Consider the following 55,971-nt stretch of genomic DNA (forward strand, 5'->3'; position numbering starts at 1 on the left):
GCCACCTCGGGCGCACTATCGTCGTGGCCCAGGCACTGGCGGGCGGCAGACAGGGGGTCGGTAACGGTGAGTGCGCACACCCTGATCGGGACCGGCGAGCACCATGTGATCGCGCTGCACGGCTGGTTCAGCGACCGCACCGGCTACCAGGGCCTGTGGCCGTACCTCGACCAGCGGGCGTTCTCGTACGCGTTCATGGACTACCGCGGCTACGGCGAAGCGATCGGCGCCGCAGGGGAGTTCACGATCGACGAGATCGCGTCTGACGTGCTCGCGCTCGCCGACCGGCTCGGCTGGGCCGAGTTCAGCCTGATCGGCCACTCGATGGGCGGAGTCGCCATACAGCAGGTGCTGGCCCGGGCACCGGGCCGGGTGCGCAAGCTGATCGGTGTCTGTCCGGTGCCCGCCTCGGGGTTCCCGTTCGACGACGACGGCTGGCGACTGTTCTCCAGCGCCGCCGACAGCGCCGACAACCGACGGGCGATCATCGATCTGACCACCGGACGCCGACTCGCGGACGGCTGGCTGGACGCCATGACCGCCCGCTCGCTGGACCGTTCGGCCCGGGACGCCTTCGCGGCCTATCTGCCGCAGTGGGCCGGTGCGGACCTGGTGCACCTGGTCAAGGGCAGCCCGCTGCCGGTGAAGGTGGTCGTGGGTGAGCACGACCCCGCTCTGTCCGCCGACTTCATGCGCGCCACCTGGCTGACCACGTACCCGAACATCGAACTAGAGGTGATAGCCAACTCCGGCCACTACCCGATGGACGAGACCCCCATCGCCCTGATCGCCTCCGTGGAAGCGTTCCTCAGCCAGTGACCGCCCCACCGCTGGACGAGCGGCAACGCGCCGACGCCGCAAGGATCCTGAGCCCCGACACCTATGCGCACGGCATGCCGCACGCGGCGTTCCGCCGACTGCGCGCGAGGGCCGCGGTCGTACGCTTCGAGGAGCAGGGAGTCGTCGCCGTGCTGCGCCACGCCGAAGTACGGCAGGTGCTGCGCTCGCCGCGGCTGTTCTCCTCGCACCTCGGCGGCACGCAGATCATCGATCCGGCGACGCCGGAGGACCTGGCGGCGGTGCGCCGGATGATGCTCAACATGGATCCGCCCGACCACTCCCGGCTGCGCTCGCTGCTGGCCCGCGCCTTCACACCGCGCGCGGTGGACGCGTTGGGCACGCGCGTCCGGTCGCGCGCCCGCGCGCTGGTCGACGCGGTGGCCGAACGCGGAGAGTGTGACTTCGCCACCGAGGTCGCCGCCGACCTACCGGTCGCCACCCTCGCCGAGATCCTCGGCGTCCCGGCCACCGACCGCGGGCTGCTGTACGACTGGTCCAACCGCGTCGTCGGCTACCAGGACCAGGAGTACGCCGCCTGCCACACCGTCGACCCCCGCACGACAAGCGAAGCGGCCCGCCACGCCCTGGAGTTGCGCCCCCAGCCCGACGCCGGAGGCCGGATGCCCGACCCGCGCTCCCGCCACGGCATGCCCGACCTGTACGCGTACGCCCACCGGCTGGGCGAGTTGAAGCGGGAGGGCCCACCGGACGACATCATGGGCGTCCTGATGCGCCAGGTCGACACGGACGGCGGCCGGGTCTCCGTCGAGGAGTTCGAGCAACTCTTCTGGCTGCTGACGGTCGCGGGCAACGAGACCCTGCGCAACGGCCTGCCGGGCGGCCTGCTCGCCCTGATCAGCCACCCCGACCAGTACCGCAGGCTACGCGAGGACCGGTCACTGCTGCCGGGCGCGGTGGAGGAGATGCTGCGCTGGTGGACGCCCGTGCTGCACATCCGCCGCACCGCCACCGCCGACACCGAACTCGGCGGGGTGCCGATCAGGGCCGGGGAGAAGGTGGTCGTCTACTTCGGCTCGGCCAACCGCGACGAGCGCGTCTTCAACGAGCCGGACACGTTCGACGTCGGCCGGGCACCGGTCGACCATCTGGCGTTCGGTCACGGCCCGCACTTCTGCCTCGGTGCCCAACTGGCCCGGTTGCAGATGCGGGAGATGTTCGCCGCGGTCCTCGACCGGCTTGGCGAGGTCGAACTCGCCGGGGAGCCACGGCGGTTGCGGTCCGACTTCCAGAACGGCGTCAAGCATCTGCCGATCCGCTGGCGGCCGGTCGGCCGTTGACGGTGCGCGTGCCGCGCAGCAGCAGGGCGGCCAGCGCCAGCGCCGTGCCGCGCGGTGCGGACAGGTCGAGACCGGTGAGTTCGGTGATCCGGGCGAGCCGGTTGTCCACCGTGTTGGGGTGCAGACCGAGTTGGCGTGCGGTGCCGCGCCGGTCCCGCTGGCTCTCCAGATAGGTGCCCAACGTCGCGAGCAGCTCCGGCCGGTCCGCTATCGGGTCCAGCAGGGCGGCTATCGGGGCGCTGCTCTCGGTGTCGCGGGACAGATGGAACTCCAGCAGCACGTCGTCCAGCCGGTGCAGCCCCGGCGGCCGCCCGCAGGCCCGGGCCACCCGGATCACCTCGGCCGCGGTACCGGCGGCCTCGGCGAAGTCCGCCGCCGTGGCGGCGGGCACGGCGGCCAGCCGCACCTCGGCACCGCAGTCCCTGCGCAGCAGTTCGGTGAGCCCCTCGGGTACTTCGGGCATTCCCTGGCCCTCCCGCCCGGGTACGACTGCATGCCCGCCGTCGTCCGTGAGCACGGTGAGCACCTCGCCGCCGAGACCGCCCTCCAGCGCCGTCCGCAGCCGCCGTCTGCGGCGCCGCTCGGTCAACGCACGCCCCGCGACCGACGCCGGCGACTCGACCCGCAGGCACAGCACCAGCCCGCCGTGCTCGACCCCCAGCGCGCGCACCGCCTCGTCGTCCGCCGCCCGGGTGCCGTCGAGCAGCCCGCGCAGCACCGAGCGGCGCCGCTCATAGCGTTCGGCGTCGAGCGCCGCCCGCTCGTCGAGATACGTTTCGGCGACCGCGCCCATGATGCCCTCCTGGGCGCGCAGCAAAAGCCCGGCCAACTCGGTCAGCGCCGCCTCCTCGCCGGGCCGCGCGCTGTCGTGCAGCGCCTGCCACAGCACCCGCACCCCGAGCGCGTGGCTGCGCAGCAGCCGACGCAGCGGTACGCCCTCCTCGGCGCGCTGCGCGGCGCGCTCGCGGAACGGGCGGTAGTCGTCGGCGCGGCCCGCGGGGTCATGGGTCCCGCGGGCGAACAGCCGTAGACCGTAGCGGGCGGTGGCGGCGATCTCGGCGTCCTCGAAGCCGCCGGGCGACTGCGCGCCCTCCGGGACCTGTTCGCCTCGGTCCCGCGATATCCGCCGGGCCAGCTCGTCTATCCGGGGTTCGCAACGGGCCACGAGCGCACGGGCGTTCGGGGAGACCTCGTACCGGCTGGGCGGACGGGTCGTCCGCGGACGTGCGGTCATCGCGGTCCTCCGAGCACTGAACGTCGCCTGCCGGTCTGTGATTCATCACAGTATGAACGGTTACCGGATCCGTAACCTGGCGGGTCCGTCGGCGTTCTCACAGTGGCTGCCTCATGCAATGACCTCGCGGTCGAGGCAGCGGTGCCGCGAGGGCCCGTCGGTCGAAAGGCTGCCGCAGTGCTGCGCATCTCAGCCACGCCCCCGATGCCGGTCCGTGTCCTCGACCCGGCGGGCGCGGAGTACCACCGCGCCTTCCAGACGTTCCTGGCCAGTACCGACCAGAAGCGGGTAGCCGAGGATCAGCTGTCCACGGTGCTACGCAGGCTGCCGCACCGCCGCCTGTTCGTGGACGTGGGCGCGGGCGACGGAGCCACCACCAGCCGCCTCGCCCGGCACTTCCAGCGGACGCTCGCCATCGAGCCCAACGCCGATCGGCACGACGCGCTGCGCGAGGCCTGCCCGGACGCCGAACTGCTGCCCGGCACCATCGCCGAGGTGCACCCCGACACACCAGCCGACCTGGTCCTTTGCTCGGACGTCCTGTGCCACGTACCGCGCCGGTCCTGGGCCGAGACCTCCCACCGGATGCTCGACTGGCTCGCGGACGGCGGCGAACTCCTCGTGGTGCTGCAGAACCCCGACAGCGACTGCCAGCGCCTGGTGCGCCACTTCACCGGCGTGCACCTCGATCTCGCCGAGTTGCGCGACGAGTTGAACCGGGACGGCGTGGTGGCGGAGGTGGAGACGCTGACCTCCCATGTCCAGGCCGGCACCTTGGCGGATGTCGTGGTCATCGCGGAGTTCCTGCTCAGCATGGCACCGTTGGACGAGCTGGGGCCGCCCGATCGCAGGGATCTGGAGGTCTACGTCCGGCGGGCGTTCGCCGACTACTCCGGAGGCTTCTCGTTCACCTGCACCCAGGACTTCCTCCGCGTCCGGAGGGCAGACTGATGCGCCGCTCCGGAACGCCGGTACGGCTGCTGCTACTTGGCGTCCTTCCCGGGCTGCTGTGCGGTTGCATGGCGGTGCCCTCGCCTTCGCGGTCCACCGATGCCGCGAACCCGTTCGGTCCGTCGGCCGGTGCTGGTGCGGCGAGCCCGGCGAGCGCGCCGCCGGGGGAGGGTACGCCCCCGGCAGCGCTGCCCTTCGCGCGGATCACCGCCCCCGCCGCGCCGTCACACAGCCGGCCCGCCGCCGTTCAGCACCTGGACGCCCCCGCCGGCCTGCCCGCGGAGTCCCCCAGGAGTGAGAGCCCCCGGCAGCCGGTCCCACACCACCTGCGGCAGAACCGTGCGCCGGTTCAGGCCCGGCCGCCGGTGAACGTCCCACCGGGTATGTGCGACCAGGCGGAGTGGTCCGGCCAACTGCCGTCGGGCCTCGGGTCGTCCTGCCGTCAGATGTTCGGCCGCTGAGGAGTCACAGCCCGCGAAGCCGGTCGATCACCTCCCGCAGCAGTCCGGGATCCGGCTGGTCCATGGCCGCCCGGACGGGCGCGTTCCCGGCCGCGGGGGCGGTGCCTACCAGAACGAGGCGGCGTTCTCCACGAGTTCGGCGGCCCTATGGATGACGTCCGCCACCGCCTCGGCGGCGATGCCGCCCCTGGACCTCGGCGGCACCACGGCGAGGGGACACGGTGCCATGAGGACGTCAAGGTGACGGGCGGGTGCGGCTGAGGGCGAGCACCGCCATGTCGTCCGCGTCCCGTCCGCCGGTCCATCCGCCGATGTCCCGCACCAGGACGTCGATCGTCTCCTGGGGCTCCCCGAACGGGCCGCGCCCGGCCAGTCGCGCCGCCGGATCGTAGAAGTGCCCGGCCCGGTCCCGTGCCTCGGTCACTCCGTCGGTGACCAGCAGCAGCGTGGCACCGGACGGGAAGGGAAAACTGTCCGCGGCCGACCGCCGGGGATTCAACTGGCCCATGCACAGCGGAAGATCCGGTTCCGTCGCGTCCAACGTGCGTACCCCACCGTCCTCGTGCAACAGGTAGGGCGAAGGGTGGCCGCGGTTCAGCAGCCGTACCGTGCCGTGCTCCAGGTCGAGTTCGCCGACCAGCGCGGTGACGAAGCCCTCCGCCCGCTCGTCGCCCTCGCGTCGCTGCCCCTCCCTGACCAGCGCGTGCTCCAGCCGCCCGGCCAACTCCACCAGATCGGCCGCCTGTTCGGCGGCCTCCCGGAAGGCGCCCAGCAGCACCGAGACGGCACGCACCGCCTCCAGCCCCTTGCCGCGCACGTCCGCCATCAGCAGCCGGACCCCGTACGGGGTCTCCTCCACGGCGTAGGCGTCACCGCCGATCCTGGCCTCGCTCTGCGCCGCCCGGTACAGCGCGGCCACCGACAACGGGCCGAGTCGGCACGGCGGATCCGGCAGCAGGGCGAGCTGGGCGGCCTCCGCCACCGTGCGCACCGCCTCCAACCGGCGCCCGTAGCGGGAGATCACCCTGTTCACCTCAAGGCCGACCAGCGCCCCGATGATGACGTTGCCGGCCTCCACCGCGCCGTGCAGCGGGCCGAACGTGCCCTGCCGGAACGTCCACCACAACATGGCCACCACCATGGCGGCCGCCACCACCACGGTGCGCCGCAGCGGCAGTGTCGCCCCGGCCGCCACACAGGCCACCGCCACCAGCGGGCCGCCGGAGTACTGGATCGGCGTCAGCAGGTCGAAGACGACCCCCGCGCCGATCAGCGCCGTGGGCGCCCACCGGACCAGGCCGAGCCATGACTCGGCGGCGGGATCCATCAGCCGCTCAGAGCACGGTCGGGTCGGTGGCGTCCGGCGGCGCGCAGCAGGACTCGCGCCGCAGCTGGGTGCTGACCGCCAGCCACACCGACTCGTCCACCCGGTGCGGATCGGTGTGGTCCGCGTTGTGGTCCGGGCTGAACGCGTTCACCAGGTCCGCCTGGCGGTGAACCACCCCGTCGCGCAACACCATGCTGGTGCGCACCAGATGGTTGAAGTCCTTGAAAGGATTGCCGTCGATCACCGTCAGGTCCGCGAGCTTGCCCGGCTCCACCGTGCCGAGGTCGTCGCTGACCCCGAACATCCGCGCGGGCGCCGCGGTGGCGGTGCGCAGCGTCTGCGCCACGGTCAGCCCGCCGAAGCGGTGCAGCCCTCGCAGCGCCAGGTGCAGGTGGATGCCGTACGGGACGAGCGCGGCATCGGTGCCCACCGCCAGGTTGGCGTGCTCGCCGATCAGCCGGTGGTAGATCTCCATCTCCCGCCGCAGCGCCCGCAGTTGGTCGTCGCTGGGCCGTCTGTCGGCGGTGTTCCTGATCAACGCGGCGTCCCAGCGCGGCATCAGCGTGCTCACCCGGGGATCGTCGGCCAGGTACGGGTCGGCGCCCAGCAGAGGGGAGGCGGTGAACGGGGTGACGATGATCTGGAACTCGGCGTCCCGGTAGATCTCGTCGATGTCCTGGTAGCAGTGCCGGGTGGGGGACAGCGCGTGCCCGTACTCCAGCCGCTGGGTGGCGTGCAGATGGGTGGTGAGGTCCAGCCCGAGCCCGACTCCGGGTGCGCACAGATGGCCGCCGGTGCGCACGCCCAGGATCTGGTGGGCGGTACGGGCCGCCTCGGCCATGATCCAGGCGGACGCCCTGACGTACGTCTTGACGAAGTCGTAGTCCAGCGCGACGGCGCGTTGCAGGCTGCGCCGCACCCCGTCGGCCGTGCGGTGCGCGCGGTCGTGGTTGGACGCCACCCGGCTGCCGTCGATCAGCTCGCCGGTGGCGAACTGGCGCGGCCCGTTCATCGTCCCGGCCGCCACCGACTCGCGCACCCGCACCGACTCGTAGGCCAGACCGCCCATGAAGACGCAGCTGGTGATGCCGTAGGCGAGCATCAGATGGTTCTGCCGCCCGCCGTAGCAGAACTGCCAGGGGTGGATGTGGGCGTCCCACAGCCCGGGGATCACGGTGCTGTCGGAGGCGTCGACAAGATGCTCACCGCGGTGTCCGGCGCCTCGGCGGTGCGGTTCGATCGCGCTGATGCGGTTGCCGGTGATGACGATGTCCATGTCGTTGCGGACCGTCTCGCCGGTGCCGTCCCACAGCCGTCCGGCATGCACCCGGGTGACCGCGGTGCGCGGCGGCAGCCGTCGGCCGTACTCCAGCGGGACCGGGACGGTGCGCCGCCCGGTGCCGTCCCTGCGGATCAGCCGCAGCCGTCCGTTGGACAGGTACAGCAGCGTCATGGAGTCGGCCGCCCAGGACGGGTGGTCGGCGGCCTCCTCGGTCAGCCGCTTCGGCGGCCCGCTGGGCGTGCCGTCCGGCTTGACTGGCAGCACCCACAGCGCGGACTCCATGATGATCGCCATCCAGGCGCCGTCCGGCGACCAGACCGGCCCGCTGTCGCCGCGGTCGGACAGCGGAGAGTGCGGCAGCGGCAGGTGCGAAGTGCAGTTGCCGGTACGGGTGTCGACGATGCGGATGTGGTTGTAGCCCTCGCGGAAGCGGTAGTTGAGCCGGTTGCGGTCGCAGAACGCGATGTAGCGCCCGTCAGGGGACCAGCTCGGCCGCCCGGGGAGCCCCCCGCCGTGCAGCGAGGAGGCCAGGGCGCGCTCGGTGCCGGAGCGCAGGTCGCGGACGATGAGCTTGCCGGTGACGTCCTGGCAGGCCAGCCGGGTGCCGTCGGGGGAGAGTGCGGGGTTGAGCCGTCCGCCGGTGGCCAGCACGGTCTCGCTCTGGTCGGCCAGCGATCTGCGGTGCACGGCGAAGTGCCCGTCCCCGTCGTACGCGTACAGGATGCTCCCGCCGTCCCTGGACCAGGACGGCATCTGTACGTACCGGGAGGGATCTGCCTGGGCGAGCTTGCTCGGGCGCCCGCCGATCGGCATCAGCCACAGGGCGTTGAGCGCCACGAAGGCCACCGACCGCCCGTCGGGGGACAGCGCCGGAAGGTGGATGCCGCGCACCGGTACCAGGGAGGTGGAGTCGAAGTCGTACCGCTTGGAGCGGTAGCGGGGGCGGGGCACGTCCAGGCGCGCGGTGAACGGGATCTCCTCGGCGGCGTCGGACCGCGACCCGGTGCCGCGTACCTTGACCCGGCCGTCGGCCACGTAGAACAGCTCTCCGCTCGCCGACCAGCAGGCGGGCTGCGGGCAGACGTCCTCGCCGTCGGTGACCGTGAGGCCGTCCACCTTCAGTGTGGAGGTGCGCGAGCCGGTGGGCAGCGGGCCGGGGTCGAGGTAGACGTAGGCGATCCGGCCGTCGGCGGACACCGCGGGGCCGGAGACCGCGCCGACCCGCACGCTCTGCTCCACCCGGACCCTGCCGCCATGGGCGGGCACCGAGGCGATGATCCGGCCGTTCTCCTTGGTGTTGCCGCTGACGTGCTCGGCGCGTACGAAGACCACCCTGCCGCCGCCCGGGTGCCAGGTCGGGTCGTAGTCCTCATGCGGCCCCTCGGTGAGCCGGTGTAGTTCACCGGTGTGCGCGTTGACCTTCCAGATGCTGTACGAGCTGCCGACGACATCGTCCCCGCCGCGCTCGGAGGAGAACGCGATCCACTGGCTGTCCGGTGACCAGGACACACCCCGGTCGTCCCAGGGCCCGTCGGTCAGCTGGCGCAGCTGGGAGCCGTCCGGTGCCATGGTCCACACATGGAAGGAACCGCCCCGGTAGGCGCAGAAGGCGATCCGTGAGCCGTCCGGCGACCAGGCCGGGCGGGTGGGTTCCAGGTCGATCGGGGTCAGTGCCTTCGCCGTGCCGCCCTGCCGGGGCAGCGACCACAGCACCCCCTGGACCTCAAGGACAAGTTGGTCCCCTTTGGGGGAGACGGTCACGCAGGCGTTGGTGCCGCCGGTGAAGGTGACCGTCCGGGTGCCGGCCGTCTGAGGTGAGGCGTCGGGGGCGGCGGTCGCGGTCGGCGTGAGAGCGGAGATGCCCGCTCCGGTACTCGTCAGGGCCGCCGCTCTTACGAAGCCTCGCCGGGTCAGGTGGTCCACAAGGGTTCCCTCCGATGTCTCGGCAACAGGCCTTGGCGGCAGTCCACATGAAGTATGAAACTGTACGAAAAACCCGATCCCTCCACTTGAGGACGTGTCAGGCGGTACAGACAGCCCGAAAGCAGTACGCCACCACCCGTACTCCGGTCAGCAGTGCGAATCGCCGCTCTGGCGTACGGGTCACCCGCTTGACTGGAGTGTGGTGGCCGCCGAAGTGGGTCTTCGCGGCGGGGGAGAGGCGGGGACCAGCAGTCGACCAGCACGGTCAGGCCCTGACGGAGCGCGTGCGCAGGCGCATTCGGGGTGACCGGTGTTCGCCGGGTTCCGGGATCGGCCACCGGGCGTCGTTGGCCCCCGCCGGGCGACCGGCGGGGGCCAGGGCGGGCGCCGCTATGCGACGTTGATGGACCGCGTGAAGGCGGTCACGGACAAGTCGCCGTTGGTGACGATGTGGTTGAACGGAATGGTCAGGTGACCGCGGGAGGCGGGCGGGGTGACCTCCAGGTAGGCGGCCCGCACCATGCGCGGTGCGTCGGCGTCGGCCCACACCAGGTCCGCCTCGGCGGACTGGCCGGGGCGCAGCACGATGGTCTTGGCACCCGGGTCGGGCACGAAGTAGGTGGCGCCCCAGCGGGTGTGGGTGGTCTGCGACTGGTGGTGGCCGTTCTCCAACCGCAGCCCCGGGTAGCCGCGCAACGCGCAGGTGCGGCCCGAGGTGTTCTTCAGCACCAGCACCTTGCCTATGTGCGACATGCCGGCCTGGCCGCCGCGGCCCTTGTCCACCAGCGAGGCGTGCAGACCGGAGGTGGTACAGGTGGCGGCGCCGCGCGCGGCGGGTGCCGCGGCGGCGACCCCGGAGGCGGCGAGGACGGTCCCGGCGGCGAGTGCGATTCCCGCGGTGACCGCGGCCGTCTTGCGAGCGCTGTTCCGCATCATCGGATGGCTCCTTCGGTGTGTTTCGGGTACCGGCCGCCCATGGGGCACAAGGGGCGCGCCGCGCCCAACGGTGCGCGGGCGGCCTCATCCGTCACTTTGCGGGATGGATGTAGCGGTTCTGCCACACGCTCGTAACCGCTTCTCGCCGTTGTTCCGGGGCAGTTATCGTGACGGGCCGTCAATGCAGGCCGGGCGTACGGCGGTTACTCGCGCCCTGCGCGCGGCGGGCTCGGGCACGGCACGCCCTGCTCCGTACCGCCCGCTCACTGGTACCGCGTCTTCGATGGTAGGGCGTCCGGCCCGGATCGGCTCCCGCACGGTCCGCGACCAGCACCCGTATCCTTGCCGACGTGCACATTTGCTTCGTATGCACCGGGAACATCTGCCGCTCGCCGTCCGCCGCGCTGGTCTTCGCAGAGCATCTGCGCCGGGCGGGACTCGCCGACGCCGTGCGGGTCAGCAGCGCCGGCACCGGCCCCTGGCACGCCGGTGAACCGATCGACGCGCGGGCCGGTGCGGCGCTGAAGCGTCGCGGCTACCCCACCGTCCATGTGGCGGCGCAGGTCAGCGCGGAGCAGTTGGACGCCGATCTGCTGCTGGCGCTGGACACCGGCCATGAGAAGGCGCTGCGGCGCATGGTCGACGAGCCGGAGGGGGTGCGGCTGTTGCGTTCGTTCGACCCGGACGCCGATGCGGACCTGGATGTTCCGGACCCGTACTACGGCGGGTCCGAGGGCTTCGACGAGGTGCTGGACATGATCGAGACAGCGATGCCCGGACTGCTCGCCTGGGTGCGCGACCAACTCGACGCATGACCGGCGGCGACGGTTGCCGGCCCACCGAGCGGCCGGAGGCCGCGGCGGCCAGGCTGACCCGCCGCCGCACCACCGCGCTGCGCCGACTCTCCGGGGCGATGACCGAGGTGGTGCTGGACGGCGGGGACGTCGTCGTGGTGAAGCGCGGGAACGGACCGAACGCGACCCGGGCCGAGGCGGCCGGGCTGCGCTGGCTCGCCGCCGCGGGTGCCGTGCGGGTACCGGCGGTACAGGGCCAGGACGAGGACTGGCTGGTCATCGACCGCGTCGAGGAGCGGCAACCGACCCCGGCGGCGGCCGAGCGGCTGGGCCGCGAACTGGCCGCCCTGCACGACTGCGGTGCGCCCGCGTTCGGGGCGCCGCCGCCCGGCGGCCCGGCGGACGCCTGGATCGGCCTGGCCCCGCTGGCCAACGTGCCCGGCGCGAGCTGGCCGCAGTGGTACGCCGAGCGGCGGGTGCTGCCCTATCTGCGCCGGGCCGTGGACGAGGGGACGATCGACCGGGCCGGGGCCGCCACCGTTGAGCGGGTCTGCCGGCGGCTACCGGATCTCGCCGGACCCGCCGAACCCCCGGCGCGGCTGCACGGCGACCTGTGGAACGGCAACGTGCTGTGGGGGAGCGACGGGAACGCCTGGCTGATCGACCCGGCGGCGCACGGCGGCCATCGGGAGACCGACCTCGCCATGCTCCAGTTGTTCGGCTGCCCGCACCTTGACCGGGTGCTCGCCGGATACCAGCAGGTGCACCCGCTCGCCGACGGCTGGGCGGACCGGACCGGGCTGCACCAGCTCTTTCCGCTGCTGGTGCACACCGTGCTGTTCGGCGGCGGCTACGCCCGGCGGGCGGTGGCGGCGGCCAGGAGCGCGCTGGCGCTCTAGTACCAGATGGCCACCGGCAGACCGCTGGCAGTGCGCTCGGGCGGGTCGGGCAGCGGCACGGCGGTGCGGTCACCGATCCGGCCCGCGCTCCAGGCGGCGGCGCAGGCGTCCAGGAGGTCGTCGGGCGGCACGGTGCCCACCACACCGTCGAAGTGTTCGGGCAGCGCGATGCCGTGGGCGCCCAGCAGTCGCCTCCTGGTCATCTGGCCGTTCCAGCCGCGTTTGCTCCAGGAGATCGGCTCGCCGTCGTTCATGGCGGCGAAGGAGACCTCCGGGTGCACCTCGTACAGCCGCTGATCGCCGTTGCACCGGCGGGAGTTGGCCTCGCGGAGCTTGACCTTGAGCGCCCAGGTCTGGCGGCTCAGCCCGGAGCCGGTGAGTTCGCGGCACCGCAGGTTCGCCGTGGCGTAGTCGGGCGCGTCCCAGACCGGTCGCGGCGCCACCCGGAAGACGCGGGAGCGGTGCCGTCCGAGCCGGGTGGCGGCCAGTAGGTCGGCGCGCCGCCAGGTGGCCGTCTCCAGCAGCCCCAACGGCATGTCGATGCCGATCACCGCGGCGTCCGGCACTTCGGCCAGCAGCGTGTCCAAGTCGCGTGCCGCGCAGGCCCGTAGGAACGCGCCGTCCCGCAGCACGACGCCGACCCAGCCGGAAGCGCAGGCGTCCACCCCAAGCACCGTCATGACAGCAATCCTGGCAGCGCGCGGCGGCCGGGGCGTGCCCATGACCTCGGATATTCGCCCAGTGTGAGCTGGGCGATATGGCGTGGATCACTATTTCCGGCCGGAGATGTGACCTTCACAATGTGACCTGCCTCACTACGAAGCTCAATAGTGCAGGAAAAGGGACTTTCGTCCCAGATAGTGCGTGATACGTGGGGATCCCGCTTAAAGCGGCATACGGCCCTTCATAGTAGAAAACCGCTATTGACCAGGATTTATATGCCGCTAACACTTCCGGTACCCGCCGGGCTTTCCCCGGGTCCCCGAAAGGTTGAGGTGGTCCTCGCATGCAGTTCTCCGTGATGTCGAAGTTCGGTCGGCTGGCCAAGACCGCGAAGTACTCCGTTGGCGCCACGGTCGCCGGTGTCGCCGTCGCCGCGGGTGCGCTCGCCGCCGCTCCGGCCGCGTCCGCCGCCCCCGCCTACCAGAACAACCTCAACGGCTGGATCAACCAGGCACTCTCCGTCATGCACTCCCAGGGCATCCCGGGCAGCTACGACGGCATCTACCGCAACGTGATGCGCGAGTCGTCCGGCAACCCGAACGCCATCAACAACTGGGACTCCAACGCGGCGATGGGCATCCCCTCGAAGGGGCTGCTCCAGGTCATCGACCCGACGTTCAACTCGTACCACGTCCAGGGCACGTCCTGGAACATCTACGACCCGGTCGCGAACATCACCGCCGCCGCCAACTACGCGGCGCACCGGTACGGCTCGATCGACAACGTCAACTCCGCCTACTGATCAGCCCGTTCCGCCCGAGCGAGAACGTGTGGCGCCCTGCGCGCGAGGACAACGGCGTCCTCGCGCGCAGGGCGTCTTGGTGTGTCCGCCGTTTGCCCGAGCGATCCACCCGCAGGTGTGCCGTACGGCGTCGACCGGCCGCGACGGCCGTGAAGTCGAGCCGCGGCGGCGGGACTTCACGGCAGTCGCGACCGGCGTGCCGGTCGCCGTCGTGAACCGCTCTGCAGGAGACGGGCGATGGGTGACACGGCAACAGCGGGCGCTTCGGGCTCGCCCGGCAGCCCGGAGCCCGGGAAGCCGCGCTGGCGGCGCGCGGGAGCGCGGATCGCGGCGCCGGTACGCAGGGGCGGTGCGCGGGCGGTGGCGCTGGGCCCGCGTGGCCGCGCTGGCGCGGGCGGCCATGGAGATCCCGCCGCCCCCGGGGCCGTTCCGGCCCGGCTTCTGGCGCAGTCCGCTCCGCGGGCCATGGCTGACCTCGGTGTTCGGGCTGGTGCTGCTGATCGGCATCCCGGTCGTCTTCGTCGCCGGCCTGCTTTCGTACGCGGCCTACAACCCCGGGCTGGGCCCGCTCAACGACCAGACCCCCGGGTGCCGGCCTTCCTCTCCGGGGCGCTGCCGCTGGTGTGGTTCCCGCTGATCTTCACACTGGCGGTGCCGTACCGGGGCGCGACCGGGCTCCCGGAGGGCGTCTATCTGGGGCGCTGGCTGGCCGTCACCGGCGTGCTGTTCGGCGCGTCGGCCCTTGCCTTCGCCCTCAGACTGCGCCGGGTGCGCCGGGCGGCGCGGGCGGGGTGACCGCCCGGCGGCGGGATGGGCTTGGCAGGGCGGAAGTCAGAGTCGTCGCATGTGACGACGCTCGCGGTGGACAACTACCGGTCGCTGCGGCACCTCGTCGTCCCGTTGGGCCCGCTCAGCGTGGTGACCGGCGCCAACGGCAGCGGCAAGTCCAGCCTCTACCGCGCGCTGCGGCTGCTCTCCGACGCCGCGCGGAACGGTGCCGTGGCGGCGCTGGCCCGTGAGAGCGGGCTGACCTCGACCCTGTGGGCCGGTCCGGAGAAGGTCGGCAGCCAACCCGCGCGCCCCACGGCCCGCGTCGAGCCGGTCAGTCTGCGGCTGGGCTTCTCCGGCGGCCAGGACGACTTCGGATACGCCGTCGACCTCGGCCAGCCCTCGGGGGGTGCCGGCGCGTCGGCGGGGGAGCGGACGATGTTCGGCTCCGACCCGGAGACCAAACGCGAGAGCGTGTGGAGCGGCCCGGTGCTGTGCCCGGCCGCAATGCTCGCCGAGCGGCACAACGGCGCGGTCCGCATCCGCGACACCGACGGAGCCTGGTCGCACCAGAACCACCCCATCCGTCCGTACGACAGCATGCTCAGCGAGTTCGCCGACCCGCAGGACGCGCCCGAGGCGCTCCGGCTGCGCGACCGCATCCGCTCCTGGCGGTTCTACGACCACTTCCGCACCGACGCCGCCGCACCGGCCCGCGGCAGCCATGTCGGCACCCGCACCCCGGTCCTCAGCCACGATGGGGCGGACCTGGCGGCGGCGTTGCGGACGATCCGGGAGATCGGTGACCGCACGGCGCTGGACACCGCCATCGGCCTGGCCTTCCCCGGCAGCCAGCTCACCGTCGCCGACCACGCCGGGCGCTTCGACCTCCAGCTGCGGCAGCCCGGCCTGCTGCGTCCGCTACGGGCCGCGGAGCTGTCCGACGGGACGCTGCGCTACCTGCTGCTCGTCGCCGCGCTGCTCACCCCGCGCCCACCGGAGCTACTGGTGCTCAACGAGCCCGAGACCATCCTGCACCCGGAACTGCTGCCCCCGCTGGCCCAGCTCATCACGATGGCCGCGGCACACTCGCAGGTCATCGTGGTCTCCCACTCCCAGCCGCTGACCCACGCCGTGCAGCGGCTGGCCGTCGACGACGCGCCGGAAGTCACGACCATCCAGCTTGTCAAGGAGCACGGGCGGACGCGGGTCGTCGGCCAGGGGCCGCTGGACGAGCCCGCCAGGCACTGGCCGAAGCGCTGACGGCCGATTGGAGACAGACGACAGCCCCCGGTGCTCCATGTCGATGCCGTGAACCTCAGTCGTCGCCGACGGTTCCAACACCGGCATGTGCTTCTGCCGGGGGCCTAACCAGAGCCTCGATGGGGGTCACTCGGGTCGACAGACGTCTCTGCCAACGGGATGCGGCTCTCTCTGGTTTTCTGGTGTATTGCTATTTTCGTCACTATTTGTCCGGAGTCAAGGGCTGCGCCGAAGATTTCACTCCCTGGCCGCGGCTACGGGGAGTGCCGGGAATTTAACTAAAGGATCACGGCGGCGTAGCCTGGGGCTGGGACTTTTGGGGGGCCAAGGGCGACCCCGGAGGCGCACTATGGCTGAAGCCGCTGAAGCTATGGAGTCGTGGCCGTGTCGGAACTGCGGTGAGACGGATCCGGAGAAGGTGCGCTGGACCGAGCCGGAATTCGCGGTGAGGACCGACACCGAAGGCCACCAGACGATGTACGTCTACGCCGCGCTGATGGAGTGCGCCACCTGCGGCACCAGGTGCCGGGTGATCCTGGAGGGTGACTGACGTACCGTCAACTCCGCTCGCTCCGCACCGCGGTGTCCACCGCATCGGACGGCAACGCGAGCCGCACCGCGGTGTAGTGCACGGCCAGGCTGAACGCGATCACGACCAGCAGGTCCCACCAGCCGGGCAGCGCGCGGGTGCCGCCGTACCGGCCGAAGCGGCAGATGACCACCAGGCCGCCCAGCCACGGCCACACCCAGGCCGCCGACCGCCAGCGCAGCACGCCCCGGTCGCCCACCGGGATCCCCCTGCGGGTGACCGCCAGCACGACGAGCCCGAACAGCACGACGGCGGCGAGCTTCCAGTCGGCCTGGTACCCGGACCAGTAGAAGATCAGGTTGGCGAAGACGAACCCCGCCGGAGCCAGCACCGACCCGGCGGGCAGCCGGTACGGGCGCGGTCGTGCGCTGTCCCGTACCCGTAGCGCGTGCAGTGCCACCGGCGCGAAGGCGTACATGACCGCCGCCGCCGAGGTGACCACGCTGACCAGCGCCTGCCAGCTGGGGAACGGCAGGAATGCCAGCTCACCGACGACGAACGCGAGCAGCACCGAGACCACCGGCACACCCCGGCGGCCCACCGCGGCGACCGGCGCGGGCAGCACCCGCTGCCGTCCCATCGCGTACGACAGCCGAGCGGCCCCCGCCATGTAGACCAGCCCGGTGCCCGCGGGGGAGACGACCGCGTCGACGTAGAGCACGACCGCCAGCCAGGCGGCACCGAGCGCGGTCGCCAGAGTGGCGTACGGCCCGAAGTCGCCCCTGCCGACCGGGCTGGCCCAGCCGTGGCTCACCGCCGAGGGCTCCAGCGCCGCGATGAAGGCGATCTGCAGCAGCAGGTAGACCGCGGTGCCGATGGCCATGGCGACGATCACCGCCCGGGAGACGTCCCGCTGCGGGTCACGTGCCTCGCCGGCCAGTTGGATGGCCTGCTCGAAGCCCAGGAAGGCGAACACCACACCGGCGGGCAGCGCCGCGAAGACACCGTGCGCCCCGTGCGGGGCGAAGCCGCCTCCCGCGGTGAAGTTCGCACCGTGGAAGGCCAGCGACATCAGCACCGCCACGGTCAGCAGCGGCACCGCGGTCTTCAGGACCACGGTGACCGAGTTGGTGGAGGACAGCAGCCGCACGCCGAGGATGTTGACGACCGTGAACAGCAGCATGAAGCAACTGGCGATCACCAGACCCGCGAGGGTGAGGGTGCCGTTCGGATGCAGGATGTGCACCCGGTCGTGGACCCAGCCGATGCGGTCCGAGTAGGAGAGGGTCGCCTCCACCTCGATCGGCGAGATCATCACGGACCGCAGCCAGGACATCCACCCCGCGGTGAAGCCGACCAGCGGGCCGAAGGCGAAGTACGGGAACCGCGCGGTGCCGCCCGAGATCGGATACGCCGCCCCCAACTCGGCGTGCACCAGTGCCAGCACCCCGAGCATCACCGCTGCCAGCAGCCAGGACAGCAGCGACGCGGGACCGGCGATGACGGCCGTGGTGAGCGCGCCCAGCAGCCACCCGGAGCCGATGATCGACCCGAGCGAGAGGAACATCAGGCCCCAGAACCCGACCGCCCGATGCAGCTCTCCGTCCGTGGCCGCGTTGGGGTTCGACACACGTGCATCCTGGTACCGGGCGGCGGAAGCCGCACGTCAGCGGGGCCTCGTGGGCCACTTCTCCGGCGTGCTGCTGGTGGTCACCTCGCAGACCGCGGGCTCGCCGGGGGCCGGGGACCTGCCTTCGGCGACCACCCGGACGCCGTCGAGCAGGATCCGGCAGGAGACCTGCCCTTCCCCGGCCGGGGCGACCTCCATCCGGGCCACCGCCCCCGTGTTGATGTTGGCCTCCGTGTGCCACGGCAGCCGGGTGGCCCCCAGCCGCTCGTCGCGGAAGTCCTTCCTGAACGAGTCCGGGTTGTGCCGGTACCGCACCGCGGCAGCCCGCGGGTCACCGCTGACCGCTGCGGCCTCGTAGGTCAGGTTCCAGGCGTTTCCGCCCCGCCACTCCTTGACCGTGGACATGTTGTACTTCGCCCAGAACAGCCCGCCGACCACCAGCAGCGCCAGCAGGGCGCCGCCGGTGACGAAGCAGGAGTCGGCACGGAAACGGCGTGACGATGGGGACTGGTCCGGCATGCTGGCTCGGTTCCTCCGCGCTGGCTGGGCTCTCACCTCACCGTACGCACGCCGGACCGGTCGCAGTCGCGCCCTGGGGCGGAGCTGAGGGTCAGCCTGTGGTCGTACGCCCGGCCGCCAGGTCGGTCATCCGGCTGACGGCCGGAGCGTCACGGGCACCGCTCCTTCGTCTTGACCACCCGCAGCTCGGCGCGCTGGCCGCCAAGCGGCCTGCCCGGCGCGGGACTTTGCGAGCAGACCTTCCAGTTCGCCGGCCACAGCACATGGCGCCCGGCTTCGCGCGCGTCCACCAGCGTGACCCGCACGCCGTGCGGCATCGCCCGCTCGGCGGCGACCAGGCCCTTGCCGGTGACGTCCGGCATCGCACCCGCGCCGGCCTGGGCAGGGGCGGCGAGGGTGCCGAGGAGCGCGACGGCTCCCACAGCGGTGGCGGTTGTACGGCGCATCGGTGACACCTTCCGTGCGGGGAATCGGGACGTGTAGTGACCTCCCCGCAACTCCCCGAAACCGGCACGAAGGAACGGAAGTTCACCCGTCCGCGACACCCGGGCCGCCTCACCGGATGATGTGCGGCACGAAACGCGCGTACCCGTCGGTCACCAGGCCGCCGGACGGTGAGCGTGGGCGGCGGTCAGATCCAGTCCTTGCGCTTGAAACTGATGTAGAGGACGACCGACAGGATCACGATGGCGGCGGTGGACGCCGCGAAGCCCCATTCGGTACTGAACCCCGGGTAGGGGACGTTCTGCCCGTAGAAACCGGTCACCGCGGTGGGCACCGCGATGATCGACGCCCAACTCGTCACCTTCTTCATGATGAGGTTCATGCGGTTGCCCTGGACGGTCAGGTTCGTCTCCATGATGGAGGTGACCATGTCCCGCAGCGATTCGGTCCATTCGGTGGCCCGCAGCACATGGTCGTAGATGTCCTGGTAGTAGGGCATCAGCGGTTCGCTGACGATGTGCAGGTCCCGGCGCAGCAGGCTGTTGACCACCTCGCGCATTGGAATGACGACCCGGCGCAGTTTCGTCAGGCTCTTGCGCAGTTCGTACGAGCGGCGCTGCACGGATTCGATCTGTGCGCGGCTGTCCTCGAACAGGAGGTCCTCGACCTCCTCGATGCGGTCGTCCAGGTTCTGCACCGCCGTGAAGTGCCCGTCGACGATGACGTCGAGCAGTCCGTACAGCAGGAAGCCCACGCCGTGTTTGGCCAGGTCGGGGTTGTTGTCCCAGCGGGCGACGACCTGTTCGATGTCGAAGCTGTCGTCGTTGCGGATGGTGATCAGGGCGCTCTTGGTGATGAAGACCGAGATCTCACTGGTGGTGAGCAGCCCGCTGTCGGCGTCGCTGCTGACCGAGTAGGCGCTGACGAAGGCATGGGTGCGGTAGTGGTCGAGCTTCGGGCGCTGGTGGTCGTGCCGGGCGTCCTCCACCGCCAGTTCGTGCAGGCCGAACTCCTCGCTGATCATCTCGAAGTCGGCGTGCTCCGGGGCGCACAGGTCGAGCCACACCGCCGCGTCGGGATCGGTGACGTATTCGGATATGTCCTCGACGGGGAAGTTCTCCAGCGTGAGGGTGCCATTGCGGTAGAGCCGGGTTCGAGCCATGGCGCCAGAGCCTAGGGGCGCCGGCTATGAGCTCCGCGACGGGGGTCAGGGCTGGGTGCCCGTGACCGTTTTGAGGTACTTCCCGAAGCTGTCCAGGAGGCCCGTGGCCCCGGCGACGGCCTGGTCGCAGGTGAAGGGGGCGACGACGGTCTGGTGGTACACGGCGACGGTCCGGCCGTCCCGTTCGGTGAAGGTGGCGGTCATCACCACCGGATCGCCCGGCGTGTCGACGGTCCACACCAGCTTCTCCCCGTCGATCACCTCGCGGTAGACACCCGACATTGGCATCTCCCCACCAGGGGTCTGCATCACCGCTCGCCACGGACCTCCGGTGCGCAGGTCGAGTTCGACGGTGCCGGGTTTGGCGTGGAACCACTGCTGGAAGTGCTCGGGGCGGGTCCAGGTGTCCCACACGGTTGCCAGGGGAGCCGGGAAGGTCCGGGTGATGGTGAAGGCCGTGTCCGTGGTGCGGACGTTCTCCTCTGTCATGGCGCTGCTCCTTGTGGACGGTGTGACGGTCAGGTGGGCGGGCGCTGGCGACGGGGCTCAGCCGTAGCGCAGGGAGCCGGGCGTGGTGAGCTTCTCGCCGGTTTCCAGCCAGGTCTTCAGGCCCGAGAGGATCATCGGCCAGCCGCCGTACAGCTCGTTGTTGGCGCCCTGGCGCAACCGGTCGTGGGTGATGGTGAGTTGGCAGGAGTCCTCGGCGATGCGGTCGATCCGCCAGGTGACCCGTGAGGGGCCCTCGCGCCTCACCTGGTCGCTCCACAGCGCGACCATGCTCTGCACCAGCCGATGGGGCGGGTCCACCTCCAGGTTCTCTCCCTCGCCGAGCGGCCCCGGGGCGCCCGGCGCGATCATCTGGAACCGTGAGCCGGGGGTCCAGTCGGAGACGACACGGGCGCCGAAGTTGTACTTGCTCCGGATCTCCGGGTCGGTGATCGCCTCCCAGAGCCGCTCAGGGGTGGTGCGGATGTAGATCTCGTAGACCTTCTGCATGGCACCCTCCAGTCTCCAGACCGCACGGCCCTGTCGACTGGTTACCACGCCGGGCGCACTCTGTCGCCCCGAGCGACTCAGGGGCGGGGGCGGGCGGCGGTACGGCGTACCCCGTGCAGCGAGTGCAGGCCTAGACCGGCGACCAGGCCCCAGAACGCCGAGCCGATGCCCAGCACGCTGATGCCGGAGGCGGTGACGGCGAACGCGATCATGGCCGCCTCGCGGGCCTCGGCGTCGGCGACGGAGGCGGTCAGCGCGGAGCCCAGGGTGCCGAGCAGGGCGAGGCCCGCGACCGCCTCGATCAGCAGTGGGGGCGCGGCGGTGAGCAGCGCGGCGGACAGGCCCGCGGTGAGTCCGAGCCCCAGATAGGTGGCGCCCGCCGTGGTGGCGGCGATCCAGCGGCGCTTCGGATCGGGTCCGGCGTCCGGCCCGGCCGCGAGCGCGGCACTGATCGCGGCCAGGTTGAGCGCGTAGCCGCCGAACGGCGCGCACAGTGCGGTGGCGGCGCCGGTGCTGACCAGGATCGACCGGGTGGGCGGACGGTAGCCGAACTGGTTGAGCACGGCGATCCCGGGGACGTTCTGGGCGGCCATCGTGACCACGTACAGCGGCAGCGCGATGCCGATCACCGCACCGGTGCTGAGCGCCGGGCGGGTCGCCGTCGCGGTGGGCAGGAGTTGCGCGAGCGAGCCCAGATCGGGGTGGCGCAGCACGACGAGCGAGCCGATCGCCACCACGAGCGCCGCGGGGGTGGCCCAGCGCCTGGCGAACGGCGTCAACACCGCCCACGTCACGATGGCGGGCAGGGACAGGGACGGCAGCGCCACGGCGGCCCGCACCGGTGTGAGGCACACCGGCAGCAGGACCCCGGCCAGCATGGCGGAGGCGAGTGGCGCCGGAATGGCGGTGACCCATCGGCCGAGCCGCCCCCACATGCCGGTGACGGCGAGCAGGATTCCGGTGACGGCGAAGGCGCCGACAGCCTGGGCGTAGCCGCCCGGTTGGCGGCCGGTGGCGACCAGGAGGGCGGCTCCTGGGGTCGACCAGGCGATGCTGATCGGCTGCCGGTGGCGCGTCGACAGGCCGATGGCCAGCAGGCCCATCGCCGTGCACAGTGCCAGAAGTCCGGAAACGGCCTGGCGCTGGTCCGCACCGACCGCCCGCAGTCCGGAGACGACCACGGCGAACGCGCCGGAGAAGCCGACCACCGCGGTGACGACTCCGGCGATCAGCGGTTGCGCGAGTCCGGGGGGTGAAGTGGATTCGGGTATTCGGCCGGTCTGCCGGTCGTCTGCCGGGTGGAGCCGCTGCTGTTCCATATATGGAACGCTAGCCCATCGGGGCCGCCGGGCGCTCCCGGGATACTGAATGTCATGGTGCAGGCATGGACGCCCGAGTCCGCTGTCGCGATGGGGCGGCGGATCCAGCGGCTTCGGCAGGAAAGAGGGCTCAGCCTCTCGGAGTTGGCCCGTAGCGCGGGCATCGGCAAGGCGACCCTCTCCGGGCTGGAGGCGGGCACCCGCAATCCGACGCTGGAGACGCTCTACGCCATCACCGGCCAACTGGGTATCCCACTCGCCTCCTTGCTGACAGAGGCGACGGGCGAGGTACGCGGTGCGGCGGTCACGGCGCGGCTGCTGGAGGTCTTCGAGGACACCACGGCGACCACCGAGCTGTACTGGCTGACGATCAGGCCCGGTCGGGTCCAGCACTCACCCGCCCATCCGGCAGGCGTGACCGAGCAGTTGACAGTGATCGCCGGAGCCGCCCGGGTGGGGCCGCGCGGGGCGGAACGGCTGGTGCGGGCGGGCGAGCACATCTCGTGGGCCGCGGACGTCCCGCACACATACGCCGCGGTGCACGACCAGGAGGTGCAGGCCAGCCTGCTGATCCGGCAGCCGTGCGATCCGGCGGCCGGAAGTCGAACGGCCCCCTGAGCGGCCAATACGGCCGTATGGCGCCGCCGAGACGCGAACGAGCGTGGCAGTCGGGGTGAAAGGGGAAACCCCGGAGCGGCCATGAGTCCAAGCCGAAACGCCTCTGACTCCGACATCCGCCGGGGCGCGGCTCCGCGCGGCGGACGGAGGGCTCCACCTGGAGTTCTCGGAAGTGATGGCCCGGCTTGGGCCGGGCGGGATGTACCGGTTGTCACCCCCGGCGGCGGGCCGCCGGAAAGCAACGACCAGTAGGCGGCCGGTGGCCGCCCGCGTACGCCACGCGCGTTACCGCGCTGCGTCGCCGGACTGGATTTCCGGGGCCACGGCGGCGGTGCGCACCGGTCCCGGCACGCGTCCGGCGGCACGGTGAAGGCACACCGCATCGCCGGGCGAAGGGACGTACGCCGTGAGCAACCCCAGTCGTCACATCCTGAAGGCACTGCTGGCCATGGCTGTCGCGGTGGGCGGCTGCTCCGCCAGCCACGGCGCCCCCGCCTCGGGCTCGGCCACCGCCTCCGGCCACTCCACCGCCGCGCCCCCCGATGTACGCGTCGCGGACCACACCTACCAGGTGCCGCGGCCCCTGCCCGAGGACGCCCCGGGTGCCCTGATCGCCGCCACCGACCAGGGCCCGGACCAGCAGACCGGCGCCGCACACCGCTGGACCGTGCTCTACCACTCGGTCAACGCCCACCACGCGGACATCCCGGTCAGCGGCACCGTGCTCGTCCCCCGGGGCGCACCGCCGCCCGGCGGTTGGCCGGTGGTGTCCTGGGGGCACGGCACCACCGGCGTCGCGGACCGCTGCGCGCCGTCGCAGGCGCCGAACCTGGGGTTCAACGAGTACGCGCAGGAGCTGCGCACCCTGCTGGGCGCCGGTTACGCGGTCACCGCCACGGACTATCCGGGGCTCGGCACACCCGGTATGCACACGTATCTGGTCGGCGCCGACGAGGGCAACGCGGTGGTCGACATCGTCACCGCCGCCCGCCGTGTGGAGCCCAACCTGGCGCCGACCTGGTTCGCCGTCGGCCACTCCCAGGGCGGCCAGGCCGCCCTTTTCGCCGCCAACGCGGCGCGCCGGGTGCCCGGGCTGCGACTGCGGGGCACGGTCGCCATCGCACCGGCCAGCCACCTGGAGGTGATGCTTCCCGGCGTCATCGCCGCACACCAGCCGTCCCAGCTGAGCTTCGCGCTGTACTCCCTCGCCGGGCTGAGCGCCACGGATCGGTCCGTCAACCTCCGCTCCCTGCTGGGGCCTTCGGCCGCCAGGACCGCCGCCGGGATCCTCAGCCAGTGCCTCGGCGGAGGGCACACCAAGCTGACCGACGCCAGCACCGAACAGGCGCTTCCGCTCAGCGGCGAGCAACTCAGCCGGGTGGACGGTGAGATGGGCGCGTACGGCGACCCGGACCGCGCAGCGATCCATGGACCGGTGCTGGTCATCCAGGGCTCGGCCGACCAGGACGTACCGCCGCGGTGGACCGACGCCGTGGTGGGCAACCTGCGGTCGCTGGGCTCGCGCGAGGTGGTGGAGCGCACATACCCCGGGCTTGACCACGACCAGGTACTCGGCCAGTCCGTCTGCGACCTGCTGGCGTTCCTCGGCGCACACGGCGGCCGGCCCTCGGCCAACTGCGTCCCCTACCAGAGCGACGGCGGCTGAGGCGCGGCCCCGAACCGGTCACGCCAAGGCCGTTCGGCGGTGGCTCACCCCGTGGCGGGTCGCGGACGCGGCAGCGGGAGGTGCTTCGCGCGGTGCGCCTTGGACCGACGCTTGGCCTCGCTCAACGCGGTGCGCAGCCCTTCCTCGACCAGCTTGACCTGCTCCAGCATCGCCCGGGCCCAGTCCCGCTCATGGGTGTAGAGCTCGGAGGCCTGCGGCAGGCGCGCGTCGTGGCCCGACAGCGAGTCGGTCAGGTCACGCAGCCCGGCCTGCATCGCGTGGACATCCGCCTCCAGCCACCGCCGCACCATCGACGCCAGCTCCACCGGGTGGCGGTGCAGCAGCTCCTCGTGCCACCAACGGGCTGGAGCCAGGTCGAACAGCCAGTTCTTGGCCGACTGCTCGAACTCCGGAGAGTCCGGCGGACGGACCGAGCCCGGCCAGTTCACCGGCGGTCGTTCGGGTCGGTAGGGGAACGGTTCCGGCTGCGAAGAGGAACGTGCCATGTTGTGCTCCCTGGAGGATCACCTCACTGGTGAGGCGGTGTGTGCTGATGACGCGGGGGACGAGGAGCGGCGGGCGCGGGAGGCGCTCCTCGCACACTTGGGACCAGGATCTTTAGCGGCTGTTTTTCAGCGAACGATATCTACTCGCTGGTATGCGCACAAGGTTCCGAATTGCCGCAATCCCTGCCGTTGGGTGCAGCGCGTTGCGCGGGGGGTGCGGTGAGGTGCCCGGTCATGATCGGCGAGAGCGCGCCCGCCGGGTCCCGGAAGGCATTTTCGGCCCGAGGAGTTCCCTGAGCGGTACGCCCGCTGGCGGTAGTTCGACCAGAGCGATCAAGGCGGCCGGGGTGTTCCTCGCCAACGACGGGCTGGTCAAGCCCGACGTGGCGCGATCGTCCGGGGGTGCGGCGGTGAGACGCAGATCACATTGGAAGCAGCCCGCCGACACGGGCAGTTGTCCGCCTCGATCCCGGCGGCCACCACCGCGGAAGCGCTGGCGCTGCTCGGTCCGAACGACTCCTAGGGGCGCGACCAAGGAGGTGGCGACAGTCCCGAACGGGGCGACCCCCGATTCGGATCGGCCCCGACCGAGGGTGTCAGCCCAGCGCCGTCACCGCTGCGGCGACCCGTTCCGGGTTGGAGATCATCGTCAGGTGGCGCCCGTCGGGGATCAGGGTGGGCGGTGGTGCTCCGATGCGGGCCGCGGTCTGGGCGGGGACCTGGGGGGTGAAGACAGCGTCCCGGGAGCCGAACACCACGGCCTTGGGGATGTGTACGGCCCGCAGCTGTTCCAACTGGTCGGCGGGTAGGCCGGGCACTCCCGCGTCGAGCAGGCCCCACAGCGCCGCCTCTGCGCCCGGTACCTGAAGCGGCCGCCGCCACACGTCCACCCCGGCGCGGTCCAGCCGTGGGCACCTGGGGCCGCACTGTGCCTCGTACAGCCGCCGGATCAGCGCGTCGGAGCCGAGCCCGAGCCGCAACAGGCTGGTGCGGTACGGGTCGATCAGCAGGTACCGCAGCGCGGACGGCGCCCCCGCACCGGTGTTGAGCGCGTCCCCGTCGAGCAGGACCAACCCGCCGATGCGCCCGGGGGCCCGCAGGGTCGCCTCCGCGACCATCGCCGCACCGCTGGAGTGGCCGACCAGCACGGGACGGTTCAGTCGCATCGCGTCGAGGAAGCCGAGCAGTTGCCGGGTGAGGTGGTCGACGGTGTAGGGGCCGCGCCGCTCGCTGTATCCGTCGCCGGTGAGGTCAAGGGCGTACACCCGGTGGTCGAGGGCGAGCAGCGGGGCGAGCCGGGACCAGGTGTCGACCGACTCGAAGGCGCCGTGCACCAGGACGATCGGCGTCCCGGTGTGCCCCCACGTCTGGTAGCGGGTACGGACGTCCGCCGCCTGCACGTATCTGAGCCCGGACGGAGGCGCGGCCCGGCCCGCCGTGGCGGCGTTGTAGCCGAACGACGCGACGGTCACCGCGATCAGTAGTCCGGCGCAGGCCAGGGCGGCGCGCCGGAACCAACGCGCCAGCCGCGGACGGCCCCGGGCGGGCGCCGGGCCGCCCGAAGTGGTTGACGTGGACATGGTGACCCCTTACGGTCTGGGGCTAGTTAGGAAACTTTCCTAACTAGCGGGGTGTCTCGACCACAAGGGAGATTCGCATGACACGCACCGTGCTCCGTTTCCTGGTCCCGGTATCCCTCATCGCGGCGTTCGGCACCGCGATGGCCGTACCCGCGACGGCCACCGCCACCGCGAGGCCCGGCACCGACCAGCAGACGATCTACATGATGGACGACATCACCGCGGTGTTCGAGCAGAGCGCCAGTTCCCCGCGGTACGCCAACATCGAGAACGACAACGACGGCTGCGGCTGGACGGCGGGCTGGATCGGCTTCTGCACCGCCACCGGCGACATGCTGGACCTGGTGAAGCAGTACAACGCCGCCGAGCCCGACAACGTACTGGCCAAGTACACCGCAACGCTCCAGCAGTTGGCGGATTCAGGTAGCGACGACACCAGTTCGCTGGGCAGCGCCTTCCCCGACGACTGGAAGCAGGCCGCGCAGGACCCGACGTTCGTACAGCTGCAGCTCAAGGTGGGGCACGACACCTACCTCACCCCGGCACAGGACCTCGCGGCCAAGGAGGGCGTCAAGACCAACCTCGGCCTGGAGAACCTCTTCGACACCGCGCTGATGATGGGGCCCGGCCCCGACGACTGCGACGGCATGGTCAAGATCGCCAGCGAGACCGACTCCGCGCTCGGCGGCAACCCCGCGTCGGGCGTGGACGAAGCCCGGTGGCTCTCCCAGTTCAACACCATCCGCCAGCAGCACATGACCAACCCTTGTACGCCCGGACGGCAGAACGACTGGCCGCAGGCCGTCGACCGCTCGCAGGCGCTGCAGCAGCTGGCCGATCAGGGCAACTGGGACCTGAGCGCACCACTGACCGTGGGTGCCGACTTCAACATCACCATCACCGACCCGCACGACTGAGGCGTCGTCCCGTCGTGGCCGGATCACCGCCGGTCACGGCGGGACGTGAAGCACGGCCGAACTCGGGGGAGTTGACGGAACCCAGCAGCGCCCGGCCCTCCACGGCGGCTGCGGCGGACTGTCCGTGCCGACCCGGGGCGCGGTGGCCCTGCGCCATGTGCAGGAGCGTCTGCCCCTCCCAGTACCGCTGACGCGCCACGCGGAAGACACACCGTCAGCGGCCCAGCCCCCAGCCAGGTCCAGCCCCAACACCTCCACCTCACCACACGAGTTCGCGTCGGCGCGGAAGTCGGCCAGCGCCGTGCTCAGCAGGGTGCCGCTCTCCTCGTGACGGCCACAGCCCAAGGCGATCACCCCGCGCAGTCGGTGCGCACAGCCGAGGCCGATCGGGTCCTCTGCGGCCGTGGCGAGCAGCCGCGAACGCCGGGCCTCACCTTCCGCCTCGGCCGACCTGGACGGCGAGCCGGTACTGACCGCACGATTCCGCGATGTCCAGCGTGGCCGCGCGATCCTCCACGCGCTGCGCGCGACGGACTGACGGCTGTCGCCCCGCGTGTTCCGAAAATCCGCCAGCGCACGCGTCCGTCCGCCCGTCCAACTCGGCGGAACCCGCCGTCGGCCGGGTGGAATCGGTGGGCGGAATCGGACGAACGGGCGATGCGGGACGGGAGTTGGCGAGTCTGGGCCAACGGTGGCGGGACTCGCTGGTCCGATCCCGTGCGCGGGCGTCGCGCGGTGCTGCGGGGAGTTGAGGCATATGCGTACGGCACTGGCAGGAAAGTGCCGCTCACTGCGCAGCGATCACGCCAGTCTCAATTTCCCACTGTAGTCGGGGACTTGCACACCGTTACCGTTGCGGAGTTCGTTTCCACCGCTTCGATCCAAAGGATCCAAAGGAGACGTATGCGCACGTTAGCGCCCTTAGGGCGGATGGTAGCCGTAGCGGCCTCGGGTCTCGTGCTCATCGCGATGCCCCTTCTCGCCGCACCGGCGCAGGCGGCCCCGGCCCCGACGGCCGGCCATCAGGTCACCGTCAACCGGCCGATGGACGACAGCTTCTTCCTGGCCGGCTCGACACTCCAGCGCAACCAGGCGTGGACGTCGGGCAACGGCCGTGCCGTGCTGCGGCTGCAGCAGCACGGCAACCTGGTGCTGTACAAGGACGGCCGCGCCGCGTGGCAGGCCGTCGGCGCCTGGCCCAGCGGCTCCAGTGCCGTGATGCAGGCCGACGGCAACTTCGTGGTCTACGCCGCCGACGGCAGCCCGCTGTGGGCCTCCGGCACTTGGGGGTACTCGGGCGCCTACCTGGCGGTGCAGGATGACGGCAATGTCGTCATCTACACCAGCGCCGGCGTCCCGATCTGGGCGACCGACACCGGAGACTGACGCACCGTGGGCTCCCCGTGGCGGCACCCCGCCGCCGCGGGGAGCCCGCACGCCGCCGTCACCCGCGGTCCGCTTCCAGCGCCGCGCGTACCCGGGCCGCCACCTGCGCCGCCTCCCCGTCCGAGGCGTAGCGGTGTCGGGGCCAGAAGAAGCCGCGCAGCCCGTCCTTGGGGTTGCGCGGCACCACATGCACATGGAAGTGCGGAACCGACTGGCTGACCCGGTTGTTGGCGGCGACGAACGATCCCGCGGCTGCCATGGCGCGCTCCACCGCCCCTGTGACCAGCCGGACCCGGGCGAAGAACGGCCCAACCTCCGCCTCGGGCAGGTCGGTCAGCGTCTGGGCATGCCGTCTGGGCACCACCAGCACATGCCCGGGGAACAGCGGTCGGGCGTCCAGGAAGGCCACCGTCGTTCCGTCATCGAAGACCCGGTGGGCGCTCGCCTCACCGGCAGCGATCGCACAGAAGATGCAGTCCACGGCGAACAGTCAACTACGCCTGCCGCTGACCATGCGTCCTCCGGTCGCCGAGCCCGCGCAGGTGCGCTCTCATGGAGACGTGGCCTGTGCGCGAAGTGCCAGGGCACCTCGGCGCACGGCCGCACCCCCTCCCCGTTGGAGGATGCCATGAACTCCATGCGCGTCGCCCAGGCCGCCGCCAAGGGCGGAAAGCTGGAGGTCGTCGAGCGGGAAGTGCCGCAGCCCGGGCCCGGACACGTGCGGATCACGGTCGAGGCGTGCGGTGTCTGCCGCAGTGACGCGGGGTTCATCGACGCCGTCTTCCCTGGCGTGCGGTTCCCGTTGGTGCCCGGACACGAGATCGCCGGACGGATCGACGCGCTGGGCGACGGTGTGGCGCAGTGGCAGGTCGGCGACCGGGTGGGGGTGGGCTGGTTCGGCGGCTCCTGCGGGCACTGCCTGCCGTGCCGGCAGGGCGACTTCATCGCGTGCGTCAATCTCAAGGTGCCTGGCTGGGCGTATCCCGGCGGCTACGCGGAAGCGATGGTCGCCCCGGTCGACGCACTGGCCCGGATCCCGGACGGACTGACCCCCGTCGAGGCGGCGCCGTTGGGGTGCGCGGGCGTGACGACGTTCAATGCGCTGCGGCGCAGCGGTGCGCGCGGCGGGGACCTGGTGGCCGTGCTGGGGGTGGGCGGACTGGGGCACCTGGGTATCCAGTTCGCCGCCAGGCTCGGCTTCGAGACGGTGGCCGTCGCCCGCGGTACGGCGAAGGAGGAGCTCGCCCGCGAGCTGGGCGCGCACCACTACGTCGACAGCCAGGCCACCGATGTCGCCGAGGCGCTGCGAGGGCTCGGCGGGGCGCGGGTCGTCCTGGCCACGGCTGCCGACTCCGCCGCGATGGCGGCCACCGTCGACGGGCTGTCCCACCGCGGGCAGCTGCTGGTGATCGGAGCCACCCCGGAGCCACTGGAGATCTTCCCGCTCCAGCTGATCACGGGCGGGCGCGGTGTGCGGGGTCATGCTTCGGGGACCGCCCAGGACGTGGAGGACACCATGCACTTCGCCGCGCTCACCGGCGCGCGGCCGATGGTGGAGACCATGGCACTGGACGACGCGGAGGCGGCGTACCAGCGGATGCTCAGCGGCCAGGCCCGCTTCCGCATGGTGCTGACCACCGGCGACTAGCCGCCCGGGGCGCGGTGGGCGTCGCGACTCGGCCACCCCCGGGCGCGCCGCATTCCATGCCGAGGGCGAAGCTTGAAGGGCGGGGGTGACGCCTGCCTGAAGGAGCGGGATGAACGGCTCCGTACTGATCGGGAAGATCTTCGGAATACCGCTGCGGGTCCACTGGAGTGTGCTGGTACTGGTGGTGCTGCTGGGGTACGGCCTGGGGCGCGGCACGATTCCCGCGCTGGCCCCGGGCCGGGGTACGGGTGTCTACACGCTGGCCGCGCTGCTCGGTGCGCTGGCCCTGCTGGCGAGTCTGCTGCTGCACGAGTCGGCCCATGCGGTGATGGCCCGCCGGCGCGGTGTGGCGGTGGAGGACATGACGCTGTGGGCGCTTGGCGGGGTCACCCGGATCGGGCGGGCCGAGACACCGCGGGCGATGCTGGTGATCTCCGGCTGCGGCCCGCTGGCCAGCCTGCTGCTGGCCGGAGTCGGCATCGGCGGTGCGCTGGCGGTACGGGCGGCGCTGGGCTGGAACGTGGCGGCGGCCGTGCTGTTCTGGTTGGGCTGGGCCAATGCGCTGCTCGCCGGGTTCAATCTGCTGCCCGCCGCCCCGCTGGACGGCGGGCGGATCGTCCAGGCCCTGCTGTGGGGGCGCACCGGGGACCGGGAGCGCGCGGAGCGGGCCGCCGGGCGAAGCGGGCAGGTGGTGGGCATGCTGCTGGTGGGGTTCGGCGTCGTCAGCTTCTTCTACGGTTCGGCCACCGGGCTGTGGCTGGCGCTCATCGGTTTCTTCCTGTCCGGCACCGCGGGCGCCGAGGCCCAACGCGCCACCCTCAGTGCCGCGCTGCACGGGGTGCCGATGTCCCGTGCCATGTCCGCGCCCGTGGTGACCAGCCCGGAGTGGCTGACGGTCAGCCGGTTCCTGGACGAGACGGAGTCCCAGCGGCGCCACTCGGTGATACCGCTGCTCGACTTCGACGGCCGGCCTTCCGGCCTGGTGACGCTGCGGCAGCTGGCCGCCGTGCCGGGGCCGCAACGGGACCAGGTACGGCTGCGCGACGTCGCCACCCCGCTCTCCCGCTGCACCGTCGCCACCCCCGACGAGGCGCTGCTGGACGTGCTGAGCCGGGTGTCAGGGCCGCCGCGGATCCTGGTCGTGGACGGCGGGCACCTCGTCGGCATCGTCACCGCGCACGACATCTCGCGCCTCACCCACCTGCTGAAGGACCGGCACGACGCCCCGCGGTGAAAGACCGCCATCGCGCTGTCCGCGGCCTAGGCTCTGGGCCACCGCCCGCTGACGAGTACGGGGAAGCGCATGGATGGCTCGCCGCAACTGCCTGGCGTACTGGCCGACTTGGCCCCACTGCTGGACCACTGGGGGTATCTGGCGGTCGGCGGCCTGATCTTCCTGGAGGACTTCGGCGTTCCGGTGCCGGGTGAGACCCTGCTGATCGCCGCCTCGGTGTACGCGGGCGCGGGGCGGCTGAACATCCTGGTGGTCGCGGTCGTAGCCTTCGTCGCCGCCGTCTGCGGCGACAACGTCGGCTACGCCATCGGCCGGTTCGGCGGCCACCGGCTGGTCACCCGCTTCGGGCGGTACGTACTGCTGACCCCCGAACGCGTCGCCAGGGCCGAGGAGTTCTTCGCCAGGCACGGCGGAAAGGTCGTCACCGTCGCCCGATTCATCGAGGGCCTGCGGCAGGTCAACGGCATCATCGCTGGTCTGGCCGAGATGTCCTGGCGGCGGTTCCTGGTCTTCAACGCGCTGGGTGCGGCCCTGTGGGTCGGACTGTGGGTGACCGTGGGCGGCCTGGCGGGCCAGCACATCAACACCCTCTACCCGGCGATCCAGCGCTACGAGCTCTACCTGCTGGCCGCCCTCGCGCTACTGGTGGTCTTCCTCGTCGTCCGCCGCTGGCGCCGCCGCGCGTCCGCCAAGAAGTCGGACGGCGGGCGGAGGATGGAGTCATGATCCGTAAGAGAGTCATCGTCTCGGGGGACGTGCAGGGCGTCTACTTCCGCGACACCTGCCGCCGTACCGCACTGGAACTCGGCGTGGCGGGCTGGGTGCGCAACCTCCCGGACGCAACCGTCGAGGCGGTCTTCGAGGGCGAAACGGGCGCGGTGGAACAGATGGTGGCCTGGTGCCACCACGGTCCACCACTCGCGATCGTGGACCGGGTCATCGTCCACGACGAGGCGCCCGAGGGTCTCGTCGGCTTCGAGATCCGCCCAACCCCCTCGGGTTAGGTGACCGGGTCCAGGGTACGGCGGTAGGTGGCGCCCCGGTCGATGATGTCGGCCCAGCGGTCCCCGTAGACGTTCCGCGTGATTCCCGGCTCCCGCAGGAAGTCGTGCGGGAAGCCGAGCGACACCGCGCTCACCTCGTTGAGCCGTTGGACCACGACCGGGGCCAGGCGCACCTCGACACTGCGAGGTTGTCGGCGAGCTGGCTCTCCTTGGTGGCGCCGATGATCGGGATGATGTTGCCGGGCCGTGCGCGCAGCCACGCCAGGGCCACCTGTGCCGGGCTCCACCCGCCCTCCTCGGCGACCTCCAGTACCGCGCTGTTGACCGCATCCTCGTTGCGTTCCGCCTGGTCCTCCCAGTTGCCACTGGTCAGCCTGCCCGACTCACCGCGGCGGCACTTGCCGGTGAGCCTGCCCGACGCCAGCGGGCTCCACGCCAGCACCGCCAGGTCGAACGCCCGCGCCTGCGGGAGCAACTCGCGCTCCGGGGTGCGCTCCAGCAGGTTGTAGCGCAGCTGGGAACTGGCGAAGGCGGTCCAACCGCGAAGCTCCAAGGGCGGCTCGTGACTTCGCTGAGGTACCGTCAGATCGCTTCGAGCAGCGTCGCGTTGGCGAGGCCGCCCGCCTCGCACATGGTCTGCAGGCCGTAGCGGGCGCCGCGTTGCTCCATGGTGTGGACGAGGGTGGTCATCAGACGGGTGCCGCTGGCGCCCAGTGGGTGACCCAGTGCGATGGCACCGCCGTTGACGTTGACCTTCGCCGGATCCGCGCCGGTCTCCTGCAGCCAGGCCAGGACGACGCTGGCGAACGCCTCGTTGACTTCGAACAGGTCGATGTCCGCCAGTCGCAACCCGGCGCGACGCAGCACCTTCTCAGTGGCCGGGATGACCCCGGTGAGCATCAGCAGCGGGTCGGATCCGGTGACCGCGAAGCTGTGCAGCCGGGCCTTGGGGCGAAGGCCGAGTCGGGCGGCGGTCTGGCTGGAGGTGATCAGCACGGCGGAGGCTCCGTCGTTGATCGGGCTGCTGTTGCCCGCCGTGACCGACCAGTCGATCTGCGGGAAGCGTTCGGCGAAGCCCGGGTCGGCGAAGGCCGGACGCAGCCCGGCGAGAACGTCGGGCGTGGTGCCTGGGCGTACCGACTCGTCGGCGGTCACCACACCGGAGTCCGTGGTGACCGGGGCCAGTTCGGCGTCGAACAGTCCGTCGGCGTGGGCCTTGGCCGCGCGCTGGTGCGAGGTGGTGGCGAACTCGTCCATCCGCTCCCGGCCCAGCGACCACTTGGCGGCGATCAACTCGGCGCTGATGCCCTGCGGTACCAGCCCGTCGGGGTAGCGGGCGGCGATCCCCGGGCCGAACGGGTCGGCGCCCGGCGGCACGTTGGACCACATCGGAACCCTGCTCATCGACTCCACGCCACACGCGACGACCAGGTCGTAGGCGCCGGAGATGACGCCCTGGGCGGCGAAGTGGACGGCCTGCTGGGACGAGCCGCACTGCCGGTCGACGGTGGTGGCCGGGACGGACTCGGGGAGTCCGGCCGACAGCCAGGCGTTACGGGTGGTGTTCATCGCCTGCTCGCGGACCTGGTCCACGCATCCGCCGATGACGTCGTCGACGAGTGCGGGATCCACGCCGCCGCGGTCGAGGAGGGTGCTGAGGGTGTGGGCGAGCAGTTCGACCGGATGGACTCCGGCGAGCGCGCCGCCCGGCTTTCCCTTGCCGATCGGAGTGCGTACGGCTCCGACGATGACCGCGTCATTCATGTCCGGCTGCCTCCTGGGCGATCGGCGGCGGTGGGTCCCCGATCGCATGGCCGCGAGTGAGTTTGAAATCCGAACTCACTCTAGCCTAGTGGGTTTGAGAAGCAAACGCGCGCAAATATGCTGGGACGGTGAAGAACCCACGCCCGTGCTCGGTGGCCGACACCCTCGCCGTCGTAGGGGAGAAGTACGCCCTGCTCGTGCTCCGCGAGGCGTTCCTCGGGGTACGGCGCTTCGACGCGATGGTCCGCAACATCGGCGCCCCGCGCGACGTGCTGGCCACCCGGCTGCGCCGACTCGTGGAGGCGGGGGTGCTGGAGAAGCTCCCGTACAGCGAGCGGCCGAGGCGCTTCGAGTACCGCCCCACCCCGGCGGGCTGGGAGCTGCAGCCGGTACTGCTGATGCTCATGAAGTGGGGCGACCGGCACCTCGCCGACCGACCGCCGATGGTGCTGGAACACTCCTGCGGCGCCGACCTGACCCCGGTCGTGGTCTGCGGCCACTGCGGTCAGCAGGCCGACCAGGGCACCCTCACCCCGCACGTCCAGGCCCCCGGCTGGACCCGCACCGGCCCGGCCGCCGACTGAGACACACGGCGCCGCGGATCAACGCCTGCGGCGGCGCCCAGCGGCGATATGGATGCAAGCTGGGGACATGCCCCTTCGGCCGCTCAGCGGAAGTCCACGCACCTGGCAGCCCGGACATGCGCCAGCGCTGGTCGTGATCCCGTTGGCGCTCATCGCCGCGGTCGTCACCGCCGACCTGCTCGCCCCGCCGCACATCCATCTGGGCCCGCTGCTGGTGGCGGCCCCCGCGGTCTCGGTGGCGTTCGCCGGCGCCCGGCTCACGTCGCTCATCGGGTTGCTCGCGGTCGGGGCGCAGATGCTGATCGGGGTGTATCGGGAGTCGCTGACCTCGGCCAACATCGACGCCCAGATCGCCGCGCTGGTCGTGGTCTCCGCCCTGCTGGTCGTCTTCTGCCTGGTACGGGACCGGCGCGAACGGCAACTGCACCGGGTGCGGTCGGTCGCCGAGGCCGCCCAGCACGTGCTGCTGCGACCGCTGCCCCGGCGCAGCGGCCCGCTGCGAATCGGCTGCCTGTACCTGCCCGCCGAGGAGGAGGCCGAAATGGGCGGCGACCTGTACGCCGCCGCCCGCACCCCCACCAGCACCCGGCTGCTCATCGGCGATGTGCGCGGCAAGGGCCTGGCCGCCATCAGCCATGCCGCGCTGCTGCTCGGCGCCTTCCGTGCCGCCGCCCACCGGCTGGCCACCCTGCCCCGGCTGGCCATCCATCTCGACGGCGCCACCCGCTGGGACTCCAGCCAGTGGCGCTCGGCGTCGGACGAGGACACCGACGAGTTCTTCGCGACCGCGATCTTCATGGACATCCCCGACGACGAGTCGGTCGTCCACATGATCGTCTGCGGCCACCCGCCCCCGCTGCTGTTCCGCGACAACGAAGTGACCACGCTGCGGCCGAAGGCCAGCCATCTGCCCATCGGCCTGGGGGGAATGGTCGACGCCATTGAGTACGAGGTCGAGACGTCCCCGTTCGAGACCGACGACCTGCTGCTGTTCTACACCGACGGGGTGATCGAGGCCCGTGACGCGAAAGGGCGCTTCTACCCGCTCGCCGAACGGGCGGCGGCCTGGGCCAAGGACGACCCCGACGAAGTGGTCCGCAAGCTCCGCGACGACCTGCTGGACCATGCCCAGGGCCACCTCGGCGACGACGCGGCCGTGGTCGCCATCCGCCGCGGCGGCCCCGCCACCAAACTTCCGTAACCGTGGAGGAGTTGGCGTCCCCCCGTCACGTGTCGGGCGGCGGGGGCAGCCGTAGGTGCGCCAGGTCCGCGGGCACCGGCGCGGCCGGGCGGATGAACGGCGGGGCCTGGTCCGCCGACGCGGGCGCGTCGGCCAGCCGGAAGCGGTCCCTCAGCCGCCGGTAGAAGTCGGTCTGGCCGAGCCGCAGCAGCCGCAGCCGGGCCGGAGCCTTGTAGGCGGCCACCCAGTCGCCGGGGTTCAGCACTCCGCGCAACTGGCCGTCGATGCTGACCGCCACCTGCCCGGACTGCGGCAACACCCGCACCGCGATGGCCTCGTCCGCCGATGCCACCACGGTGCGGTCGAACGCCATGTGAGCCGCGACCGGGGTGAACACCACCGCGTCCGTGTACGGCGAGACGACGGGCCCCCCGGCCGCGAAGCTGTACGCCGTGGAGCCGGTGGGGGTGGCCACGATGACCGCGTCGGCGGAGTAGGCGGCGAGCAACTGGCCGGTGATGTAGACGCCAAGGCTGGCCTGCCGGTCCCGGGCGAGCTTCTCGAAGACCACGTCGTTGACGGCGATGACGTCCAGCGCGACGCCCCAGCCGACCTCCTGGTCACTGCGGGCCTTCGGCGGCGGCAGGGCGGGGCCGCGCGCGTAGCACAGCAGCGCCTCCATGCCGATCGGCATCTCCAGCGGGCGGGACGCCCGCAGCGTGAGCATCATGCGCTCCTCGACGGTGGCCCGCCCCTGGTACACCTCTTCCAGCGCGTCCAGCACCTCGTCCGCGGTGGTCTCGGTGAGGAATCCGAGACGGCCCACGTTCACGCCCAGGACCGCCGCGCCGTTCTTGGCCGCGATGCGCGCACCCCGCAGGAACGTGCCGTCGCCGCCGAAGGTGACGATCAGGTCGGGGTGCCCGGCCGCCGCCGCCTCCTCCTGGCCGCTGCGCCGCGGGATGTCGCTGCGCCACACGTCGATCTCGGTGCAGGGGATACCCCGGTCCGCACACCAGGCGCGTACGGCGCCAGCCGCCGCGACCGCTACGGGGCGGGCCTGGTGGACCACTAGGCCAAGCCGGTTGACAGCCATCGTCGTCTCCACGGTAGAGCCAAGCGGGCCACGGGGCGCGCCGGGCGCGCCTCACTCGCGGCGGGTGGGCCGGCGGCCGGGTGGCTGCTCCGGTTCCGGGCGCGTCGTGGTGGGCGCGAGCGGACGGGTCTGCGGGCCCTTGTCGGAGACGGTGACCATCTCGTCGCAGTGCCGGATCTCCAGCGGCGCGCCCTCCAGCAGGGTGTATGTGGCGGACGCGTCGGTGATCTCGACCCGTAGCCGCCGCCCGCGCATCTGCACCGCGAACGCGAGCCGCCGCAGCCGCTCGGGCAGCCGCGGCGCGAAGCACAGCACCCCGTCACGGTGCCGCATGCCGCCGAAGCCCGCGACGAGGGTGAGCCAGGTACCGGCGAGCGAGGCGATGTGCAGCCCGTCCCGGGTGTTGTTCTCCAGGTCGTGCAGGTCCATCAGGGCCGCCTCCGACAGGTAGTCGTAGGCCAGCCCCAGGTGGCCGACCTCGGCCGCCATCACTCCCTGCACGCACGCCGACAGTGAGGAGTCCCGTACCGTCAGTGCCTCGTAGTAGTCGAAGTTGCGCGCCTTCTGCTCCTCGTCGAAGGCGTCACCGCGCACGAACATCGCGAACACCAGGTCCGCCTGTTTGACCACCTGCTTGCGGTACAGGTCGAAGTACGGGAAGTGCAGCAGCAGCGGGTACTGGTCGGGCTGGGTACGGTCGAAGTCCCACACCTGGTGGCGGGTGAACCCGGCGGACTGCTCGTGCACGCGCAGCGCGCTGTTGTACGGCAGGGTCATCGCGTCGGCGGCGTCGCGCCAGGCGGCGGTCTCCTCGTCGTCGACCCCCAGGGCGGCCCCCTCCTTCTCGTGGCGTTCCACGGCGCTGGCGGCGGCCCGCAGGTTCAACTGGGCCAGCAGATTGGTGTACAGGTTGTCGTCCGCGACGGCGCTGTACTCGTCGGGCCCGGTCACCCCGTCGATGTGGAAGCGGCCGTGCGGATCGTGGTGGCCCAGGGAGTGCCACAGCCGCGCGGTCTCCACCAGCAGTTCCACGCCGGTCTCCCGCTCGAACTCCTCGTCGTCGGTGACCGCCACATAGCGGGTCACGGCGTACGCGATGTCTGCGTTGACGTGGAAGGCGGCGGTTCCGGCCGGCCAGTAGCCGGAGCACTCCGAACCCTCGATGGTGCGCCAGGGGAAGGCCGCTCCCTTCAGGCTCAGTTGGCGGGCGCGGTCCCGGGCGGCCGGCAGCGTGGACTGCCGCCAGCGCAGCGCGTCGGCCACCGCGTGCGGCGCGGTGTGGGTGAGCACCGGCAGTACGAAGCTCTCGGTGTCCCAGAACGAGTGCCCGTCATAGCCGGAACCGGTCAGGCCCTTCGACGGAATCGCCCGCTGCTCGGCGCGCGCTCCGGCCTGCAGTACGTGGAACAGGGCGAAGCGGATGGCCTGTTGGATCTCCTCGTCGCCGTCGATCTCGACGTCACCGCGCGCCCAGAACTCGTCCAGGTAGTCGCGCTGCTCGTCCAGCAGCCCCTGCCAGCCCGTGCTGCGGGCCGCGGCCAGCGCGGCCTCCGTCTGGTCGCGCACAGCCGGCCGGGAGCGGCCCCCGGACCAGCCGTAGGCGACGAACTTCTCCAGCCGCAGCGTCTCGCCGGGTGCCAGCTCGGAGGTGACGGTGAGTCGGCCGATGTGCCCGCTGCTCTCGCTGGCGGACTGGGTGGACGGCGGCCCCTGCACGATGTGGTCGGCGGCCGCCGCGACCCGCAGCCCGCTGTGCTTGGTGCAGTGCAGCAGCCGCATCCGCATGCCGTCGGAGTAGTGCTCCTCCGGCATCAGTGGGGACTCCAGAACGGCGGAGACCCGGGGGTCGCCGGTGGTCTTCGGCAACTGCTCGTTGGCCACGAGTTCGGACTGGACGACTATCCTCACCTTGGCGTCCAGCGGCTCCACCTCGTAGGCGACGGCTGCCACGGAGCGCTGGGTGAGCGAGACCAGGCGGGTGGAGCGCACCCTGATGGTGGTTCCGGCGGGCGAGGTCCACTCACACGTACGGTGCAGGAATCCGCCGCGCAGGTCCAGGACGCGTTCGTGGGAACGCAGCCGCCCGTAGCGCAGATCGAACGGTTCGTCATCCACCAGCAGCCGGATGATCTTGCCGTTGGTCACGTTGATCATGGTCTGGCCGGACTCCGGAAAGCCGTAACCCGCCTCGGCGTACGGCAGCGGATGCACCTCGTGCACGCCGTTGAGGTAACTGCCGGGCAGGCCGTGCGGCTCGCCCTCGTCCAGGTTGCCGCGCCAGCCGACATGCCCGTTGGACAGTGCGAACACCGACTCGCTCTGCGCGAGTACGTCGAGGTGCAGGCTGGTCTCGCGCAGGCGCCAGGGCTCGACCGCGAACGACGGGTGGCTGATCATGCGTGGTCCTCCAGTAGGTCCGCGAGGTCGCGCACCACGACGTCCGCGCCGTGTGCCCGCAGGGCGTCCGCCTGGCCGACGCGGTCCACGCCCACCACGTAACCGAAGTGGCCGCCGCGACCCGCGTCCATCCCCGCCAGGGCGTCCTCGAAAACGGCCGCCGCCGAGGGCTCGACGCCCAGGTCGTGCGCGGCCTCCAGGTAGGTGTCCGGGTGCGGCTTGCCCGGAAGCTTGCGCTCCGCCGCGACGATGCCGTCGATGCGCACATCGAAGCACTTCTCCATACCGACCGAGACCAGCACGTCACGGCAGTTGGCGCTGGAGGAGACCACCGCCGTGCCCAGCCCGGCGGCGCGCACCGCCTCGACGTAGCGGACCGAACCCGGATATGCCTCGACGCCCTCGGTACGGATCTTCTCCAGCAGGAGCTCGTTCTTCCGGTTGCCCAGACCCCGCACGGTCTCCCGGTCTGGCGGGTCGTCATCGCCGCCCTCCGGCAACTCGATGCCGCGCGAGGCGAGGAATGTCCGCACACCGTCCGCACGCGGGCGACCGTCGACGTACTCGTCGTAGTCGGCGACCGCGTCGAACGGGCGGAAGCCCGGCCCCTCGCGGCGCCGCAGGAACTCGTCGAACGTCGCCTTCCACGCGGCGGCGTGCACCACCGCGGTCTTCGTCAGCACACCGTCAAGGTCGAACAAGCACGCCCGGATGCCGTCCGGGAGACCGATCTTCGTCATGGAACGCGCGTGCCCGCGCCCCGTCCCCGGCATGCCTGTCACCGGCCCGGGCCAGCCGGACGCCGGAGAGTTGTCAGCCATGCCGACGAATCGGGCACCGCACTCGGCGTAGGGCGGACCTGGCCGCCGCCGTGGTTTTTCCACAACCCGGCAGGGGAGGCGGCGCGTTAGGAGTCACCGGCCAGGCGGTGCCGTCACACTGGCCCGGAGGCGGTGCACGACGAGAGGTCAGGTGAGGTCTCCGTGACGTTTGGACTGGCTCCCCGCAAGGCGCAGCCGAGGGTGCCGTTGCGCCATGGCGAGGGCGACAAGTCCCGTCTGACCGGCGTAGAGGGCCTGGCCGCGCTCTCCCTTGACGCGCTCAGCTCGGTGGCATACGGCCCCGAGGCGATCGTCGTCGTCCTGGTCGCGGCCGGGACCGGAGCGCTGACCGCCGCACTCCCGATCACCCTGGTCATCACCGGCCTGCTGGTGGTGCTCACCATCTCCTACTGCCAGGTGATCGCGGTCCACCCGGACGGCGGCGGGGCCTACGCGGTGGCCAAGAAGAACCTGGGAGCGCGGGCCAGCCTGCTGGCGGCGGCAAGCCTGGTGGTGGACTACGTGCTGACCGTGGCGGTCAGCCTCGCCGCGGGCGCGGGCAGCCTCGCCTCTGCCTTCCCCGTGCTCGGCCACCATCTGCTGGCCGTCTGCCTGGGCGGCCTCGCCCTGCTCACCGCCGTGAACCTGCGCGGTATCGCGGAGAGCGCCCGCTTCCTGATGCTGCCCACGGTGCTGTTCATCGTGAGCATCCTCGGCATCGTCGTCGTGGACCTGCTGCGCTCCCATCCGGCCGCCACCGTGGGTACCGCGCAACCCGTCCATGCCTCCGAATCCCTCGGCCTGCTTCTGCTGTTGAAGGCATTCTCCTCCGGATGCTCCGCGCTGACCGGAGTGGAGGCGATCGCCAACGGCGTACCGGCGTTCCGCGAGCCACGCGTCAAACGCGCTCAGCACACCGAGTTGATGCTGGGCACACTGCTCGCCGTGATGCTCGTCGGCCTGTCGATCCTGATCCGCCGCGACCATGTCGCACCACGCGGGGGAGTGACCGTACTGGCCCAACTGACCGCCGGTGCCTACGGAACCGGCTGGCCGTACTACGCGAGCAACCTCATCGTCACCCTCGCCCTCGGGCTGGCCGCGAACACCAGCTTCGGCGGACTGCCCGTGCTGATGAGCCTGTTGTCCCGCGACAACAGGCTGCCGCACGTGTTCGGCCTGCGCGCCGAACGCCCGGTGTACCGCTACGGAGTGGTGGCCCTGGCGGTGCTGGCCGCCGCGCTGCTGATCGCGGTGGGCGGCAACACCCAGCGGCTGATCCCGCTGTTCGCCATCGGGGTGTTCATCGGCTTCACCATCAGCCAGGTGGGCCTGGTACGGCACTGGGCCAAGGAGCGCCCGGACGGCTGGGTGCCCCGGGCGCTGATCAACGGCACCGGCGCGGTGCTCACCGCGGTGGCGTGTCTGGTCCTGCTCACCACCAAGTTCATGGCCGGCGCCTGGGTGGTGGTCATCGCGGTGCCGCTGCTGATGCTGCTGTTCACCCGAATCCACCGGTACTACACGGTCGTTGGCGCCGAGCTGGGGCTGGGCCGGATTCCCGGCAGGCCGATCGAGGGCAGCAGCCTGGTCATCGTTCCGCTGGGCGAGATCAGCAAGCTCGCCCAGGCCGCGATCAGCGCCGCCCTCGCCCTCGGCGGCGAGGTCGTCGCACTGTCCGTGCACACCGACCCCGACAAGGCCGAAGGGCTGCGGCGCAGATGGCAGGAGTGGAACCCGGGCGTTCCACTCGACATCGTCGACAGCCCGCAGCGCTCCCTGGTCCAGCCCATCGTCGACTACGTACAGCACGCCGCACGCGACGGCAGAGTGGTCGCCGTGCTGATCCCGCAGGTCGAACCCCGCCACCGGCGCTACGAGTTCCTGCAGAACCAGCGCGGCCTCCTGCTCGCCACCGCCCTGCGCTACCGCACTGACGCGGTCGTGAGCGTCCTGCCGTACCGGTTGAGCGTATAGCGGCTACGGCGTTGCGGTGAGCCGCTCCACCAGCCAGTCCGCGCCGTGCAGATCGATGCGGGCGCTGAACTGCCGTGCTGCGCCCAGCCCTCCGCAACGCTGCGCCAGGGGCTCGATGACGTACGGATTCAGCTCGTCCCAGTCGATCCGGTACGGGCCGCTGACCGTCGCCGTGGCCCGGATCCTCGGTTCGTGCGCGGCGCTTACGGCGGCGTAGAACCCGCCAAGGCTGAGCCCGATCACCCCGGTCCTGGCGGCGTCGACACCGGGACGGCCCTCCAGCGCGTCGGTCTCGCCGACGACTTCGGCATCACCGAACGGGCCGGCGGCCCGAACCTCGGCCTGCCGCACTTCACCCTGGCCAACTGCCACCACCGCAGCCACCCCGCGCAAACCCAGGCCCTGCACCGCTACCTGCGCTGGCGCAACGCCAACTCCCGCCACCCCGACGTACTTGCCGCCCAACGCAAGGAACGCGCCCGCATCCGCAGCGAGAAGGGCATCCGCTGGCGCGGACGCCCCCTCAACGCCGCAGCCTGACCGACGCGAACCGCAGCCCCCGGAGTGCCGAAAGGGACAAGTTCACGAGAAGGACAGCGACAGAAGGACGACTCAGGAGGCGGACGGCTCGATCTCCCCCGCAAAGACGATGACCTGGTCGATGAGGCTCCGCCGCAGATGGACGACGTCCGTTCCCGCCAGGCGGGGGCCTCCATCGGGCGTGGTGAAGACCCACTGGTACCGGGCCCACTCATCAGGCATGTCCACCGCTGAGCAGCGCACCATCGTGCCGGTCCCCGCCGGGTGGCGCCGGATGTCCAGCACGAACCGCTCGACCGCCGCGATTCCTTCGCTGCGACCCAACGGTCCCCAGAAGACCACGTCTGAGGTCAGGGCCTGGGAGAGCAGGGCAGTCACATAGCCGTCGTCCGAGGCGTTAAACGCGGAAATGAACGTGTCGATCGCGGAGCGTGCCGTCTCTTCCTGCATGCCCCAGTAATACCAGCCGTTGCGCGTGCGCTCGTCCCGCGAGCCGCCTTCCGATCACGGTGGACCGTCCCGGTCACAGCACTAGACGCGCTGCTAAGGGCGTTCACCGAGACGGCGGGCAGTAGCAGATGGCTGGAGTACGACCGGGACGACTGGCTGCCGGAGGCGGGCGCCCTCACCCCGCTCGTCTCACGCCGGGACGGGGTGCTGTAGCGCGGGCGCGGCGGGCAGCGACACCACCATCGTCAGGCCGCCGCCCGGCGTGTCCTCGGGCAGGAGGGTGCCGCCCATCGCCTCGGTGAAGCCCCGGGAAAGCGCGAGGCCGAGTCCGAGGCCGGTGGTGTCGTCGGTGTCTCCCAGCCGTTGGAAGGGTTCGAACCCCCGAGGAAGACCTTCAGCCGACCGGGCCGGGTATCTGGCGGGTCGGCCGCGACATCGCTGTTGGCCACCGGGAACTCTCCTCGATCCGTACGGTGTCTCTTTGTCCATATCGTGGCGCCGCCAGGACCAGCTCAAAGGGGCGGATCGGCGATGTTGACACGATTCTGACCCCCGGGCGTGCGGCCGGCCCGCCATGACCGGCTCGCCGGTACGCGCCAGGTCAGCGACCCTGTAAGCAGGGAGACGGGAGGTACCGCCATGCGTCGCTTCCTGCACAGGGACCTCGCCGCGATCGTGGCCGGGCTGGTGGCTCCGCTGGCCGTGGCCGCGGCGCTGGTATCCGCCCGTGCGCACATCTCCAACACCGACGTGGCGCTGGTACTGGTCGTGGTCATCGTCGCGGTGGCCGCCATCGGGCACCGCGTGGCGGGTGCACTCGCGGCGCTGTCGGCCGCCGCCTGGTTCGACTTCTTCTTCACCCGGCCGTACGAGCGGTTCGCCATCACCAAGTCCGCGGACATCCGTACGGCGGTGCTGCTGCTACTGGTGGGCCTCGCGGTCTCCCAGCTGGCGGCGCGTGCCAGGCGGCTGAAGGTGATCACGGTCACCGACGCCCAGTACCTCGGAGCGATCCATGCCACCGCGGCCCGGGCGCAGACCGCGACCTCAGCGGCCCAGGTGGTCGACCAGGTCAAGCGGCAGCTGACCGAACTGCTCCAGCTGCGCGACTGCCGCTTCGAGTACGGATCACTGCTGGGCCACCCCGCGCAGCTGCGCCCGGACGGCAGCGTGCTGGTCGGGCGCCGGAGCTGGGACGTCGACCAGCAGGGGCTGCCGGACGAGGAGATCGAGCTGCGCGCGTTCGGCAACGGCCGCTACCTCGGCCGGTTCATGATGCGTCCGGCACAGGGCGCCAAACCACCGCTACAGGCCCGTCTGGTCGCGGTCACCCTGGCCGAACAGGCCGGATCGGCCCTCGACACGGCGGGCACGACGCTGGAGGACTAGCCAACTCCTTCTGCGACCATCCCCGTTGGCTCACTCGCAGCGGTGGGCGGAGGTCGGGAAGATCAGGGTCACGGAGAACGCGGGGCCGCTCGTCGCGGGCTCCAGGGTGCCGCCCATCGCCTCCGTCAGGTCACGTGCCAGCCGCAGCGCCAGACTGTCCGACCTGGCGTCAGGGGCGCTGGCCGGGGGCGTGTTGTCCGCGATGCCGTCGGTGACCTGGATCAGCAGCCGGTCGGGCAGTACTTCGGCGGTCAGCGTCGGAGGTCGGCCCTCGGGGCTGTGCCGCAGTGCGTCCGCGCTCAGGGCCGTGAGGGTGCGGGTCAGCGCGGCGGCGTCGGCGATGACGTCGGGCGTCCGCTCCGGTAGTTGGAGCAGTATGGTGTGGCGGCCGGGACCGAGGTCGTCCAGGGCCGCTGCCAGCACCTCGTCCAGGTCGACCGGGCGCAGGTACAGATCGAGCGCCCCGGCGTGCAGGCGGCCCAACCGGTCTAGGTCGGCGACGAGTTGGACGGCCCGATGCACCGCCGACAGCGCCGAGTCGAGCAACTGGTCCCGCTCCGCGGCCGAGGCGCCGGGCTCCCGTAGTCGCGCCAGCGCCGTCTGCGCCGAGTGCAGCGGGGACCGCAGATCGCGCCCCGCGGTCATCAGCAGTGAGGTACGGGTGCGTTCGGCCGCGGCGCGGTTGTCCGTCTCGGCGGCGCGCCGGGCCAGTCGGCCGTGAACGTGCGCCAGCCCCAACTGCGCCGCGCACGCGGCGAGCACCCGCTGGTCATCGGCGCTCAGCGGACGGCCGCGCGCGGCCAGCGTGAGGTCGTCGGTCACCGGACTCTCGACGTCCGCCTCGTACGGACGCTCCGCAGGACGCTCGCCCGCGCTGGCTACCACGTACCAGCGCGGCCGTGGTCCGTTCGCCCGGTCGCGTTCCAGGAGACTGACCGCGGTCAGGCCGAAGTACTCACGTACCAGTTCCAGCAGGGTGGGCAGGTTCTGCCCGTGCATCATGGCGGTCGCCAGACGGCTCAGGGCCCTCGCCTCCGTGGTGGCCCGCAGGGCCTGGTACGTACGCCGGGCGGCGGTTCCGGCGGCCGTGCCGACGAGCGTGGCGGTGACGATGAACACGACCAGCGCCACGACGTCGTTGAGGCGCTCGATGTCCAGCGAGTGCACGGGCGGGGTGAAGTAGTAGTCGGTCAGCATCCCGGCGGCGACCGCGGCGATCAGCGCCGGATACAGGCCGCCGACGAGCGCGATCACCACGATCGCCAGCATGTACAGCACGAGGTCGATGGCGAGACCGAGGTGGCCGCGCAGTGCCACCAGCACGGCGGTCAGCGCGGGCAGCAGCAGCACCGTGGCGGCCATCGCCGACCAGTAGCGGCGCGGCCCGGTGCCTCTGGTCGGGTGCGGTGGCCGCACCAACGGGGTGGCCGCACCGGCCGCCTCCTCGTGGGTGACGATGTGCACGTCGATGGGGCCCGAGCCGTCGATGGTGCGCTTGCCCACGCCCGCCCGCAACAGTGAGCGCAGTCGGCCCCGGCGGCTGGCGCCCAGCACGATCTGGGTGACGTTCTCGGCCTGGGCGAACTGCAACAGCGCCTCGACGGTGTCCTCGCCGGTGGTCTGGTGGTAGCTGCCGCCCAGTGCCTCCACCAGGGTCCGCTGTTCGGCCAGCGCCGCGGGGTCGGCGTCGGCCAGCCCGTCGCTGGGGACGACGTGTACGGCCAGCAGTTCGCTGCCCGGCGTCTTGGCGGTGATCCGGGCGGCGCGGCGGATCAGCGTCTCACCCTCCGGGCCACCGGTCAGACCGACCAGGATCCGCTCCCGGGTCTCCCACGGCGCGGCGATCCCGTGCTCCGCGCGGTACCGCTGCAGCCCCTCCTCCACCCGGTCGGCCAGCCACAGCAGGGCCAGTTCGCGCAGCGCGGTGAGGTTGCCGACCCGGAAGTAGTGGGTGAGCGCGGTCTCGATGCGGTCCGGCGGGTAGATGTCCCCGTGCGCCAGCCTGCGGCGCACCACCTCTGGCGGCAGATCGACCAACTCGATCTGGTCGGCCCGCCTGGCCACCTCGTCGGGAAGCGTTTCCTGCTGTCTGATCCCGGTGATCTGCTCGACCACGTCGTTGACGGACTCCAGATGCTGGACGTTGAGCGTGCTGACCACGTCGACGCCCGCTGCCAGCAGTTCCTCGACGTCCTGCCACCGCTTGGCGTTGCGCGATCCCGGTACGTTGGTGTGGGCCAGCTCGTCGACCAGGGCGACCTGGGGGAGGCGGGCCAGCACCGCGTCCAGGTCCATCTCGGTGAAGTCGCTGCCGCGGTAAGTGAGGCTCCGGCGGGGGACGGTCTCCAGGCCCTCGGCCAGGGCCATGGTCGGCCGCCGCCCGTGCGGTTCGAACAGTCCGATCACCACGTCGGTGCCCTGGGAGCGCAACCGCTGGCCCTCCTTGAGCATGGCGTAGGTCTTGCCGACCCCTGGGGCGGCCCCGAGGTAGATCCGCAGACGCCCACGCGCCATTGGCGTGCTCCCGCCGACTCATCACGATGCGTAACCGTGTCCCTGGCACTCCCATGGTGCGCCCGAGCGGGCTTCGAGGCAGTGTTCGAGTCGTACCGCGTGTCCGGAATTCACAGTGAAGACCCAGGTGCCGAACAGTGTGCTCAGCCACCGCTCAATGGCTTGACCACTCAATCGGCTGCGGCGTGTCAAAAGCTCATCAGGGCGCCGCTCGATAGCGTCAGAGCTCCGCTAACGGGGGTCGTCAGCGGGGGCCGGCAGCCCTTCGCTGAAAGGGCCGGTTTCAGCCGACACCGCCCTCGGCTTGAGCGCCCCCACTTCTTCCCGCCGCGGCCGAGCGGTCCCGTACCGTCATCTGCTCCGCGGGGGTGTGCCGCACATGTCGGACCTTCTCTTCATCGGCCTCATCATCGTGGTCTTCGCCCTCATCGGGCTGGCCGCCAAGGGGGTGCGGCGGCTGTGAGCGTCGAAAACATCGTGGGCCTGATCGTCGCCGTGGCCCTGGTGCTGTATCTGGTGTTCTGCCTGATCTTCCCCGAGAAGTTCTAGTCGCCTCGACCCGCCTCCTGAACCGGAGAGGTCCTCCATGAACGAAACTCTCGCGGGCTGGCTCCAGATCCTCGCCCTGGTGGGCGCGCTGGCCCTGTCCTTCCGGCCGCTGGGCGACTACATGGCCCATGTCCTCACCTCCCCCCGGCACTGGCGGGTGGAGCAGCTGGTGTACCGGATCGGCGGTGTGCGGGGGGACGCCGACCAGACGTGGCCCGCCTACCTACGCAGCGTGCTGACGTTCTCCGCGGTGTCGGTGCTGTTCCTGTACGCCTTCCAGCGACTGCAGAACCATCTGCTGCTCTCCGTCGGCATGAAACCGGTGGCGCCGTCCCTGGCGTTCAACACGGCGGCGTCGTTCGTCACCAACACCAACTGGCAGGCCTACTCGGGCGAGTCGACCATGGGCCACCTGGTGCAGATGGCGGGCCTGGCGGTGCAGAACTTCGTCTCCGCCGCCGTGGGCATCGCCGTGGTCGCCGCCCTGATCCGCGGCTTCACCCGGAAGAAGACCGACCGGGTCGGCAACTTCTGGGTGGACGTCACCCGGATCGTGCTGCGGGTGCTGCTGCCGATCGCCTTCGTGATGGCCATCGTGCTGGTCGCCGGCGGTGTGATCGAGAACTTCCACGGCATCCAGTCGATCACCACGATCGCGGGCGACCACCAGAGCATCACCGGCGGCCCGGTCGCCTCACAGGAGGCGATCAAGGAACTGGGCACCAACGGCGGCGGCTTCTACAACGCCAACTCCGCGCACCCGTTCGAGAACCCCAACCCGTTCACCAACTGGCTTGAGATCTACCTGCTGTTGGTGATCGGCTTCTCCATGCCGCGCACCTTCGGCACCATGGTCGGGGACCGTCGCCAGGGCTATGCCATCGTCGCCGTGATGGCTCTGATTTGGGCGGCGTCGGTGGCCATCGTGACCGCCAACGAACTGCACAGCGTGAGCAGTTCCGCCGGGCACGCGGCCGGCGGAATGATGGAGGGCAAGGAGCAGCGGTTCGGCATCTGGGCCTCCGCGCTGTTCGCCGTGTCCACCACGCTCACCTCCTGCGGCGCGGTCGACTCCTTCCACGACTCGTACACGCCGGGCGGCGGCGGGATGACCATCTTCAACATGATGCTGGGGGAGATCGCGCCCGGCGGCACCGGCTCCGGTCTGTACGGCATCCTGATCCTGGCGGTCGTCGCGGTGTTCGTGGCCGGACTGATGGTCGGCCGCACCCCCGAGTACCTGGGCAAGAAGCTCGGCGCCCGGGAGATGAAGTTCGCCTCGCTGTACATCCTGACCACGCCCGGCATCGTGCTGGTGGGGGCCGGTATCGCGATGGCGCTGCCGGGGGAGCGGGCCGCGATGCTCAACGCGGGCCCGCACGGCTTCTCGGAGGTGCTGTACGCGTTCACCTCGGCCGCCAACAACAACGGCTCGGCGTTCGCGGGCCTTTCGGCCAACACCGTCTGGTACGACACCGCGCTCGGCGTGGCGATGCTGTTCGGCCGCTTCCTGCCCATCGTGTTCGTGCTGGCGCTGGCCGGGTCGCTCGCCCGCCAGCAGGCGGTGCCGGTCACCGCGGGCACGCTGCCCACCCACCGGCCGCAGTTCGTCGGCCTGCTCGCGGGTGTGATCCTCATCGTCGTTGGCCTCACCTACTTCCCCGCCCTCGCGCTGGGACCTCTCGCGGAAGGGTTGCACTGATGCCCACGGCCACCGCTCAACCCCCCGTGTCGAAGGACCCGTTGGCGCCCAACGTGCACCGGGTCTCCGGTGGACTGCTCGACCCCAAGCAGTTGGTGACCTCCTTTCCCGGCGCGCTGCGCAAGCTCGATCCGCGGGTGATGGTGCGGAACCCGGTGATGTTCGTCGTGGAGGTCGGCGCCGTGCTGACCACCCTGTCGGCGATCAAGGACCCGGGTGTCTTCGCCTGGGTGATCACCGTGTGGCTGTGGCTCACCGTCGTCTTCGCCAACCTGTCGGAGGCGGTCGCCGAGGGGCGTGGCAAGGCGCAGGCGGAGACGCTGCGAAAGACGAAGACCGACACCATGGCCCGTCGGCTGCCCGCCGACTGGCGGCCGGGCGCCACCGACCTCACCGAAGAGGAGGTTCCGGCGACGGCGCTGCGGCTGGGCGACCATGTGGTGGTCGAGGCGGGCCAGGTCATCCCCGGTGACGGTGACGTTGTCGAGGGCGTCGCCAGCGTCGACGAGTCTGCGATCACCGGTGAGTCGGCGCCGGTCATCCGCGAGTCGGGCGGTGACCGCTCGGCGGTCACCGGCGGTACCAAGGTGCTGTCCGACCGGATCGTCGTGCGGATCACCTCCAAGCCGGGGGAGACCTTCATCGACCGGATGATCGCCCTGGTGGAGGGCGCGGCCCGGCAGAAGACCCCCAACGAGATCGCCCTGAACATCCTGTTGGCCTCGCTGACCATCGTCTTTCTGGTGGCCGTGGTGACGTTGCAGCCGTTCGCCATCTTCGCGGGCGCCGAACAGAGCATCGTGATCCTGGTGGCGCTGGTGGTCGCACTGATCCCGACCACCATCGGCGCGTTGCTGTCGGCGATCGGCATCGCGGGTATGGACCGGCTGGTGCAGCGAAACGTACTGGCCATGTCCGGCAGGGCCGTTGAGGCGGCGGGCGATGTGAACACCCTGTTGCTGGACAAGACCGGCACCATCACTCTGGGCAACCGCCAGGCCGCCGAGTTCCTGCCGGTCAGTGGGGTGCTGGTGGAGGAGCTCGCGGACGCCGCCCAGCTGTCGTCCATCGCCGACGAGACGCCCGAGGGCCGCTCGGTCGTCGTGCTGGCCAAGGAGCGGTACGCGCTGCGCGGGCGCGGCGAAGGGGAGTTGGCGCACGCCGAGTTCGTCCCCTTCACCGCCCAGACCCGGATGTCGGGCGTGGACCTGGACAGTTCCGAGGACAACCGATCCCTGCGCAAGGGCGCGGCGACCGCCGTGATGCGCTGGGTCAGGGAGCACGGCGGACATCCCACCGAGGAGGTCGGCCCGATCGTGGACGGCATCTCCGCGAGTGGCGGCACACCGCTGGTCGTCGGCGAGGTCGCCCGCCACGAGGACACGAGCACCGCCCGGATCCTCGGGGTCATCCACCTCAAGGACGTGGTCAAGCCGGGTATTCGGGAGCGCTTCGAGGAGTTGCGCCGGATGGGCATCAAGACCGTGATGATCACCGGTGACAACCCGCTGACCGCTCGGGCCATCGCCGAGGAGGCGGGGGTCGACGACTTCCTCGCGGAGGCGACTCCCGAGGACAAGATGGCGCTGATCAAGCGGGAGCAGGCGGGCGGCAAGCTGGTCGCGATGACCGGTGACGGCACCAACGACGCTCCGGCGCTGGCCCAGGCGGACGTCGGTGTGGCGATGAACACCGGTACCTCGGCCGCCAAGGAGGCCGGGAACATGGTGGACCTGGACTCCAACCCGACCAAGCTCATTGAGATCGTCGAGATCGGCAAGCAACTCCTCATCACCCGCGGCGCGTTGACGACCTTCTCCATCGCCAATGACGTGGCGAAGTACTTCGCCATCATCCCGGCGATGTTCGCCAGCGTCTATCCGGGCCTGCGTCGGCTGAACATCATGGCCCTGCACAGCCCGACCTCTGCGATCTCCTCGGCGATCATCTTCAACGCCCTGATCATCGTCGCGCTGATCCCCCTCGCCCTGCGCGGGGTGCGCTACCGGCCCTCGTCGGCGGCCTCGCTGCTCACCCGCAACATCGTGCTGTACGGCTTCGGAGGACTGGTGCTGCCGTTCATCGGCATCAAACTGATCGACCTGCTCGTCCAGTTCGTCCCCGGACTGCACTGACCAAGGAAGGCGTCCTCATGGCTGGCTCTCTCACCCGCCTGCTCCGCCACCACCTGGCGGCGCTGCGGATGCTGCTGGTGTTCACGGTCATCACGGGCATCGTCTATCCACTGGTGGTGACCGGAATCGCCCAGGCCGTCTTCCCGCACCAGGCCAACGGGTCCTTGCTAAAGGACGGAGGGCGGCCGGTCGCCTCCTCGCTCATCGGCCAGAACTTCAACCTGCCGCCCAGCAAGGGGCAGACCACCGGCGCCCCGGACTCCAGGTGGTTCCAACCCCGGCCCTCCGCGGCCGGACCGACCGGCTACGACCCGACGAACTCCGGAGCCTCCAACCTCGGCCCCAACAACGCGGGTCTGGTCAAGGCGGTCAAGGACCGCCGGGCCGCCGTAGCCGCGTTCGACGGCGTGCCGCCGAGCAGCGTCCCCGCCGACGCGGTCACCGCCTCGGGCTCCGGTCTCGACCCGGACATCTCACCCACATACGCCTACGAGCAGGTCAACCGGGTGGCGAAGGCCCGCGGCCTGGACCCGGCGGCGGTACGGAAGTTGGTCGCCGAGCACGTCCAGGGCCGCAACCTCGGATTCCTGGGTCAAGAACGCGTCAATGTCGTCGTGCTCAACCACGATCTGGCCGCGTTGAAGTGACGATGAAACGGAACCCAACTGCACACAGCACGCCGCCCAGGTGAGCTCCCCCTCGCCCGGGCGGCGTGCCGTCCGGTCAAGGAGGGCTCCGGGTGACGCGGAGCATCGGCACGGCCGCCACGCCTGGCGGCCGACCCGGCAGGCTGAAGGTCTTCCTCGGCGCCGCGCCCGGGGTCGGCAAGACCTACCGGATGCTGGACGAAGGGCGCCGCCGGGCCCGCCGCGGCACCGATGTGGTGGTGGCCTACGCCGAGTGCCACAACCGTCCGCACACCGAGGAGATGCTGGTCGGCCTGGAGCTGCTGCCCAGGACCCGGCGCCAGTACCGGGGGCGGGAGTTCGAGGAGATGGACCTGGACGCGGTCCTCGCACGCCGCCCCGAAGTGGCGCTCGTTGACGAGCTACCGCACACCAACATCCCCGGCGGACGGCACGCCAAGCGCTGGCAGGACGTCGAGGAACTGCTCGCCGCCGGAATCGACGTGCTCACCACGGTCAACATCCAGCACCTCGAGTCGCTCAACGACGTGGTGGAGAAGATCACCGGGGTGCCGCAGCGGGAGACCCTGCCCGACGAGATAGTCCGCCGCGCCGAGCAGATCGAACTGGTCGACATGCCCGCCGAGGCGGTGCGCCGCCGGATGGCGCACGGCAACATCTACGGCCCGGACAAGGTCGACGCGGCGCTGTCGCACTACTTCCGGGTGGGAAACCTCACCGCGCTGCGGGAGTTGGCGCTGCTGTGGGTCGCGGGCCGGGTGGACGAGACGTTGCAGCGGTACCGCAGCGAGCACGCCATCGGCGGGGTGTGGGAGACCCGTGAGCGCGTCGTGGTGGCGCTGACCGGCGGGCCGGAGGGCGAGACGCTGATCCGCCGCGCGGTGCGCATCGCCAGCCGGGCCTCCGGTGGAGATCTGCTCGCCGTCCATGTGGTGCGCAGCGACGGGCTCTCCGGCGCGTCTCCGGCCGCCCTCGCCAGGCAGCGCAAGCTGGTGGAGAGCCTGGGCGGCAGCTTCCACTCCGTAGTCGGCGACCATGTGCCCACCGCGCTGCTGGAGTTCGCCCGCGCGGAGAACGCCACCCAGTTGGTGCTCGGCACGAGCCGCCGCAACCGGCTGGAGCACCTGCTGAACGGGCGCGGCATCGGCGAGACCACCGTCGAGCTGTCCGGTGACATCGACGTGCACATGGTGACCCATGAACGGATGGGCCGTGGACGCCGGTTGGCGGTCTCCGGCGTCCGGGCGCCGCTGGTGCGGCGGATCGCCGGGGCGGTCGCCGCGGTGCTGCTGCCGGTACTGCTGACCGTGGCACTGCGTGGCGTCGGCAGCGGGCTGAACCTCACCAGCCAGGCGCTGCTGCTCCTGCTGACCGTGGTGGGGGTCGCGGCGATCGGCGGTGTCGGCTCGGCACTGCTGGCCGCGGTCACCGCCTCCCTGCTGCTGAACTACTACTTCATCCCGCCCGTCGGCGAGTTCACCATCACCGAGCCCAACAACGTCCTGGCCCTGGCCGCGTTCGCCATAGTGGCGGTAACGGTAGCCGCCATCGTGGACCGCTCGCAGCGGCTGGCCCGGCGGGCGGCGAACGCCACCGCCGAGGCGGAGACCCTGTCGTCCATGGCGGGCAACATCCTCGGCGGTGACCAGGCGGTGGAGGTGCTGCTGGACCGGACGCGGGAGACGTTCGGCATGGACTCCGCGGAGTTGCTGCCGCGCACCGCACCGGACGACGAAGCCCCGGACGACACGGCGGTACTGAGGGTTCCGGTGGGCGAGAACAGCCTTCTGGTGCTCAGGGGGCGCAGGTTGCCCGCCTCCCAGCACCGGGTGGTGACCGCCTTCGCCGCCCACCTGGCCGCCGCGCTGGACCGGGCCCGGCTGGCCGAGACCGCCGCCGAGGTCGAGCCGGTCAAGGCCGCCGACCGTACCCGTACCGCGCTGCTCGCCGCGGTCAGCCATGATCTGCGCACCCCGCTGGCCAGCGGCCTGGCCGCGGTCACCTCGCTGCGCGGCGCGGACGTGGAGTTCTCCGCCGAGGACCGGGACGAGCTGCTGGCAACCGCCGAGGAGTCGCTCGTCAAGCTCAACCGGCTGGTGGACAACCTGTTGGACATGAGCCGTCTACAGGCCGGTGCGCTGCCTGTGCACCTCCAGCCCACCGGGTTCGAGGACGTCATGCCGCTGGCCCTGGACTCGCTGCCGCCGACCTGCGTGCCCGTACAGACCCAGGGGCTCGACCGGACCGGTGAAGTGATCGCCGATCCACCGCTGTTGGAGCGGGTCATCGCCAACCTGGTGCTCAACGCGGTACGCCACTCGCCCGGGGGCCGACCGGTGCTCGTCAGCGCCAGCACCCTCGCCCACCACGTCGAACTGCGGGTCACCGACCACGGCCCGGGACTGCCGGAGCAGGACCGGGATCGGGTCTTCGAGCCGTTCCAGCGGCTCGGCGACCACGACAACAACGCCGGCCTCGGTCTGGGACTGGCCCTGTCCCGTGGCCTGGCGGAGGCGATGGGCGGCACCCTCACCGCCGAGGACACTCCGGGCGGCGGACTGACCATGGTGCTCTCGCTGCCCGCCGCACCCACCAGCCGCGAGGGCGCGGATCCGGCGTGAGGTGATGAGGTCAGGCCGCCGTGCGCGGTCTGCCGTCTCCGGCGGGCGCCCCGACAGCGGAGTCGACGAAGTAGTGCACCAGCTCGCGCCGCAGTCGGAACCCCGCCCGCCAAGCCAGACTGCGACTGGCCGGGTTGTCCCGGGCCACCGTCCAACTCGCCGCCAGCCCCGCGGAGTCGATGTCCGAGCAGAGCCCGGCCACACACGCCAGCGCCAGGCCACGGCGGCGGTGCGCGGGAGCCGTCGCGACCCCCACGTCGGCATGGCGGCTGCCCAGGAAATACGTACCGGCGACGCTGACCAGCCGCCCTTCGGCGATCGCGCCCCACAGGAGACCGCGGCCCGCGAGCTGCCGGGGACCGCGCCAGGGCTCGGCGAGCCAGGCGAGGTCCGGTTCGACCGCCAGCAGGAACCCGTCGGCCGCCGTCAGCCGTCGTACGGTGACCCCGGCCGGTGCGGCGACCCGGGGCGCCGGTTCCTCGCGTAGGTACACCATCCGCTCCCAGGGGGTGAGCCGACGGAAGGCCGCACCGAGCAGCGGCAGGAACCGCTGGGGCGCGTCGATGTACGCACCGGCCAGCGGGGCCAGCCCGGTCGGCGTGCAGACCCTCGGATCGCCGCGCAGCAGACAGTGGTCGGCGCACCGTACCGCCAACGCCCGTGCGTCATAGGGGCGGTCGGCCCACCAGCCGCCGTTACCGGTCGCCAGTACGTGCCAGGCAAGCGCCGAGGGACCCGGCTGCTCCGCACCGAACCACTCGCTCGCGGCCACGGCCCGCGTCGCCCTGCCGTGCGAGAGCGCGAACACCTGCGTACCCCACCTTTCGGCCACACCGTCGCGGCCATCCAACCGTTGTCGGTGTGTGGGCGCGGCGGCCCTGACGGACGGCTGACGCGTCCTGACCGGATCTTGACGCACCTCATGCGCGAACGCGGCGCGGGAGGTGTCACAGCCAGGAGTCGAAGCGGCGGGTGCAGCGGGTCCTGACCAGTTGGTGGGGACGCA

General features: G+C 71.3%; 51 protein-coding genes and 5 pseudogenes. 31 read left to right on the forward strand and 25 right to left on the reverse strand.

Features of this window, described 5'->3' with window-relative positions; translation table 11 throughout:
* Positions 1-66 precede the first annotated feature (66 nt).
* Positions 67-819, forward strand: coding sequence for an alpha/beta fold hydrolase (locus tag O5O46_RS31590; RefSeq protein WP_269859072.1), 753 nt, complete (start codon positions 67-69; stop codon positions 817-819).
* A complete protein-coding gene (locus O5O46_RS31595; protein ID WP_269859073.1) occupies positions 816-2,138 on the forward strand; it encodes a cytochrome P450 in 1,323 nt (440 codons plus the stop codon). The genes O5O46_RS31590 and O5O46_RS31595 overlap by 4 nt, the downstream gene beginning before the upstream one ends.
* Here O5O46_RS31595 and O5O46_RS31600 read toward each other — a convergent pair.
* Positions 2,098-3,372 carry a PucR family transcriptional regulator gene (locus O5O46_RS31600; RefSeq protein WP_269859074.1) on the reverse strand — a complete coding sequence of 425 codons (1,275 nt, stop codon included), beginning with the start codon at positions 3,370-3,372 and terminating at the stop codon, positions 2,098-2,100. The two genes, O5O46_RS31595 and O5O46_RS31600, sit on opposite strands and share 41 nt — an antisense overlap.
* A gap of 177 nt (positions 3,373-3,549) precedes the next feature.
* Between O5O46_RS31600 and O5O46_RS31605 the strand changes: the two genes are divergently transcribed.
* Entirely contained in the window at positions 3,550-4,323 is a 774-nt protein-coding gene (locus tag O5O46_RS31605; protein ID WP_269859075.1) for a class I SAM-dependent methyltransferase, read from the forward strand.
* Positions 4,324-4,889: 566 nt separating this feature from the next.
* Here the strand turns inward: O5O46_RS31605 and O5O46_RS31610 are convergent.
* The 4 genes from O5O46_RS31610 to O5O46_RS31625 all read right to left on the reverse strand — a co-directional run bounded on the left by O5O46_RS31610 (position 4,890) and on the right by O5O46_RS31625 (position 10,252).
* Positions 4,890-5,012 carry a hypothetical protein gene (locus O5O46_RS31610; protein WP_269859076.1) on the reverse strand — a complete coding sequence of 41 codons (123 nt, stop codon included), beginning with the start codon at positions 5,010-5,012 and terminating at the stop codon, positions 4,890-4,892.
* 7 nt (positions 5,013-5,019) lie between these two features.
* A complete protein-coding gene (locus tag O5O46_RS31615) occupies positions 5,020-6,111 on the reverse strand; it encodes a PP2C family protein-serine/threonine phosphatase (RefSeq protein ID WP_269859077.1) in 1,092 nt (363 codons plus the stop codon).
* A gap of 7 nt (positions 6,112-6,118) precedes the next feature.
* Complete coding sequence (locus O5O46_RS31620) at positions 6,119-9,316, reverse strand: amidohydrolase family protein (protein WP_269859078.1); 3,198 nt, start codon at positions 9,314-9,316, stop codon at positions 6,119-6,121.
* A gap of 390 nt (positions 9,317-9,706) precedes the next feature.
* Positions 9,707-10,252 carry a DUF4232 domain-containing protein gene (locus O5O46_RS31625; RefSeq protein WP_269859079.1) on the reverse strand — a complete coding sequence of 182 codons (546 nt, stop codon included), beginning with the start codon at positions 10,250-10,252 and terminating at the stop codon, positions 9,707-9,709.
* A gap of 350 nt (positions 10,253-10,602) precedes the next feature.
* Here O5O46_RS31625 and O5O46_RS31630 point away from each other — a divergent pair, with 350 nt between their 5' ends.
* Positions 10,603-11,067: a low molecular weight protein-tyrosine-phosphatase gene (locus tag O5O46_RS31630; RefSeq protein WP_269859080.1), complete on the forward strand. Its 465-nt coding sequence runs from the start codon at positions 10,603-10,605 to the stop codon at positions 11,065-11,067.
* Complete coding sequence (locus O5O46_RS31635; protein WP_269859081.1) at positions 11,064-11,945, forward strand: fructosamine kinase family protein; 882 nt, start codon at positions 11,064-11,066, stop codon at positions 11,943-11,945. The genes O5O46_RS31630 and O5O46_RS31635 overlap by 4 nt, the downstream gene beginning before the upstream one ends.
* On the opposite strand, the gene O5O46_RS31640 is transcribed toward O5O46_RS31635, so the two are convergent.
* Positions 11,942-12,625 (reverse strand): DUF429 domain-containing protein, encoded by a 684-nt coding sequence (locus O5O46_RS31640; RefSeq protein ID WP_269859082.1) that lies wholly within the window; start codon positions 12,623-12,625, stop codon positions 11,942-11,944. The genes O5O46_RS31635 and O5O46_RS31640 overlap by 4 nt on opposite strands.
* Before the next feature lie 449 nt (positions 12,626-13,074).
* Between O5O46_RS31640 and O5O46_RS31645 the strand changes: the two are divergent.
* The 5 genes and pseudogenes from O5O46_RS31645 to O5O46_RS31665 all read left to right on the forward strand — a co-directional run.
* Positions 13,075-13,410: pseudogene (locus O5O46_RS31645) on the forward strand (transglycosylase SLT domain-containing protein); the annotation flags it as partial.
* A 376-nt stretch (positions 13,411-13,786) separates the two neighbouring features.
* Positions 13,787-13,996 (forward strand): annotated as a pseudogene (locus tag O5O46_RS31650) (molybdopterin-dependent oxidoreductase); the annotation flags it as partial.
* Positions 13,997-14,031: 35 nt separating this feature from the next.
* Entirely contained in the window at positions 14,032-14,205 is a 174-nt protein-coding gene (locus O5O46_RS31655) for a hypothetical protein (protein WP_269859083.1), read from the forward strand.
* 51 nt (positions 14,206-14,256) lie between these two features.
* Positions 14,257-15,441 carry an AAA family ATPase gene (locus tag O5O46_RS31660; protein WP_269859084.1) on the forward strand — a complete coding sequence of 395 codons (1,185 nt, stop codon included), beginning with the start codon at positions 14,257-14,259 and terminating at the stop codon, positions 15,439-15,441.
* Between the two features lie 349 nt (positions 15,442-15,790).
* Positions 15,791-15,991: a hypothetical protein gene (locus O5O46_RS31665; protein ID WP_269859085.1), complete on the forward strand. Its 201-nt coding sequence runs from the start codon at positions 15,791-15,793 to the stop codon at positions 15,989-15,991.
* Between the two features lie 7 nt (positions 15,992-15,998).
* Here O5O46_RS31665 and O5O46_RS31670 read toward each other — a convergent pair whose 3' ends face one another.
* The 7 genes from O5O46_RS31670 to O5O46_RS31700 all read right to left on the reverse strand — a co-directional run bounded on the left by O5O46_RS31670 (position 15,999) and on the right by O5O46_RS31700 (position 22,040).
* Positions 15,999-17,600: an APC family permease gene (locus O5O46_RS31670; RefSeq protein ID WP_269859086.1), complete on the reverse strand. Its 1,602-nt coding sequence runs from the start codon at positions 17,598-17,600 to the stop codon at positions 15,999-16,001.
* 36 nt (positions 17,601-17,636) lie between these two features.
* Positions 17,637-18,119, reverse strand: a complete 483-nt coding sequence (locus O5O46_RS31675) for a hypothetical protein (RefSeq protein WP_269859087.1) — start codon at positions 18,117-18,119, stop codon at positions 17,637-17,639.
* Between the two features lie 149 nt (positions 18,120-18,268).
* A complete protein-coding gene (locus tag O5O46_RS31680; RefSeq protein WP_269859088.1) occupies positions 18,269-18,565 on the reverse strand; it encodes a hypothetical protein in 297 nt (98 codons plus the stop codon).
* Between the two features lie 185 nt (positions 18,566-18,750).
* Positions 18,751-19,725: a magnesium/cobalt transporter CorA gene (gene corA, locus O5O46_RS31685; protein ID WP_269859089.1), complete on the reverse strand. Its 975-nt coding sequence runs from the start codon at positions 19,723-19,725 to the stop codon at positions 18,751-18,753.
* A 45-nt stretch (positions 19,726-19,770) separates the two neighbouring features.
* A complete protein-coding gene (locus tag O5O46_RS31690) occupies positions 19,771-20,214 on the reverse strand; it encodes an SRPBCC domain-containing protein (protein ID WP_269859090.1) in 444 nt (147 codons plus the stop codon).
* 57 nt (positions 20,215-20,271) lie between these two features.
* On the reverse strand, positions 20,272-20,721 hold the full coding sequence (locus tag O5O46_RS31695) for an SRPBCC family protein (RefSeq protein WP_269859091.1): 450 nt from the start codon (positions 20,719-20,721) through the stop codon (positions 20,272-20,274).
* 77 nt (positions 20,722-20,798) lie between these two features.
* Positions 20,799-22,040, reverse strand: coding sequence for a benzoate/H(+) symporter BenE family transporter (locus O5O46_RS31700; RefSeq protein ID WP_269859092.1), 1,242 nt, complete (start codon positions 22,038-22,040; stop codon positions 20,799-20,801).
* A 54-nt stretch (positions 22,041-22,094) separates the two neighbouring features.
* Between O5O46_RS31700 and O5O46_RS31705 the strand changes: the two genes are divergently transcribed.
* Together O5O46_RS31705 and O5O46_RS31710 are read left to right on the forward strand one after the other, a co-directional pair.
* Entirely contained in the window at positions 22,095-22,658 is a 564-nt protein-coding gene (locus O5O46_RS31705; protein ID WP_269859093.1) for a helix-turn-helix domain-containing protein, read from the forward strand.
* A gap of 406 nt (positions 22,659-23,064) precedes the next feature.
* Positions 23,065-24,324 carry an alpha/beta hydrolase family protein gene (locus O5O46_RS31710; protein ID WP_269859094.1) on the forward strand — a complete coding sequence of 420 codons (1,260 nt, stop codon included), beginning with the start codon at positions 23,065-23,067 and terminating at the stop codon, positions 24,322-24,324.
* A gap of 44 nt (positions 24,325-24,368) precedes the next feature.
* Here O5O46_RS31710 and O5O46_RS31715 read toward each other — a convergent pair whose 3' ends face one another.
* Positions 24,369-24,830 carry a hypothetical protein gene (locus O5O46_RS31715; RefSeq protein ID WP_269859095.1) on the reverse strand — a complete coding sequence of 154 codons (462 nt, stop codon included), beginning with the start codon at positions 24,828-24,830 and terminating at the stop codon, positions 24,369-24,371.
* Positions 24,831-25,426: 596 nt separating this feature from the next.
* Positions 25,427-26,410 (reverse strand): alpha/beta fold hydrolase, encoded by a 984-nt coding sequence (locus O5O46_RS31720; protein ID WP_269859096.1) that lies wholly within the window; start codon positions 26,408-26,410, stop codon positions 25,427-25,429.
* A 77-nt stretch (positions 26,411-26,487) separates the two neighbouring features.
* Here O5O46_RS31720 and O5O46_RS31725 point away from each other — a divergent pair, with 77 nt between their 5' ends.
* The 3 genes from O5O46_RS31725 (at position 26,488) to O5O46_RS31735 (ending at position 28,713) form a co-directional block, all read left to right on the forward strand.
* Positions 26,488-27,327, forward strand: coding sequence for a chitosanase (locus O5O46_RS31725; RefSeq protein WP_269859097.1), 840 nt, complete (start codon positions 26,488-26,490; stop codon positions 27,325-27,327).
* A gap of 403 nt (positions 27,328-27,730) precedes the next feature.
* Positions 27,731-27,865 (forward strand): hypothetical protein, encoded by a 135-nt coding sequence (locus O5O46_RS31730; RefSeq protein WP_269859098.1) that lies wholly within the window; start codon positions 27,731-27,733, stop codon positions 27,863-27,865.
* 431 nt (positions 27,866-28,296) lie between these two features.
* Positions 28,297-28,713, forward strand: coding sequence for a hypothetical protein (locus O5O46_RS31735; protein ID WP_269859099.1), 417 nt, complete (start codon positions 28,297-28,299; stop codon positions 28,711-28,713).
* 58 nt (positions 28,714-28,771) lie between these two features.
* Here O5O46_RS31735 and O5O46_RS31740 read toward each other — a convergent pair whose 3' ends face one another.
* The gene (locus O5O46_RS31740) at positions 28,772-29,194 is read right to left on the reverse strand and encodes an HIT family protein (RefSeq protein WP_269859100.1); all 423 of its coding nucleotides are present in this window, start codon (positions 29,192-29,194) and stop codon (positions 28,772-28,774) included.
* Between the two features lie 147 nt (positions 29,195-29,341).
* Here O5O46_RS31740 and O5O46_RS31745 point away from each other — a divergent pair, with 147 nt between their 5' ends.
* The 4 genes from O5O46_RS31745 to O5O46_RS31760 all read left to right on the forward strand — a co-directional run bounded on the left by O5O46_RS31745 (position 29,342) and on the right by O5O46_RS31760 (position 32,599).
* Positions 29,342-30,361 (forward strand): alcohol dehydrogenase, encoded by a 1,020-nt coding sequence (locus tag O5O46_RS31745; RefSeq protein WP_269859101.1) that lies wholly within the window; start codon positions 29,342-29,344, stop codon positions 30,359-30,361.
* Between the two features lie 109 nt (positions 30,362-30,470).
* Positions 30,471-31,595: a site-2 protease family protein gene (locus O5O46_RS31750; RefSeq protein ID WP_269859102.1), complete on the forward strand. Its 1,125-nt coding sequence runs from the start codon at positions 30,471-30,473 to the stop codon at positions 31,593-31,595.
* Positions 31,596-31,664: 69 nt separating this feature from the next.
* Positions 31,665-32,321 (forward strand): DedA family protein, encoded by a 657-nt coding sequence (locus O5O46_RS31755; protein ID WP_269859103.1) that lies wholly within the window; start codon positions 31,665-31,667, stop codon positions 32,319-32,321.
* A complete protein-coding gene (locus O5O46_RS31760; protein ID WP_269859104.1) occupies positions 32,318-32,599 on the forward strand; it encodes an acylphosphatase in 282 nt (93 codons plus the stop codon). Before O5O46_RS31755 ends, O5O46_RS31760 begins: the two co-directional genes overlap by 4 nt.
* On the opposite strand, the pseudogene O5O46_RS31765 reads toward O5O46_RS31760, so the two are convergent.
* A pseudogene (locus tag O5O46_RS31765) lies at positions 32,596-33,149 on the reverse strand (aldo/keto reductase); the annotation flags it as partial. The gene O5O46_RS31760 and the pseudogene O5O46_RS31765 overlap by 4 nt on opposite strands.
* A gap of 32 nt (positions 33,150-33,181) precedes the next feature.
* Positions 33,182-34,363 (reverse strand): thiolase family protein, encoded by a 1,182-nt coding sequence (locus tag O5O46_RS31770; protein ID WP_269859105.1) that lies wholly within the window; start codon positions 34,361-34,363, stop codon positions 33,182-33,184.
* Positions 34,364-34,491: 128 nt separating this feature from the next.
* Between O5O46_RS31770 and O5O46_RS31775 the strand changes: the two genes are divergently transcribed.
* Complete coding sequence (locus O5O46_RS31775) at positions 34,492-34,947, forward strand: winged helix-turn-helix transcriptional regulator (protein WP_269859106.1); 456 nt, start codon at positions 34,492-34,494, stop codon at positions 34,945-34,947.
* Positions 34,948-35,014: 67 nt separating this feature from the next.
* Positions 35,015-36,148, forward strand: a complete 1,134-nt coding sequence (locus tag O5O46_RS31780) for a PP2C family protein-serine/threonine phosphatase (RefSeq protein WP_269859107.1) — start codon at positions 35,015-35,017, stop codon at positions 36,146-36,148.
* A gap of 25 nt (positions 36,149-36,173) precedes the next feature.
* Here O5O46_RS31780 and O5O46_RS31785 read toward each other — a convergent pair whose 3' ends face one another.
* From O5O46_RS31785 to O5O46_RS31795, 3 genes are read right to left on the reverse strand one after another with little or no spacing between them, the layout of a single operon-like run.
* Positions 36,174-37,223: an NAD(+)/NADH kinase gene (locus tag O5O46_RS31785; protein ID WP_269859108.1), complete on the reverse strand. Its 1,050-nt coding sequence runs from the start codon at positions 37,221-37,223 to the stop codon at positions 36,174-36,176.
* Positions 37,224-37,274: 51 nt separating this feature from the next.
* The gene (locus O5O46_RS31790) at positions 37,275-39,620 is read right to left on the reverse strand and encodes a glycoside hydrolase family 65 protein (RefSeq protein ID WP_269859109.1); all 2,346 of its coding nucleotides are present in this window, start codon (positions 39,618-39,620) and stop codon (positions 37,275-37,277) included.
* Positions 39,617-40,360, reverse strand: coding sequence for an HAD family hydrolase (locus tag O5O46_RS31795; RefSeq protein ID WP_269859110.1), 744 nt, complete (start codon positions 40,358-40,360; stop codon positions 39,617-39,619). The genes O5O46_RS31790 and O5O46_RS31795 overlap by 4 nt, the downstream gene beginning before the upstream one ends.
* 243 nt (positions 40,361-40,603) lie before the next feature.
* Here O5O46_RS31795 and O5O46_RS31800 point away from each other — a divergent pair, with 243 nt between their 5' ends.
* The 3 genes and pseudogenes from O5O46_RS31800 to O5O46_RS31810 form a co-directional block, all read left to right on the forward strand.
* On the forward strand, positions 40,604-42,418 hold the full coding sequence (locus O5O46_RS31800; RefSeq protein ID WP_269859111.1) for an APC family permease: 1,815 nt from the start codon (positions 40,604-40,606) through the stop codon (positions 42,416-42,418).
* 16 nt (positions 42,419-42,434) lie between these two features.
* The gene (locus O5O46_RS31805) at positions 42,435-42,635 is read left to right on the forward strand and encodes a hypothetical protein (protein ID WP_269859112.1); all 201 of its coding nucleotides are present in this window, start codon (positions 42,435-42,437) and stop codon (positions 42,633-42,635) included.
* Positions 42,636-42,760: 125 nt separating this feature from the next.
* Positions 42,761-42,958: pseudogene (locus O5O46_RS31810) on the forward strand (IS630 family transposase); the annotation flags it as partial.
* A 72-nt stretch (positions 42,959-43,030) separates the two neighbouring features.
* Here O5O46_RS31810 and O5O46_RS31815 read toward each other — a convergent pair.
* Both O5O46_RS31815 and O5O46_RS35720 read right to left on the reverse strand, forming a co-directional pair.
* The gene (locus O5O46_RS31815; RefSeq protein ID WP_269859113.1) at positions 43,031-43,408 is read right to left on the reverse strand and encodes a nuclear transport factor 2 family protein; all 378 of its coding nucleotides are present in this window, start codon (positions 43,406-43,408) and stop codon (positions 43,031-43,033) included.
* 189 nt (positions 43,409-43,597) lie between these two features.
* Positions 43,598-43,795, reverse strand: a pseudogene (locus O5O46_RS35720) (sensor histidine kinase); the annotation flags it as partial.
* Between the two features lie 252 nt (positions 43,796-44,047).
* On the opposite strand from O5O46_RS35720, the gene O5O46_RS31820 reads away from it, so the two are divergent.
* The gene (locus tag O5O46_RS31820) at positions 44,048-44,797 is read left to right on the forward strand and encodes a DUF4118 domain-containing protein (protein ID WP_269859114.1); all 750 of its coding nucleotides are present in this window, start codon (positions 44,048-44,050) and stop codon (positions 44,795-44,797) included.
* A gap of 30 nt (positions 44,798-44,827) precedes the next feature.
* Here the strand turns inward: O5O46_RS31820 and O5O46_RS31825 are convergent, their stop codons facing one another.
* Positions 44,828-47,311: a DUF4118 domain-containing protein gene (locus O5O46_RS31825; protein WP_269859115.1), complete on the reverse strand. Its 2,484-nt coding sequence runs from the start codon at positions 47,309-47,311 to the stop codon at positions 44,828-44,830.
* A gap of 304 nt (positions 47,312-47,615) precedes the next feature.
* Here O5O46_RS31825 and O5O46_RS31830 point away from each other — a divergent pair, with 304 nt between their 5' ends.
* From O5O46_RS31830 to O5O46_RS31855, 6 genes are all read left to right on the forward strand, one after another.
* Positions 47,616-47,774 carry a hypothetical protein gene (locus tag O5O46_RS31830; protein ID WP_269859116.1) on the forward strand — a complete coding sequence of 53 codons (159 nt, stop codon included), beginning with the start codon at positions 47,616-47,618 and terminating at the stop codon, positions 47,772-47,774.
* The gene (kdpF, locus tag O5O46_RS31835) at positions 47,771-47,860 is read left to right on the forward strand and encodes a K(+)-transporting ATPase subunit F (RefSeq protein ID WP_269859117.1); all 90 of its coding nucleotides are present in this window, start codon (positions 47,771-47,773) and stop codon (positions 47,858-47,860) included. The genes O5O46_RS31830 and kdpF overlap by 4 nt, the downstream gene beginning before the upstream one ends.
* A 37-nt stretch (positions 47,861-47,897) precedes the next feature.
* Complete coding sequence (kdpA, locus tag O5O46_RS31840; protein ID WP_269859118.1) at positions 47,898-49,562, forward strand: potassium-transporting ATPase subunit KdpA; 1,665 nt, start codon at positions 47,898-47,900, stop codon at positions 49,560-49,562.
* Positions 49,562-51,697 (forward strand): potassium-transporting ATPase subunit KdpB, encoded by a 2,136-nt coding sequence (gene kdpB / locus O5O46_RS31845; RefSeq protein ID WP_269859119.1) that lies wholly within the window; start codon positions 49,562-49,564, stop codon positions 51,695-51,697. Before kdpA ends, kdpB begins: the two co-directional genes overlap by 1 nt.
* A 17-nt stretch (positions 51,698-51,714) precedes the next feature.
* Positions 51,715-52,344, forward strand: coding sequence for a potassium-transporting ATPase subunit KdpC (gene kdpC / locus O5O46_RS31850; RefSeq protein WP_269859120.1), 630 nt, complete (start codon positions 51,715-51,717; stop codon positions 52,342-52,344).
* Between the two features lie 92 nt (positions 52,345-52,436).
* Entirely contained in the window at positions 52,437-54,965 is a 2,529-nt protein-coding gene (locus O5O46_RS31855) for a sensor histidine kinase (protein WP_269859121.1), read from the forward strand.
* 10 nt (positions 54,966-54,975) lie between these two features.
* On the opposite strand, the gene O5O46_RS31860 is transcribed toward O5O46_RS31855, so the two are convergent.
* Positions 54,976-55,773: a GNAT family N-acetyltransferase gene (locus O5O46_RS31860; protein ID WP_269859122.1), complete on the reverse strand. Its 798-nt coding sequence runs from the start codon at positions 55,771-55,773 to the stop codon at positions 54,976-54,978.
* Between the last annotated feature and the right edge of the window lie 198 nt (positions 55,774-55,971).

Source organism: Streptomyces sp. RPT161 (assembly GCF_027533845.1).
In the GTDB taxonomy this organism is placed as follows: Bacteria; Actinomycetota; Actinomycetes; order Streptomycetales; family Streptomycetaceae; genus Streptantibioticus_A; species Streptantibioticus_A silvisoli_A.

Bases quoted from the DNA above. Each gene is read 5' to 3' on its own strand.
- O5O46_RS31790 (WP_269859109.1), bottom strand. From the start codon at position 39,620: ATGATCAGCCACCCGTCGTTCGCGGTCGAGCCCTGGCGCCTGCGCGAG.
- O5O46_RS31785 (WP_269859108.1), bottom strand. From the start codon at position 37,223: ATGGCTGTCAACCGGCTTGGCCTAGTGGTCCACCAGGCCCGCCCCGTA.
- O5O46_RS31635 (WP_269859081.1), top strand. From the start codon at position 11,064: ATGACCGGCGGCGACGGTTGCCGGCCCACCGAGCGGCCGGAGGCCGCG.
- O5O46_RS31770 (WP_269859105.1), bottom strand. From the start codon at position 34,363: ATGAATGACGCGGTCATCGTCGGAGCCGTACGCACTCCGATCGGCAAG.
- O5O46_RS31625 (WP_269859079.1), bottom strand. From the start codon at position 10,252: ATGATGCGGAACAGCGCTCGCAAGACGGCCGCGGTCACCGCGGGAATC.
- O5O46_RS31815 (WP_269859113.1), bottom strand. From the start codon at position 43,408: ATGCAGGAAGAGACGGCACGCTCCGCGATCGACACGTTCATTTCCGCG.
- O5O46_RS31720 (WP_269859096.1), bottom strand. From the start codon at position 26,410: ATGTCCACGTCAACCACTTCGGGCGGCCCGGCGCCCGCCCGGGGCCGT.
- O5O46_RS31705 (WP_269859093.1), top strand. From the start codon at position 22,095: ATGGTGCAGGCATGGACGCCCGAGTCCGCTGTCGCGATGGGGCGGCGG.
- kdpB (WP_269859119.1), top strand. From the start codon at position 49,562: ATGCCCACGGCCACCGCTCAACCCCCCGTGTCGAAGGACCCGTTGGCG.
- O5O46_RS31640 (WP_269859082.1), bottom strand. From the start codon at position 12,625: ATGACGGTGCTTGGGGTGGACGCCTGCGCTTCCGGCTGGGTCGGCGTC.
- kdpC (WP_269859120.1), top strand. From the start codon at position 51,715: ATGGCTGGCTCTCTCACCCGCCTGCTCCGCCACCACCTGGCGGCGCTG.
- O5O46_RS31665 (WP_269859085.1), top strand. From the start codon at position 15,791: ATGGCTGAAGCCGCTGAAGCTATGGAGTCGTGGCCGTGTCGGAACTGC.
- O5O46_RS31700 (WP_269859092.1), bottom strand. From the start codon at position 22,040: ATGGAACAGCAGCGGCTCCACCCGGCAGACGACCGGCAGACCGGCCGA.
- O5O46_RS31750 (WP_269859102.1), top strand. From the start codon at position 30,471: ATGAACGGCTCCGTACTGATCGGGAAGATCTTCGGAATACCGCTGCGG.
- O5O46_RS31820 (WP_269859114.1), top strand. From the start codon at position 44,048: ATGCGTCGCTTCCTGCACAGGGACCTCGCCGCGATCGTGGCCGGGCTG.
- O5O46_RS31715 (WP_269859095.1), bottom strand. From the start codon at position 24,830: ATGGCACGTTCCTCTTCGCAGCCGGAACCGTTCCCCTACCGACCCGAA.
- O5O46_RS31725 (WP_269859097.1), top strand. From the start codon at position 26,488: ATGACACGCACCGTGCTCCGTTTCCTGGTCCCGGTATCCCTCATCGCG.
- corA (WP_269859089.1), bottom strand. From the start codon at position 19,725: ATGGCTCGAACCCGGCTCTACCGCAATGGCACCCTCACGCTGGAGAAC.
- O5O46_RS31690 (WP_269859090.1), bottom strand. From the start codon at position 20,214: ATGACAGAGGAGAACGTCCGCACCACGGACACGGCCTTCACCATCACC.
- O5O46_RS31735 (WP_269859099.1), top strand. From the start codon at position 28,297: ATGCCCCTTCTCGCCGCACCGGCGCAGGCGGCCCCGGCCCCGACGGCC.
- O5O46_RS31615 (WP_269859077.1), bottom strand. From the start codon at position 6,111: ATGGATCCCGCCGCCGAGTCATGGCTCGGCCTGGTCCGGTGGGCGCCC.
- O5O46_RS31675 (WP_269859087.1), bottom strand. From the start codon at position 18,119: ATGCCGGACCAGTCCCCATCGTCACGCCGTTTCCGTGCCGACTCCTGC.
- O5O46_RS31755 (WP_269859103.1), top strand. From the start codon at position 31,665: ATGGATGGCTCGCCGCAACTGCCTGGCGTACTGGCCGACTTGGCCCCA.
- O5O46_RS31610 (WP_269859076.1), bottom strand. From the start codon at position 5,012: ATGGCACCGTGTCCCCTCGCCGTGGTGCCGCCGAGGTCCAGGGGCGGC.
- O5O46_RS31680 (WP_269859088.1), bottom strand. From the start codon at position 18,565: ATGCGCCGTACAACCGCCACCGCTGTGGGAGCCGTCGCGCTCCTCGGC.
- O5O46_RS31745 (WP_269859101.1), top strand. From the start codon at position 29,342: ATGAACTCCATGCGCGTCGCCCAGGCCGCCGCCAAGGGCGGAAAGCTG.
- O5O46_RS31825 (WP_269859115.1), bottom strand. From the start codon at position 47,311: ATGGCGCGTGGGCGTCTGCGGATCTACCTCGGGGCCGCCCCAGGGGTC.
- O5O46_RS31760 (WP_269859104.1), top strand. From the start codon at position 32,318: ATGATCCGTAAGAGAGTCATCGTCTCGGGGGACGTGCAGGGCGTCTAC.
- kdpA (WP_269859118.1), top strand. From the start codon at position 47,898: ATGAACGAAACTCTCGCGGGCTGGCTCCAGATCCTCGCCCTGGTGGGC.
- O5O46_RS31780 (WP_269859107.1), top strand. From the start codon at position 35,015: ATGCCCCTTCGGCCGCTCAGCGGAAGTCCACGCACCTGGCAGCCCGGA.
- O5O46_RS31795 (WP_269859110.1), bottom strand. From the start codon at position 40,360: ATGACGAAGATCGGTCTCCCGGACGGCATCCGGGCGTGCTTGTTCGAC.
- O5O46_RS31695 (WP_269859091.1), bottom strand. From the start codon at position 20,721: ATGCAGAAGGTCTACGAGATCTACATCCGCACCACCCCTGAGCGGCTC.
- O5O46_RS31600 (WP_269859074.1), bottom strand. From the start codon at position 3,372: ATGACCGCACGTCCGCGGACGACCCGTCCGCCCAGCCGGTACGAGGTC.